This is a genomic window from Intestinicryptomonas porci (assembly GCF_033971905.1).
Taxonomy (GTDB): domain Bacteria; phylum Verrucomicrobiota; class Verrucomicrobiia; order Opitutales; family Intestinicryptomonadaceae; genus Intestinicryptomonas; species Intestinicryptomonas porci.
Window position 1 is genome coordinate 1 of sequence record NZ_JALBUT010000005.1, and the last position, 56,690, is coordinate 56,690.

The 56,690-nt window shown below is 47.1% G+C and carries 55 protein-coding genes, 1 tRNA gene and 1 pseudogene (1 of these 57 running past the window's edge); 40 read left to right on the forward strand and 17 right to left on the reverse strand.

All coding sequences use genetic code 11. The annotated features are described in order from the left end of the window. Positions 1–128: 128 nt before the first annotated feature. Positions 129–290, forward strand: a pseudogene (locus MOX91_RS04880) (transposase); the annotation flags it as partial. A gap of 130 nt (positions 291–420) precedes the next feature. Here MOX91_RS04880 and MOX91_RS04885 read toward each other — a convergent pair. From MOX91_RS04885 to dnaK, 4 genes are all read right to left on the reverse strand, one after another. Next, positions 421–491, reverse strand: a tRNA-Cys gene (locus MOX91_RS04885). Positions 492–821: 330 nt separating this feature from the next. Continuing rightward, a complete protein-coding gene (gene groL / locus MOX91_RS04890) occupies positions 822–2,456 on the reverse strand; it encodes a chaperonin GroEL (RefSeq protein WP_370396963.1) in 1,635 nt (544 codons plus the stop codon). 26 nt (positions 2,457–2,482) lie between these two features. Beyond that, positions 2,483–2,779: a co-chaperone GroES gene (locus tag MOX91_RS04895; protein ID WP_370396964.1), complete on the reverse strand. Its 297-nt coding sequence runs from the start codon at positions 2,777–2,779 to the stop codon at positions 2,483–2,485. 107 nt (positions 2,780–2,886) lie between these two features. Continuing rightward, positions 2,887–4,836, reverse strand: coding sequence for a molecular chaperone DnaK (dnaK, locus tag MOX91_RS04900; protein WP_370396965.1), 1,950 nt, complete (start codon positions 4,834–4,836; stop codon positions 2,887–2,889). A 306-nt stretch (positions 4,837–5,142) separates the two neighbouring features. Between dnaK and argC the strand changes: the two genes are divergently transcribed. Genes argC through argF form a run of 5 tightly spaced genes read left to right on the forward strand, consistent with a single transcriptional unit; the run spans position 5,143 to position 10,472 of the window. After that, on the forward strand, positions 5,143–6,177 hold the full coding sequence (argC, locus tag MOX91_RS04905) for an N-acetyl-gamma-glutamyl-phosphate reductase (protein ID WP_370396966.1): 1,035 nt from the start codon (positions 5,143–5,145) through the stop codon (positions 6,175–6,177). Between the two features lie 39 nt (positions 6,178–6,216). After that, positions 6,217–7,449 (forward strand): bifunctional glutamate N-acetyltransferase/amino-acid acetyltransferase ArgJ, encoded by a 1,233-nt coding sequence (argJ, locus tag MOX91_RS04910; protein ID WP_370396967.1) that lies wholly within the window; start codon positions 6,217–6,219, stop codon positions 7,447–7,449. After that, on the forward strand, positions 7,449–8,342 hold the full coding sequence (gene argB / locus MOX91_RS04915) for an acetylglutamate kinase (protein WP_370396968.1): 894 nt from the start codon (positions 7,449–7,451) through the stop codon (positions 8,340–8,342). The genes argJ and argB overlap by 1 nt, the downstream gene beginning before the upstream one ends. Before the next feature lie 4 nt (positions 8,343–8,346). Beyond that, positions 8,347–9,543: an aspartate aminotransferase family protein gene (locus tag MOX91_RS04920; RefSeq protein ID WP_370396969.1), complete on the forward strand. Its 1,197-nt coding sequence runs from the start codon at positions 8,347–8,349 to the stop codon at positions 9,541–9,543. Continuing rightward, entirely contained in the window at positions 9,540–10,472 is a 933-nt protein-coding gene (gene argF, locus MOX91_RS04925; RefSeq protein ID WP_370396970.1) for an ornithine carbamoyltransferase, read from the forward strand. The genes MOX91_RS04920 and argF overlap by 4 nt, the downstream gene beginning before the upstream one ends. Before the next feature lie 45 nt (positions 10,473–10,517). On the opposite strand, the gene MOX91_RS04930 is transcribed toward argF, so the two are convergent. Further along, complete coding sequence (locus MOX91_RS04930) at positions 10,518–11,330, reverse strand: TrmH family RNA methyltransferase (protein ID WP_370396971.1); 813 nt, start codon at positions 11,328–11,330, stop codon at positions 10,518–10,520. Between the two features lie 49 nt (positions 11,331–11,379). Here MOX91_RS04930 and MOX91_RS04935 point away from each other — a divergent pair, with 49 nt between their 5' ends. After that, complete coding sequence (locus MOX91_RS04935) at positions 11,380–12,618, forward strand: class I SAM-dependent RNA methyltransferase (protein WP_370396972.1); 1,239 nt, start codon at positions 11,380–11,382, stop codon at positions 12,616–12,618. Here MOX91_RS04935 and MOX91_RS04940 read toward each other — a convergent pair. Beyond that, entirely contained in the window at positions 12,615–13,430 is an 816-nt protein-coding gene (locus MOX91_RS04940; protein ID WP_370396973.1) for a glutamate--tRNA ligase family protein, read from the reverse strand. The genes MOX91_RS04935 and MOX91_RS04940 overlap by 4 nt on opposite strands. A 389-nt stretch (positions 13,431–13,819) precedes the next feature. On the opposite strand from MOX91_RS04940, the gene MOX91_RS04945 reads away from it, so the two are divergent. Next, a complete protein-coding gene (locus MOX91_RS04945; protein WP_370396974.1) occupies positions 13,820–14,383 on the forward strand; it encodes a 6-pyruvoyl trahydropterin synthase family protein in 564 nt (187 codons plus the stop codon). Positions 14,384–14,469: 86 nt separating this feature from the next. Here the strand turns inward: MOX91_RS04945 and MOX91_RS04950 are convergent, their stop codons facing one another. Continuing rightward, positions 14,470–14,694 carry a hypothetical protein gene (locus MOX91_RS04950; protein WP_370396975.1) on the reverse strand — a complete coding sequence of 75 codons (225 nt, stop codon included), beginning with the start codon at positions 14,692–14,694 and terminating at the stop codon, positions 14,470–14,472. Between the two features lie 3 nt (positions 14,695–14,697). Next, positions 14,698–15,699, reverse strand: a complete 1,002-nt coding sequence (locus tag MOX91_RS04955; RefSeq protein ID WP_370396976.1) for an aldo/keto reductase — start codon at positions 15,697–15,699, stop codon at positions 14,698–14,700. Positions 15,700–15,827: 128 nt separating this feature from the next. Here MOX91_RS04955 and MOX91_RS04960 point away from each other — a divergent pair, with 128 nt between their 5' ends. The 6 genes from MOX91_RS04960 (at position 15,828) to MOX91_RS04985 (ending at position 21,901) form a co-directional block, all read left to right on the forward strand. Further along, the gene (locus tag MOX91_RS04960) at positions 15,828–16,775 is read left to right on the forward strand and encodes an alpha/beta hydrolase (RefSeq protein WP_370396977.1); all 948 of its coding nucleotides are present in this window, start codon (positions 15,828–15,830) and stop codon (positions 16,773–16,775) included. 17 nt (positions 16,776–16,792) lie between these two features. Then, the gene (locus tag MOX91_RS04965) at positions 16,793–17,626 is read left to right on the forward strand and encodes an alpha/beta hydrolase (protein ID WP_370396978.1); all 834 of its coding nucleotides are present in this window, start codon (positions 16,793–16,795) and stop codon (positions 17,624–17,626) included. A gap of 54 nt (positions 17,627–17,680) precedes the next feature. Then, the gene (locus MOX91_RS04970; protein WP_370396979.1) at positions 17,681–18,418 is read left to right on the forward strand and encodes an exosortase-associated EpsI family protein; all 738 of its coding nucleotides are present in this window, start codon (positions 17,681–17,683) and stop codon (positions 18,416–18,418) included. Then, positions 18,415–19,413, forward strand: a complete 999-nt coding sequence (locus tag MOX91_RS04975; RefSeq protein ID WP_370396980.1) for an exosortase/archaeosortase family protein — start codon at positions 18,415–18,417, stop codon at positions 19,411–19,413. Before MOX91_RS04970 ends, MOX91_RS04975 begins: the two co-directional genes overlap by 4 nt. 340 nt (positions 19,414–19,753) lie before the next feature. Further along, entirely contained in the window at positions 19,754–19,996 is a 243-nt protein-coding gene (locus tag MOX91_RS04980; protein ID WP_370396981.1) for a hypothetical protein, read from the forward strand. Positions 19,997–20,245: 249 nt separating this feature from the next. Next, entirely contained in the window at positions 20,246–21,901 is a 1,656-nt protein-coding gene (locus MOX91_RS04985; RefSeq protein WP_370396982.1) for a choice-of-anchor Q domain-containing protein, read from the forward strand. A gap of 111 nt (positions 21,902–22,012) precedes the next feature. On the opposite strand, the gene trpA is transcribed toward MOX91_RS04985, so the two are convergent. Genes trpA through trpE form a run of 6 tightly spaced genes read right to left on the reverse strand, consistent with a single transcriptional unit; the run spans position 22,013 to position 28,465 of the window. Continuing rightward, the gene (gene trpA / locus MOX91_RS04990; RefSeq protein WP_370396983.1) at positions 22,013–22,819 is read right to left on the reverse strand and encodes a tryptophan synthase subunit alpha; all 807 of its coding nucleotides are present in this window, start codon (positions 22,817–22,819) and stop codon (positions 22,013–22,015) included. Next, entirely contained in the window at positions 22,812–24,596 is a 1,785-nt protein-coding gene (gene trpB, locus MOX91_RS04995) for a tryptophan synthase subunit beta (RefSeq protein ID WP_370396984.1), read from the reverse strand. Before trpB ends, trpA begins: the two co-directional genes overlap by 8 nt. After that, positions 24,593–25,369 carry an indole-3-glycerol phosphate synthase TrpC gene (gene trpC / locus MOX91_RS05000; protein WP_370396985.1) on the reverse strand — a complete coding sequence of 259 codons (777 nt, stop codon included), beginning with the start codon at positions 25,367–25,369 and terminating at the stop codon, positions 24,593–24,595. The genes trpB and trpC overlap by 4 nt, the downstream gene beginning before the upstream one ends. After that, complete coding sequence (gene trpD / locus MOX91_RS05005) at positions 25,366–26,388, reverse strand: anthranilate phosphoribosyltransferase (protein ID WP_370396986.1); 1,023 nt, start codon at positions 26,386–26,388, stop codon at positions 25,366–25,368. The genes trpC and trpD overlap by 4 nt, the downstream gene beginning before the upstream one ends. After that, positions 26,385–26,960, reverse strand: coding sequence for an anthranilate synthase component II (locus tag MOX91_RS05010; protein WP_370396987.1), 576 nt, complete (start codon positions 26,958–26,960; stop codon positions 26,385–26,387). The genes trpD and MOX91_RS05010 overlap by 4 nt, the downstream gene beginning before the upstream one ends. 14 nt (positions 26,961–26,974) lie before the next feature. Next, complete coding sequence (gene trpE, locus MOX91_RS05015; protein ID WP_370396988.1) at positions 26,975–28,465, reverse strand: anthranilate synthase component I; 1,491 nt, start codon at positions 28,463–28,465, stop codon at positions 26,975–26,977. Positions 28,466–28,700: 235 nt separating this feature from the next. Between trpE and MOX91_RS05020 the strand changes: the two genes are divergently transcribed. The 22 genes from MOX91_RS05020 (at position 28,701) to MOX91_RS05125 (ending at position 51,686) form a co-directional block, all read left to right on the forward strand. Next, complete coding sequence (locus tag MOX91_RS05020) at positions 28,701–29,423, forward strand: 3'-5' exonuclease (RefSeq protein WP_370396989.1); 723 nt, start codon at positions 28,701–28,703, stop codon at positions 29,421–29,423. A gap of 173 nt (positions 29,424–29,596) precedes the next feature. Continuing rightward, positions 29,597–31,261 carry a ribulokinase gene (locus MOX91_RS05025; protein WP_370396990.1) on the forward strand — a complete coding sequence of 555 codons (1,665 nt, stop codon included), beginning with the start codon at positions 29,597–29,599 and terminating at the stop codon, positions 31,259–31,261. Continuing rightward, positions 31,258–31,953 carry an L-ribulose-5-phosphate 4-epimerase AraD gene (gene araD / locus MOX91_RS05030; protein ID WP_370396991.1) on the forward strand — a complete coding sequence of 232 codons (696 nt, stop codon included), beginning with the start codon at positions 31,258–31,260 and terminating at the stop codon, positions 31,951–31,953. Before MOX91_RS05025 ends, araD begins: the two co-directional genes overlap by 4 nt. Before the next feature lie 68 nt (positions 31,954–32,021). Then, positions 32,022–33,749: a sodium:solute symporter gene (locus MOX91_RS05035; RefSeq protein WP_370396992.1), complete on the forward strand. Its 1,728-nt coding sequence runs from the start codon at positions 32,022–32,024 to the stop codon at positions 33,747–33,749. Positions 33,750–34,197: 448 nt separating this feature from the next. Further along, positions 34,198–34,704, forward strand: coding sequence for an NADH-quinone oxidoreductase subunit NuoB (gene nuoB, locus MOX91_RS05040; RefSeq protein WP_370396993.1), 507 nt, complete (start codon positions 34,198–34,200; stop codon positions 34,702–34,704). A 12-nt stretch (positions 34,705–34,716) separates the two neighbouring features. Beyond that, on the forward strand, positions 34,717–35,310 hold the full coding sequence (locus MOX91_RS05045) for an NADH-quinone oxidoreductase subunit C (RefSeq protein ID WP_370396994.1): 594 nt from the start codon (positions 34,717–34,719) through the stop codon (positions 35,308–35,310). 13 nt (positions 35,311–35,323) lie between these two features. After that, complete coding sequence (nuoD, locus tag MOX91_RS05050) at positions 35,324–36,550, forward strand: NADH dehydrogenase (quinone) subunit D (protein WP_370396995.1); 1,227 nt, start codon at positions 35,324–35,326, stop codon at positions 36,548–36,550. 18 nt (positions 36,551–36,568) lie between these two features. Beyond that, positions 36,569–37,117, forward strand: a complete 549-nt coding sequence (locus MOX91_RS05055; protein ID WP_370396996.1) for an NADH-quinone oxidoreductase subunit NuoE family protein — start codon at positions 36,569–36,571, stop codon at positions 37,115–37,117. Positions 37,118–37,121: 4 nt separating this feature from the next. Then, complete coding sequence (gene nuoF / locus MOX91_RS05060) at positions 37,122–38,486, forward strand: NADH-quinone oxidoreductase subunit NuoF (protein WP_370396997.1); 1,365 nt, start codon at positions 37,122–37,124, stop codon at positions 38,484–38,486. Positions 38,487–38,488: 2 nt separating this feature from the next. Continuing rightward, a complete protein-coding gene (locus MOX91_RS05065) occupies positions 38,489–40,150 on the forward strand; it encodes an NADH-quinone oxidoreductase subunit G (RefSeq protein ID WP_370396998.1) in 1,662 nt (553 codons plus the stop codon). Continuing rightward, a complete protein-coding gene (locus MOX91_RS05070; RefSeq protein ID WP_370396999.1) occupies positions 40,143–41,288 on the forward strand; it encodes a complex I subunit 1/NuoH family protein in 1,146 nt (381 codons plus the stop codon). The genes MOX91_RS05065 and MOX91_RS05070 overlap by 8 nt, the downstream gene beginning before the upstream one ends. Before the next feature lie 8 nt (positions 41,289–41,296). Continuing rightward, a complete protein-coding gene (locus tag MOX91_RS05075; RefSeq protein ID WP_370397000.1) occupies positions 41,297–41,839 on the forward strand; it encodes a NuoI/complex I 23 kDa subunit family protein in 543 nt (180 codons plus the stop codon). Beyond that, on the forward strand, positions 41,839–42,354 hold the full coding sequence (locus MOX91_RS05080; RefSeq protein WP_370397001.1) for an NADH-quinone oxidoreductase subunit J family protein: 516 nt from the start codon (positions 41,839–41,841) through the stop codon (positions 42,352–42,354). Before MOX91_RS05075 ends, MOX91_RS05080 begins: the two co-directional genes overlap by 1 nt. A gap of 12 nt (positions 42,355–42,366) precedes the next feature. Further along, a complete protein-coding gene (gene nuoK, locus MOX91_RS05085) occupies positions 42,367–42,672 on the forward strand; it encodes an NADH-quinone oxidoreductase subunit NuoK (protein WP_370397002.1) in 306 nt (101 codons plus the stop codon). Between the two features lie 3 nt (positions 42,673–42,675). Then, entirely contained in the window at positions 42,676–44,661 is a 1,986-nt protein-coding gene (locus tag MOX91_RS05090; protein ID WP_370397003.1) for an NADH-quinone oxidoreductase subunit 5 family protein, read from the forward strand. 4 nt (positions 44,662–44,665) lie between these two features. Next, positions 44,666–46,144 carry a complex I subunit 4 family protein gene (locus tag MOX91_RS05095; RefSeq protein ID WP_370397004.1) on the forward strand — a complete coding sequence of 493 codons (1,479 nt, stop codon included), beginning with the start codon at positions 44,666–44,668 and terminating at the stop codon, positions 46,142–46,144. Between the two features lie 7 nt (positions 46,145–46,151). Continuing rightward, positions 46,152–47,597: an NADH-quinone oxidoreductase subunit N gene (locus MOX91_RS05100; protein ID WP_370397005.1), complete on the forward strand. Its 1,446-nt coding sequence runs from the start codon at positions 46,152–46,154 to the stop codon at positions 47,595–47,597. A 108-nt stretch (positions 47,598–47,705) separates the two neighbouring features. After that, entirely contained in the window at positions 47,706–48,104 is a 399-nt protein-coding gene (locus tag MOX91_RS05105) for a Minf_1886 family protein (RefSeq protein WP_370397006.1), read from the forward strand. Beyond that, positions 48,101–48,844 (forward strand): Fe-S cluster assembly ATPase SufC, encoded by a 744-nt coding sequence (sufC, locus tag MOX91_RS05110; protein WP_370397007.1) that lies wholly within the window; start codon positions 48,101–48,103, stop codon positions 48,842–48,844. The genes MOX91_RS05105 and sufC overlap by 4 nt, the downstream gene beginning before the upstream one ends. Continuing rightward, positions 48,844–50,253: a Fe-S cluster assembly protein SufB gene (gene sufB, locus MOX91_RS05115; protein WP_370397008.1), complete on the forward strand. Its 1,410-nt coding sequence runs from the start codon at positions 48,844–48,846 to the stop codon at positions 50,251–50,253. The genes sufC and sufB overlap by 1 nt, the downstream gene beginning before the upstream one ends. After that, positions 50,250–51,305 carry a SufB/SufD family protein gene (locus MOX91_RS05120; RefSeq protein ID WP_370397009.1) on the forward strand — a complete coding sequence of 352 codons (1,056 nt, stop codon included), beginning with the start codon at positions 50,250–50,252 and terminating at the stop codon, positions 51,303–51,305. The genes sufB and MOX91_RS05120 overlap by 4 nt, the downstream gene beginning before the upstream one ends. Positions 51,306–51,371: 66 nt before the next feature. After that, the gene (locus tag MOX91_RS05125; RefSeq protein WP_370397010.1) at positions 51,372–51,686 is read left to right on the forward strand and encodes a VOC family protein; all 315 of its coding nucleotides are present in this window, start codon (positions 51,372–51,374) and stop codon (positions 51,684–51,686) included. 303 nt (positions 51,687–51,989) lie between these two features. Here the strand turns inward: MOX91_RS05125 and MOX91_RS05130 are convergent, their stop codons facing one another. Beyond that, complete coding sequence (locus MOX91_RS05130; protein WP_370397011.1) at positions 51,990–52,568, reverse strand: OmpA family protein; 579 nt, start codon at positions 52,566–52,568, stop codon at positions 51,990–51,992. 75 nt (positions 52,569–52,643) lie between these two features. Continuing rightward, positions 52,644–53,273, reverse strand: coding sequence for a hypothetical protein (locus MOX91_RS05135; protein ID WP_370397012.1), 630 nt, complete (start codon positions 53,271–53,273; stop codon positions 52,644–52,646). 97 nt (positions 53,274–53,370) lie between these two features. On the opposite strand from MOX91_RS05135, the gene prfB reads away from it, so the two are divergent. The 4 genes from prfB (at position 53,371) to MOX91_RS05155 (ending at position 56,531) form a co-directional block, all read left to right on the forward strand. After that, positions 53,371–54,508 (forward strand): peptide chain release factor 2 gene (gene prfB / locus MOX91_RS05140; RefSeq protein ID WP_370397132.1). Its coding sequence is split into 2 segments (ribosomal slippage): positions 53,371–53,442 and positions 53,444–54,508, totalling 1,137 coding nucleotides; the frame shifts between segments, so codons are not numbered across the junction. A 1-nt stretch (position 54,509) separates the two neighbouring features. Further along, the gene (locus MOX91_RS05145) at positions 54,510–55,004 is read left to right on the forward strand and encodes a hypothetical protein (RefSeq protein WP_370397013.1); all 495 of its coding nucleotides are present in this window, start codon (positions 54,510–54,512) and stop codon (positions 55,002–55,004) included. Between the two features lie 4 nt (positions 55,005–55,008). Beyond that, a complete protein-coding gene (locus MOX91_RS05150; protein WP_370397014.1) occupies positions 55,009–55,533 on the forward strand; it encodes a hypothetical protein in 525 nt (174 codons plus the stop codon). Further along, positions 55,533–56,531 carry a M23 family metallopeptidase gene (locus tag MOX91_RS05155; RefSeq protein WP_370397015.1) on the forward strand — a complete coding sequence of 333 codons (999 nt, stop codon included), beginning with the start codon at positions 55,533–55,535 and terminating at the stop codon, positions 56,529–56,531. The genes MOX91_RS05150 and MOX91_RS05155 overlap by 1 nt, the downstream gene beginning before the upstream one ends. A gap of 59 nt (positions 56,532–56,590) precedes the next feature. Here the strand turns inward: MOX91_RS05155 and MOX91_RS05160 are convergent, their stop codons facing one another. After that, a protein-coding gene (locus MOX91_RS05160) for an alpha/beta hydrolase (protein WP_370397016.1) crosses the window boundary here: on the reverse strand, positions 56,591–56,690 show its end. 866 nt of this gene lie beyond the right edge of the window; 100 of the gene's 966 nt are visible here — the last part of the coding sequence; its start codon lies off the right edge, out of view; its stop codon occupies positions 56,591–56,593.

Sequence of the window (56,690 nt, forward strand, 5' to 3'; positions counted from 1 at the left end):
TGCTGAACAGGAAACATCAAACGGCAAAGGAATGTAAGAGAAATATAAAGGAACTGAAAACAATGATGAAACAGATGAAATACGAAGCGACACAAGAGTTTGAGAGGCTCGCATAGACAATAAGCGACTGGTTTACGCCAATAATCCGAATGTGGAGATTTACGAAAAATAACGGAATAACCGAGGGTTTCCATAGGAAAATAAAACTGATACAACGAATGGCTTACGGTTATAAAAACTTTGAAAATTACAGATTGAGGGTCTTGGTTCTATGCGGCCTCTTTCACTAAAATCCACTCTCTTTGGTGTTGACACAAAAGATTTTTCTTGGTTTTGAACTTTGTCTTGGTTGGTTTTCAATTCCTTTGCCAATCAACAAAAAACCGTCCGAAGCATAAGATTCGGACGGTTTTTATTACGAGGCATGGGTGGGAATCGAACCCACGGTGAAGCTTTTGCAGAGCCTTGCCTTACCACTTGGCTACCACGCCGTAATTTAAAGATAATAAGACAATCATATATTGTTTCGTTAATCAAGCAAAAAAATAAAAACTCCGCCTTAAATTTTTTATTATTTTAAATCGGAGTTTGTTTTATCGTAAAAATTCATCATCTAATCGTTTTTTTCAAGTGCGGCAAAATTAGGATGTGCTATTCTTCCTCTTTGCTAATCATTAGATTTATTTTCCGTTTTTGCCTTATGCTTATTCAATAAATAATATCACTGTTTTTTATGGTGGGGGGTTTTGAAAAAACGGTTTTTGCGGGGCACAAAAAAAGGATTTCCAAATGGAAATCCTTTTTTGATTGATTGGGTATGATTACATCATTCCGCCCATGCCGCCCATTGAGGGATCCATTGCGGGAGCCTTCTTTTCTTCGGGCTTGTCGGAAATCATACATTCTGTTGTGAGGAGCAGTCCCGATACGGAGCATGCGTTTTGCAATGCCGTGCGGGTTACCTTTGTGGGATCGACAACGCCAGCCTTGAAGAGGTCTTCAAATTTGCCTGTCGCCACATTGTAGCCCATGCCGCCTTTGCTCTTCAAAACTTCTTTTACGACCAATGCGCCTTCTTCGCCCGCGTTTGCGCAGAGCTGGCGGAGAGGAGCTTCGATTGCGCGGCGAACGATTGCCGCACCTATTGCTTCGTCTCCTTCGAGGGTTGCCGTCAATGCGTCGATTGCCTTTGCGGTGCGCAAGAGTGCGACTGAACCGCCTGCCGAGATGCCTTCTTCGACTGCCGCTCTTGTAGCGTGCAATGCGTCGTCAACGCGCATTTTCTTTTCCTTCATTTCGGGTTCTGTTGCAGCCCCTACATTGATGACTGCCACGCCGCCTGCGAGTTTTGCGAGGCGTTCCTGCAACTTTTCACGGTCGTAATCGGAAGTTGTTTCTTCGATTGCCCTGCGGATTTGCTTTACGCGCGCCTGAATGTCGCTTGCCTTGCCGCAGCCTTCAACGATTGTCGTGTTTTCCTTGGAAACTGTGATGCGCTTTGCCTTGCCCAAGTCTGCAACCTGAACGTTTTCGAGCTTGATGCCCAAGTCTTCGGTGATGCAGCGTCCGCCCGTCAAGATTGCGATGTCTTCCAACATTGCCTTGCGCCTGTCGCCAAAGCCGGGAGCCTTAACTGCGCATACGTTCAATGTGCCGCGCAAGCGGTTTACAACCAATGCAGCCAGTGCTTCTCCTTCGACGTCTTCTGCGATAATCATCAAGGGTTTGCCTGTTTTGGCGACCGCTTGGAGAATCGGGAGAAGATCGGAGAGGTTGGAGATTTTCTTTTCGTTAATCAAGATGTAGGCGTCTTCGAGAACCGCTTCCATTGTGTCGGCATTGGTTACGAAGTAGGGAGACAAATAGCCCTTGTCGAACTGCATACCTTCGACAACGTCGAGGTATGTTTCGATAGACTTTGCTTCTTCAACAGTGATTGTGCCGTCTTTGCCAACCTTGTCCATAGCGTCGGCGATGATGTTGCCGATTTCGTTGTCCCAGTTAGCGGAGACTGTTGCGACCTGGCGGATTTCTTCGCGGTCTTTTACGGCTTTTGAATTTTTGTGGAGTTCGGCAACAGCCGCTTCAACAGCCTTGTCGATGCCGCGCTTCAAGAAAATCGGGTTGCAGCCCGCAGATACATTGCGCAAGCCTTCGCGGTAGATTGCTTCAGCCAAAACAGTCGCGGTTGTGGTGCCGTCGCCCGCATTGTCGTTTGTGCGCGATGCAACTTCTTTTACCATCTGCGCGCCCATGTTTTCAAAAGCGTCTTCAAGCTCGATTTCCTTTGCGACAGTCACGCCGTCCTTTGTCACCATTGGAGCACCGAACTTCTTGTCGATTAAGACGTTTCTGCCTTTCGGGCCGAGGGTCGTTTTTACTGCCTTTGCAAGAATTTCAACGCCTTTTAGGATTTTCTTTCTTGCGGGTTCATCAAATACCAATTGTTTTGCCATTTTGTTTTTCTTTCCGTTTATTTAAATTATTTGAGGATTGCCAAGATGTCGTCTTCGCGGAGCAGGGTGAACTTTTCATCGCCCGCCTTTACTTCTGTGCCGCCGTATTTTGCAATCAAAACTTTGTCGCCGACTTTGACTTCAAAAGCGGCTTTCTTTCCGTTTTCGTCAGTCTTGCCCGTGCCCAAAGCGACGACTTCCGCTTCCTGGGACTTTTCTTTTGCGGCGTCGGGAATGATGATGCCGCCCTTGATTTGTTCTTTTTCTTCGACCTGTTTTACCAAAACGCGGTCGCCGAGAGGTTGGATGTTTATTTTTGCCATAATTATTTTTCTGTTAAAAATTAAATAGAAATAAAAATTGAATGAAAACAAAAAATGCCGCGGCTTACAAAGCTTTTTTTAACTTTGCAAGCCTGCTTGGCAATTTTTTACTTGTTGTCTTTCTTTTCGTCGTCCACGACTTCAAAGTCGGCGTCAACCACGTCGTCCTTCTTTGCCGAGGCGTCGGAAGCCGATGCGCTTGAGGATGCGCCCGCATTTTGCGCGCCTGCGCCCGCCGCCTGCTGGGCAGCTTGGAATGCCGCGGCGTTTTCCTGAATGAGCTTTGTCAGCTTTTCGGATTCCGCCTTTGCTTCTTCCTTGGTCAAGTCCGATTTTTCCAAGACCTTGCGGGCGTCTGCAACTGCGGTTTCAAGCTTCGATTTCACGTCGGCCGGGAGCTTGTCGCCTGCTTCTTTTACCTGTTTTTCGATTTGGTAAGAGAGGTTGTCCAGCTCGTTTTTGGCTTCGACGGTTTCCTTAATCTTCAAGTCTTCGGCGGCGTTCATTTCCGCTTCCTTCTTCATTCTTTCGACGTCTTCCTTTGAAAGTCCGCTCGAGCCTGTGATGGAAATCTGCTGTTCCTTGCCCGTGCCCTTGTCCTTTGCGGAGACGTGGAGAATGCCGCTTGCGTCGATGTCGAAGGTGACTTCGATTTGCGGAAGTCCGCGCGGAGCAGGAGCGATGCCGTCCAAGCGGAAATTACCGAGCATCTTGTTGTCTTTTGCCATCGGGCGTTCACCCTGCAAGATTTTGATGTCAACCGCCGTCTGGTTGTCGGCGTAGGTCGAGAAAATCTGCGTAGCCTTCTTCGGAATTGTGGTGTTGCGTTCAATCATCGGGGTTGAAACGCCGCCTGCGGTTTCGATTGAAAGGGTAAGAGGTGTTACGTCCAACAAAAGAACATCGTTTACATCGCCTTGCAAGACGCCGCCTTGAATTGCCGCGCCTCTTGCGACGACTTCGTCGGGGTTAACGCCCTGATGCGGTTTCTTGCCTGCCAATTTTTCGGCAAGCTCAACGACTGCCGGCATGCGGGTCATACCGCCTACCAAGACGAGTTCATTGATGTTGGAAGAAGTGATGTCGGCGTCTTTCAAGCACGCTTCAAACGGCTTTACTGTCCTTTGCAGGAGGTCGCTTGTGAGCTGTTCCAATTTTGCGCGTGTGAGAGTTACGTTCAAGTGTTTCGGTCCTGTCGCATCTGCGGTGATAAACGGCAGGTTGATGTCTGTCTGCTGGGAAGTCGAAAGCGCGATTTTCGCCTTTTCCGCTTCTTCACGCAAACGCTGGAGTGCCATCGGGTCGTTTTTGAGGTCGATGCCGTTTTCCTTTTTGAAACCGTCAACCAAGAAGTCGATGATTGCCGCGTCCCAGTTGTCGCCACCGAGCTGTGTGTCGCCGTTTGTGGCCTTCACTTCAAAGACCCCGTCGCCGATTTCGAGGACGGAAATATCGAAAGTGCCGCCGCCCAAGTCGTAAACCGCGATGGTTTCATCGCTTTTCTTTTCAAGGCCGTAAGCCAAAGACGCCGCTGTCGGCTCGTTGATGATTCTCATTACTTCCAAGCCCGCGATTGTGCCGGCGTCCTTTGTCGCCTGTCGCTGGGCGTCGTTAAAGTAGGCGGGAACCGTAATGACAGCCTTCGTCACCTTTTCGCCAAGATATGTTTCCGCGTCGGCTTTCAGCTGTTGCAAAACCATTGCGGAAATTTGTTCGGGAGAGAATTGTTCCTTTTTGCCGTTTACGTCGCATTCAATCAAAATTCCGTCATTTTTTCCTTTCAAAATGGTGTACGGGAAATTTTTGATTTCGTCTTGAACTTCCGCAAACTTGCGGCCGATGAAACGCTTTACCGAATAAATTGTGTTTTTTGGATTTGTGACAGCCTGGCGTTTTGCCGCCTGCCCGACAAGCCTTTCGCCTGTCTTTGAAAAAGCGACTACGGACGGAGTGGTTCTTGCGCCTTCCCTGTTGGGGATAACGACGCTTTCGCCGCCTTCCATAACCGCCATGCAGGAATTTGTTGTACCTAAGTCAATGCCTAATATTTTACTCATAATGCTTTCCTTTGTAGCACATTGCGTGCCATTTTATTTGTTTTTTATTTATGTTGTTGATTAAAAAGAGTTTTATGCCTTTATGATGCTTTCTTTGATTTTGTTCTGTCCCGCTTCTTGTCTCGACCGGTGAGACATTTTGTCGCGCCATGCGCGTTTTGTCTCTGTTTTTTGTGCTTTTTATGATTATTATAGCTTATCGGCAGCTTTAAAAAATATTTCGGATAAAAAATAAAATTCAAATAAAATGAATTGTTGTAATTGGCAAAAAAAGTGTAATAATGGCAAACTTTTAAAATAAGAATCATGAAAAAATTACGAGTAGGCGTGACTGGTGCTTCGGGTTATGCGGGCATCGAACTTATGAGAATTTTGGGCAGGCACCCCAATGTCGAATTGGCGGCGGTGACTTCGCGCTCGCTTGAAGGCAAGCCTGTAATTGAGGATATGCCGCTTTTAAGGCACATATTCTCGGACGATTTCAAGTTTGTAAAGTCCGACCCCGCAACTCAGGCAAAAATGGACGACATCGACCTTTGGTTCCTCGCTCTTCCACACGGCGTTGCGGCGGAGTATGCGCGCGAACTTTTGGCGGCGGGAAAGACCGTTATAGACCTTTCCGCAGATTTCAGGCTCGGCTCTCTCGAAAGATATTTGGAATTTTACAAGGCGGAGCATCCCGCGCCCGATTTGCTTAAACTTGGCAAATACATAATTCCCGAACTTTTCGACATCTCTAAATCCGATAAACTTATCGCATGCCCCGGGTGCTATCCGACAAGCATTTTAATGCCTCTCATTCCGCTTATGCGCGAACACGCCGTATCTGCAAGCGGGATTGTGATAGATTCTTACAGCGGAGTTTCGGGCGGCGGCAGAAAGGCGGATTTGATGTATTCTTACTGCGTCAGAAATGAAAGCATGACGGCTTACGGCTTGCCGAAGCACCGCCACTTATCTGAAATTGAAGAGCAGCTTTCAATAGCCGCGGGAAGCGATATTGTTGTCCAGTTCATTCCGCACCTTTCGCCGACTACGCGCGGAATATTCACTACTATAGTTCTCCCTGCCAAGTTTGAAGGCGTCGAGAAGGTCTATGAAATCTGGAACAAATATTACGCGTCCAAAAAATTCGTGAAGGTTTTGCCTTCGGGAAAACAGCCCGACACTCTCTATGTCAGCGGCACAAACCGCGTGGATATTTCCGCAGTCTATGATTCGAGGACAAAGAATTTGATAATCACAAGCGCGGTTGATAACCTCATTAAAGGCGCGAGCGGGCAGGCTGTCCAGATTATGAATTTGATGTTCGGCTTCGGTGAAGATGCTGGGCTTTTATAAAAAATTTTACCGCAAATTGCGAAAAGAAAGGATACAAAAATGAAACCTTATTCAATAGAAATTTCAGACAACTGTTCGGGTCTTGCCGAAGTTGACGGCTTTTCCCTCGCGGGTGTTGCCTGCGACATTCGCAACAAAAACGACATGTCGAGGCTCGACTTGGCTTTGGTCAAGCTCGAAAAACCCTCTGCCGCCGCAGGCGTATTTACAACAAACGACGTAAAGGCGGCTCCCGTTCTTACGGACATTGCGCACCTTTCGCGCACGCGTACAATATCTGCAATCGTGGCAAACAGCGGTAACGCCAACGCCTGCACGGGCGAAGAAGGCTTGCGCGACGCTTCCGAAATGTGCGCGAAAGTCGCGGCGGGGCTTAGCGTTGACAAGACGCAGGTTTTGGTCTGCTCTACGGGCAGAATTGGCGAAAGAATGCCGATGGAAAAAGTTTCAAAAGGCATTGAAGAGGCTTTAAAACAGGCAGCCCCCACAAAAGAAAACGGCTTGAAGGCTGCAAACGCAATTCTTACGAGCGATACCAAGATAAAAGTGGTTTGCGCGAAAGTGTTGTGCGAAGGCAGAATGTTCACTGTTGCCGGAATGGCAAAGGGCGCGGGCATGATTGAGCCTAACATGGCAACGATGCTCTGCTTTATCGGCTCCGACGTTGACGCAAGCCAGTCAACAATAAAGCAGGCGCTTTCATTCGCCGTTTCAAAAAGCTTTAACCGCATAACAATCGACGGCGACATGTCGACAAACGACACCGTACTTGCGGTTTGCTCCGCAAAAAGCGGAATCTTGGTAGAGCCAAACACTGTTTTCTTTGAAGCTTACAAAGATGCTCTTACTGCTGTTTGCAGGGAGCTTGCCCGCAAAATCGTAGCCGACGGCGAGCGCATAACAAAGGTTGTTGAAATGCGCGTAAAGGGCGCAAGCTCTTCCGAGCAGGCGGAAAAAATTTGCAGGGCGATTTGCAATTCGCTCCTTGTCAAGTCATCATGGTACGGGTCGGACCCGAACTGGGGCAGGCTTGCCGACGCCGCGGGCTATGCGCGCACGGGCTTGGATTTCTCAAAAATGGATTTGCATTACGACAACATTGCAGTCTTAAAGCAGGGCGAACCTCAAGTTCAGAACAAGGCGTCTTGGAAGGAAGTCGTTTCAAGAAAGGAATTTGTCATTACGATGAATTTGAACTTGGGAGATTTTGAGGAATCATTGCTCACGACCGACTTGTCGGAAGCGTATGTTGATTTCAACAAAGGCGAGTGATGGAAGCGCACATTGAATCAAGCTCGAAAAAGGCGGGCGTCTTGATAGAGGCATTGCCTTACATCAAGAAATTTCAGGGGCAGACTTTTGTGGTAAAGTACGGCGGAGCTTTTATGGACGACCCCGACCCCGAACTTCGCAAGCGCGTTGCGCAGGATATTTCTTTGCTTGCGGCTGTCGGCATAAACGTTGTTGTGGTTCACGGCGGCGGCAAGGCGATATCGAGAGCGATGGCAAATTCAGGCTTGAACGTCGAATTTAAAAACGGCATGAGGGTTACCGACGACGCCGCGGTAAAAATTGTAGAAAACGTCTTGAATAAGGAAGTAAACGGCGAAATTTGCGAGCTTTTGAAGTCCTGCCACAGCTCTCCGTTTTCGATAGCGGGCAACAAGGTTTTCAAGTGCAGAAAGCATTTTTCGCATGACGCCGACGGAAACGAAATCGACTTGGGCTATGTCGGGCAGATTTCCGAAGTCGATGCCGACATAATTAACGGCATTCTTCTTCAGGGAAAAATCCCCGTAATTTCTCCAATCGCAATTGGCGAAAGCGACAACCACGCCTACAACACAAATGCCGACGTTGCGGCGGCGGCGGTTGCGGCGGCGTTGAAGGCGCGCAGGCTCGTCTTTTTGTGCGACATCGCAGGTCTTTTGCGCAACCCGAAAGATCCTTCAACTCTTATTTCAACCTTGCACGTTGACGAGGTTGAAGATTTGAAAAAGCAAGGCATTATAGGAGGGGGAATGCTCCCGAAAGTGGACAGCTCCGTTGCGGCGATAAAGGCGGGAGTGCGTAGAGTGCACTTTATTGATGGCTACATGCCACATAGCCTTCTTCTTGAAATATTTACCGACAAGGGCATTGGAACGGAAATTACAACTCATTGAGATTATGAAAGTTTCTGAGAAATACGAAAAATACGCGGTGGGCAATTACGGCAAACGTTCGATTACGCTTGTAAAAGGCAAAGGCGCGCATGTTTGGGACGAAAACGGCAAAAAGTATCTCGACTTCGGCGGCGGCATTGCGGTTTTGAGTCTCGGGCATTGCAACAAAAAGCTGGTTGACGCGCTCATTAAGCAGGCAAACACGCTTGGGCATTGTTCCAATCTTTACATGCACGCGCCGCAGGCAGACGCGGCGGAGCATCTCGTAAAAGAGATGGGGAAAGGCAAGGTGTTCTTTTGCAATTCGGGCGCGGAGGCAAACGAGGCATTGTTGAAAGCCGCCCGCTTGAACGGCAAAAAATTGTCGGGCGAAGAGGGCAGGAAGTTTCGTGTGATTGTTGCCGTAAACGGCTTTCACGGCAGGACGCTCGCCACATTGTCTGCAACCGCTCAGGAAAAAATCCAAAAGGGGTTTTCTCCGCTCATGCCTGAATTCAGCTATGCGGAATTTAATAACTTAAAATCCGTTGAAGATTTGATGGGCGACGACGTTGCCGCAGTTTTGGTTGAGCCTATACAGGGCGAAAGCGGAGTCTTGCCCGCCACAAAGGAATTTTTGCAGGGCTTGCGCTCTCTTTGCGACAAGCACGGCGCAATGCTCATGTTCGACGAAGTTCAATGCGGCGTCGGGCGCACGGGCAAATTCAGCGCGTCTAAAAAGTTCGGTGTTAAGGCGGACGCAATTTCAATGGCAAAGGGGCTTGGCGGAGGTTTCCCGATTGGCGCAATTTGGCTTTCCGAGAAGTATCAGGACTTGTTTACACCCGGGTCTCACGGTACGACTTTTGGCGGAAATCCGCTTGCTTGCGCTTGCGCAAACGCCGTAATGGACGAAATCGACTCGAAAAAGCTTTGCCAAAACGCTGAAAAGCTCGGCAAAAAGCTGCTTTCTTCATTGCAAAAAATCGCAAAAAAATATCCGCAGAAGATTAAGCTTGCAAGGGGAGTCGGCTTGATGATAGGCGTGCTTTTTCAGGATAATTACAAGAATGCGGACGTCTGTTCCGCGCTTATTAAAAACGGGCTTATTTTAGTGCCTGCGGGGTCGAATGCATTGCGCCTTTTGCCTCCGCTTAACATAAAGGAATCCGAAGTAAATTCGGCGCTCAAAATATTTGAAAAAACAATATCTGAAATATGAGATCATTTTTAAGAGAGACAGATTTTAGCTTCGACGAGGCTAAGGAAGTGTTTAACATCGCAAGCCGCTACAAGAAAATCCGCGGCGCGGGCAGGCTCGACGTTTTGAAAGACCAGTCGTGGGGCTTGATTTTCTTCAAGAAAAGCACGCGCACACGCCTTTCTTTCCAGACCGGCGTCTATGAATTGGGCGCAAATCCGATGGTTTTGGAAGCCGATGACTTGCAGATTTCGCGCGGTGAAACCATTGAGGACACCGCAAAAGTAATGGGCAGGTATTTGCACGGCATCGTAATCAGGGCATTCGGGCATGACGTTGTTGAAGACTTCAAAAAATACTCGGGCATTCCCGTAGTAAACGCGCTTACAGATGCTCTACACCCTTGCCAAAGCTATACCGACATCTTTACGATGATGGAGCACTTTGGAAACGGCAACCCGACTCTTGAAGCAATAAAGGGCAGGAAGTTCGTGTTTTACGGAGATACTGCTTGCAATATGGCTTATTCTCTCGCGCTTGCAGGTGGAATGTTCGGCTTGGAAGTCGTTTTGAGCGGCCCCGAAGAATTCCGTCCGACAAAGGAGCTTGACAAGTTCTTTGAAGACGCAAACTTAAATCCGACTTGGACTTTCGAGCCTGATCCCGAAAAGGCAGCAAAGAATGCCGATGTCCTTTACACCGACGTATGGGTCAGCATGGGAAAAGAAGCAGAAAAGGCGGAGCGCATCAAAACGATGTCGCCTTACCAAGTAAACGAAAAGCTTTTCGCAAAAGCCAAAGACAGCGCAATATTCATGCACTGCCTGCCCGCACACGCAGGCGAAGAAGTAAGCGCAGGCGTCTTAAACAGCAAAAAGGCGATAATTTTCGACGAAGCCGAAAACCGCCTGCATGTTCAAAAGGCGATTTTGACGGGGCTGAAATTCTGACGGATTTCAACAAATTTTCAATATGGCTTTGGAAAAACTCCAAAGCTATATTTTTTTGTACCTTTGCCTTACGGCTTCAAAAAGAATAAGGGTTGCGGCTATGTTGACGTTGAGGCTGTCGGCTTGACCGAGCATCGGAAGCTTTACGATTTCATCGCACCTGTCTATTATGTCCTGCGGAAGACCGTCTTTTTCAGAACCCATTACGATTGCAGAAGATTCTTTAAAATCGCAATCCCATACGATTTTTGTCGCGCCGAGAGCCGCGGCGTAGGTTTTTATGCCGTTTGCTTTAAGAAAATCAAAAATTTCGCCCTCGCTTGCCTCCGCGATTTTAAGCGAAAAAACCGCGCCCTGCGACGCCCTTATGACGGAGGGGTTGAAGATGTCGGTTATCGGGTTTGAAAGCAAGACTGCGGTCGCTCCCGACGCGTCGGCGGAGCGCAGCATTGCGCCGAGATTGCCTGGTTTTTCAATTCTGTCGGCAACCAAAATCAGCGCGGGCTTGTCTTGGGGAAGAACTATTTCTTTCAGCGAAGTTTTCCACTGTTCGCAAACGCCGAAAATGCCGTCGCAGCCCTCGCGGTTTGAGATTTTTTCAAACGCTTGTTCTGAAACCCTGCAAAGCGGAATTTTCCCGCGCACCGACGTGATAAAACCACTGTGCTCCAAGCTCTTGAACATGTCGGGGCAAAAATAAATTTCCTTAACTTCGACTCCCGCCAAAATGCACCTTTGAAGCTCCCTGAGCCCCTCTACGGCGAAAAGTCCGAGCTTTCTTCTGCCCGAACGCTCTTGAAGTCTTGACAACGCCTTTATTCGTGGATTTTGTTTGCTTTGTATAAACTCTTCTTCCATCTGAAAAATCTTTTGAGCGCAATTAGAATAAAAAAAATAAACTTTTGCAATGGATAACTTTTCCAAAAACTCTTTTGAAGCTCCGCGCAATTTCAAGGCGGGGCATTTTGAATACCACCAGGAAATAGAACTCGACATCGACGACATAACGAATTTGGGCTTTGGCGTCGGCAGGGTTGACGGCTTTGTCGTGATGGTGCCTTACGCATTGTCGGGAGAAAGGGTGCGCGCCCGCGTATTCCGCAATCAAAAAAATTATGCAGAGGCCGATTTAATTGAAGTCATTAAGCCGTCGCCTGACAGGATTAAGCCGAAGTGTGCGCTCTTCGGGGTTTGCGGTGGTTGCCAGTACCAGCATTTAAGCTACGAAGCACAGCTTAGGTGGAAGCAAAAGCAGATAAAAGACTTGATGGAGCGCATAGGGGAAATCAAGGACGCCAAAGTCGAGCCGACGCATCCATCACCCGCGATTTTCGGCTACCGCTCCAAGCTTACCCCGCATTATGAGCGTCCGCGAAAAGACGGGGAGATGCCGATAGGCTTTATAATGCAGGGCAGGCGGAATGTCATAGTTGACGTGCCGCAATGCCCGATTGCGTCAAAGGCGATAAATGAAGCAATGCCCTCAATCCGCGATGAAATAAAAGCCCGCGCCAATACTTTTAAGCGGGGCGGAACGATTTTATTGCGCGACACATTGCAGGGCGTCATTACCGACAACCGCCAAGTTGCCTCAGAAAAAGTAGGGGAGCTTATATTGAAATTCGTAGCGGGAGAATTTTTCCAAAATAATCCATTTATTCTTCCCGAACTTTTGGATTTTGCAATTTGCGAGGCGAAAGGCTCAAAATATTTGGTTGATGCGTATTGTGGCGTCGGCGGTTTCGCTCTTTGGGGCGCAAGGCATTTTGAAAAGGTGATGGGCGTTGAAATCAGCGAAAATTCCATCTTGTGTGCCAAGGAAAATGCAAAATCAAACAATATTTCAAACTGCGAATTCATATCGGGCAAGGCTGAAAAAATATTTGCCGAAATTCCCTTTAAGGGAGAGGAAACTTCAATGGTAATCGACCCTCCTAGGGCGGGTTGCGACGAGGCTTTCTTGGAGCAGCTGATTGCGTTTTCGCCCAAAAAGCTGGTTTATGTTTCGTGCGGGCCCGACACGCAGGCGAGGGACTTGAAGTATCTCGTTGCAAGGGGATACAATATCTTGAAACTGCAGCCCTTCGACCTCTTTCCACAGACAAGGCACGTTGAAAACGTCGCGGTTCTCGAAAAAGTCAGCTAAAAATTATTTTTGACTAAAAAGGGGTTTTTAAAGTCATTTTTCAAGACCGACTTTGAAAGTTTTTTGCCGCCGTCTTTTAGGAGCGGGCAGTGCGCGAATTTCGGCGGAGTCTTGCCAAAGGCGCGGTAGAGAAGAATTTGCCGCGCCGTGCTTAACAGCAAGTCGCAACCTCTCACAACTTCCGTGATTTCCATGTCGATATCGTCGGAAACCACTGCAAGCTCGTAGCTTGGTTCTCCCGTTTTCCGCCAGACAAGGAAGTCGCCGAAGTCTGTTTGCGCGGTGAATTTTTGGCTACCCATAAGCTCGTCGAAAAACTCGATGTCTTCTTTTTGCGGAACTTTAAATCGCCAGTTTGTCTTAAAAATGTCTTTCGGCATTTCTATTTTTTCGGGTCGGAGTTCAATCGGGAAAATTGCTTCCGGAAAATCTGGGTTTTTTGAAATCGCAGCTTTCGATTTTATTTCGCTTCTGCTTGCGTATGACGGGTAAACAAGGTCTTTCGATATAAGAAATTCCAGCCTTTTTTTGTATAAATCAAGACGCTCCGATTGAAAGTAGGGGGCGAATTTTCCGCCTGCTCCCGCGCCTTCGTCCCATGAAATTCCCGCGGATTTCAAGTCTTTAAAAATTTGGTCAACGTAAATTTTGCGAACGCGCGAAGAGTCGATGTCTTCAACCCTTAAAACTATTTTTCCGCCCGCCTTTTTTGCCCTTTCGCAGGCGGTTTTGAATGTCGCGACATGCCCAAGGTGCAGAAATCCCGAAGGGGTAGGAGCTATTCTTCCACGATATGGTTTTTCTTTGGACATAGGATTAAAAGTTGCAAATGTTTCTTTTAAAAAAAATCGAAATTGTTTTTTAAAAAAAAGCAAAGCTTTTCGGGAAATTATTTTTTTATTGGATTTTTATTTTAGAAATCAATTTTTTAGAAATTCTCTATCTTTCAAGGCGAGAAACTCCAAAGCTTACAGAAATAACCGGTTTGTGCGGTTTAGATAAAATCTAAAATGCAAGAATTAAGAAGGGTTTTCAAATAAAACCAGTAAATATAATTAAAACTTTTCTCATTTTTTTCTTGACGATGAGTGTGGAATTTTTTTAAAAAATAAAAATGATAATGAAAATCGTTATTGTATTTTACAAAATAGAAATACAAATGATTTTCTTTTAAAATCTAACACACAAAAGGAAATAAATCATGAAATCTATTACAACATTAGACTTGCAGTACGCTCACAGGTTTTACGGCTTTAAGGGCGAAGCTCAATATCTGCACGGGCATACGGGCATTTTGACAATCGAAGTCGAAGACAGCGTAAATGAGGGCGTCAATATGGTGTTTCCCTGCAATGAAATTAAAAAAATTGCATGGGAAACATTGAAAAACTTCGACCACTCTCTTATTTTAAGGCAAGACGATCCTCTATTGCCTGCGATTTTGGATGTCTATGAAAAACAAGGCATAAAAAATGGAACTCCCACGAACACAATGAAAGGATGCGCCTTTAAAACCGACCTTGCAACTGCTTATCCCGATTGCAGATTGGTTGTCACAAAAGAAACAATGACAGTCGAAGGAATGATAAAGATTGTTTATGAGCTTTTAAAAGACAAGCTGAACATCTCAAAAATCACCTTTACAAGCGGAGTTAACGCAGCAAGCGAAGAGTTTAAGCCAAGCGAAACAAAAGACAGATGCCCGCTATGCGGAATTTTGATGAACGAAAAGGGCGTATGCCCGAAGTGCGGTTATAAAAAATAACCATGCCTTGCGCAAAATCGCAAAATATAAAAACGCAATATGAAAATATTGCGTTTTTTTTGTGCCCGAAATTTAAATGCGTCGCGCTATTGAAAAATATTCCACGCCTTGACGCATTCTGCCAGAAACCAAAGCCCGATAAGAAACAGAATGATAAGCAATATCTTGCGAATCGATTTTCCTGTTTCTCCCGGTATGTCAAACCTGTCGAAGCGCGTTTCGTTAAACGTCTTCGGCTTTCTCATGGGATCAATCTTTTCGGCGGGGATTATATCCTTTTTGATGATAATCTTTTTGTTTCGGCGAAACATAATTTACATCTTTTCGATATATAAGCCCGATGTTATTTCGTCTATTTTCTGCATGTCGCTTTCGGATATTTCGCTGCTTGAAACGGCTTTTGCGCAGTCCTTTATCTGCTCGGGCTTGCTTGCGCCTATTAGCACGCTTGCGACCCTCTTTCTTTGCAAAAGCCAGCGTATCGCCATTTGAGAAAGGGACTGCCCGCGGGAATTTGCGATTTCGCACATCTTCTTGACAGCTTCAACTCTCGGGAAAATCGTTTCCTTGTTAAGCCATGGGTTTGTCGGTTCTCTTCCTGCGCGCGAGTCTTCGGGGATGCCGTTTACGTATTTGTTTGAAAGCAGACCCTGTTCCAATGGGGAGTAGCATACAAGGCTTAAATCTTCTGTGTCCTGCGCACCGTTTGATTCTATTCTTCTGTCGAAAATATTGTAGCGGACTTGGTTTACTATTAGCGGAACATTGCGCGACTTTGCGATTTCAAAGGCTTTTTGCGCGGATTTGCCGTCGTAGTTCGACACCGCAAGATATAGAGCCTTACCTTGCTTTACGGCGTCGCAGAGCGCGTTTATGGTTTCTTCAAGAGGGGTGTTGGGGTCGAAGCGGTGGGAGTAGAAAACATCGAAGTAGTCCAAGCCCGTTTTTCTCAAGCTTCTGTCGAGGCTTGCAATGACGCTTTTTTTTGAGCCCCATTCTCCGTACGGACCTTCGATGTCTTTATAGCCCGCTTTTGAGGTTATCAAAATTTCGTCGCGGTGGCTTGAAAGATGCTTTCTGAAAATTTCTCCCGCAACGATTTCGGCGGTTGATTTGCAGTAGTTGTTTGCAATGTCGAACATCGTTATGCCGCAGTCAAACGCTGTAAAAATCATTTTTTTGCAGTTCTCGAAATCTGCGTCTGTTCCGAAATTGTACCACATTCCAAGCTGCACTGCGGGGAGTTTTAAGCCGCTTTTACCTGCGTAGTTATACTGCATGTTGTCGTATCTTGATGAGGATGGTATGTAATTCATATATTTGCATTTTTTACGAAAGGTTTTTTATTGCAACAAATTTTTGGCTTTCAAACCGATTTTTAAAATTGCAAATTTGCGGATTTTTCAAAAAATCAAGCTCATTAACTTAAAGAGGAATGTATTTTATGTTTAAAAAAGTTTTGTTTTTGTCTGCCCTTTTGGGGGCGTCTTTTGCCTTTTCTCAGGATTTCGACATAAAAATTTGGGACGGCGTCAAAATGCCCGGCGATGTGTTTGAAAGAATTTCTGAAAAACAGCCCGACGGCAGAAATAAAAATACCGATGTTAAAATGTCTTATGAAGACGCAATCAAAAAGTTTGGCGCAAAGCCAAACAAGTCTTCGGGGCAGTACGGAATGCCAAACGAGGGCTTTCAAAGGGTTGTCGAGCCCACTCTTCGATGCTACAAGGCGAAAACCGAAAGCAAAAAGCCCGCCCCCGCAATCATAATCTGCCCCGGCGGAGGCTATGCGCACTTGGCTTACGGCAAGGAAGGCACTGACATTGCAAAATTTCTTTCGGAGGGGGGGACTACATGCTTCATTCTCGCTTACAGAATTCCCGGCAACAACCGCGAATGTGCGCTGATGGACCTTCAAAGAGCCATAAGGCTCGTTCGCAAAAACGCCAAAAAATGGAACGTCGATCCCGAAAAAATCGGAGTTATGGGCTTCAGCGCGGGCGGGCATCTTTCTGCGAACGCTTCAACCAATTACGGCAGGCAGACATACGCCCCACTGGATTCCGCCGACAGGCTTTCTGCAAAGCCTAATTTTACGGTTTTGATTTATCCCGCGTATTTGGCGGATAGGAAAACTCTTGCATTGTCGCCCGAAATAAAAGTGGATAAAGATACTCCGATGGCGTTTATCGCCCAGACGCAGGGAGACTTCCATTATGAAATGAGTTCGGTCGGCTACATGCTTGCGCTTCGCGCGGCGGGAGTTCCCGTTGATTTCCATTATTTTCACGACGGCGAGCACGGTTACGGCTTAAACGAAAAAAAACGCCCCGTTAAGGATTGGGGCGAGCTTTTAAAAACGTGGCTTAAAGCAAACAAGCTCGCCTTGTGACTTCTTGATTATTGCAGATGGGAAAGTTTTTTCTCTTATTTTGCTTGGTTTGCCCGTCTTTTGCGTTTCCCAAAGACATCTATATTTGGGACGGCGAAAAGATGCCCTATGCCGCCAAATCTTCAAAAAACGTTGGCGGAGGGGAGGAAGAGCGATATAGTGAAATTGCTTTTCCTTTTATGCGGTATTTTAAGGCTGAAAACAATAATGGCGAACCGACTGCGGCAGTCCTCATCTTGGGCGGCGGGGGATACAGACAGCTTGCTCTCCAAAAAGACGCAGTTCCTGCCGCAAAACTCTTGTCAAAAAACGGGCTTGCCTGCTTTGTGCTTGCCTACCGCCTGCCTGACAACCGCGACGGAGCATTGCAGGACGCTCGGCGCGCAATGCGCCTGATATATAAAAACGCAAAAGCTCTCAATATCGACCCTGAAAAAATCGGCGTGATGGGTTTTAGCGCGGGCGGTCATTTGGCGGCGCGCCTTTCAAACGAGGATATGGATTTTTATGAAAAGCTTGACGGCGCGGACGATTTTCCAAAAAAGGCGGCATTTTCAGTCTTGATATATCCCGCATATTTGGCGGACAAAGAAACTCTCGAATTGTCTTCCGAAATCAAGGCATCTCAAAAATCCCCCCGCGCGTTTATAATGCAGACTCAGGACGACAAGGCTTACGAGGCAAGCTCAGTCTCATATATGCTTGCGCTTCGCAAATTCGGAGTGCCTGTCGATTTTCATTATTTTCACAAGGGCGGGCACGGCTACGGATTGGGAATAAAGGGTGTTCCCGCAAGCGCGTGGGCGGATTTGCTTTTGGAATGGATGCGGTTTAATAAATTCGCAAACTAATTTTTGTGTTGAAGATTTTACTCCGCTAAAAAAGAATAGTGAAAATTTTTATTTATGGCAAAAATCATCGCGATATTTTCTTTTCTCGCCGCAGTGGTTGCAATCGTTTTGATGGCAGTCGGCGTGCGCACTTCTAAAACTCTAATGCCCCCCAAGCCCGAAGGGCACTTGGCTTTGGCTGTTCCCATGCAGTCGGGCAAATGGAAAGGGGAAGACACTCCGCTTGGGGCAACCGAAGAAGTCCAAAGGGCGAGCGAAAACTTGCTTTCGGTAAACGAATATTTGTCGCGAAAATACACTTCGGGGAAATCTGAGTTCACGCTTTACATTTCATACTGGGCGCAGGGCAAGGAGTCTGTCGCAAAGGCTTCCACGCATGTCCCCGACAACTGCTGGGTGCGTAACGGCTGGAAAAATTTAAAGGATAAAAAATCCGACGGCAACGTATTTTATGTGGGCGGAAAAAAACTTAAGCCCTTTTACAAGCGCGAATTTGAAATAAAAAATCCAAGCGGCGAAGTCCAAAATCGAAAAGTAGCCTATTGGTATGTCGTAAACGGCAAAGCCTACGATTTCGGCAGTGGCGAAACTTCAATTCCAAGCCCGACAAAGTATGTGCAAAATATGATCAGGCAAAGCCAAGAGGGCATACCCGAGCAGTACTTCGTAAGGGTTGACTCCTCTTCTCCAATAGAAGAAATATTTGAAGATGCAGATTTTCAGAAAATCCTAAACGTATTGGGCGAACTTGTTTTATTTGAAAAGGACGGCGAAACGGAGGCAGAAAAATGAAACTTCCCAAATTCTTGGAAAAATACGAATTTTTCAGAATGCCGAAAATCGCAATTTTGTTTGCGTTTTGCGCGCTTGTGATGGTTGCCGCGATAATCGAGCCTCTGTCAAAAAATTGGAGCGGAAGGCAGGATTACGCCTTCGGATATTTGATGCCGTTTTTCGCATTGTATGTTTTGTACGACAGATGGGGCAAAATTTTCGGATACTTTAAAAATCCGTCCGTCGAAAGCAAAAAATATTCTGCCGCCGACATTATTATAATTTTGTTTTTCGGCGCGATGTTCTTTTGCGGAATAACAACTTATTTGTTCGGAGTCTTCTTTTATGCGGTGTCGTCAAACTTCGGCGCGCCCACATTTATTGCGACTTTCGGCTTTTCGTTCTCGGCGTTTGCAATGGCGTTTTTCGCGGGGGAAAAAAATCTTTCGGGAAGCCTGATGCCCGTAGGGGAGCGCGTAAAATTCGCGGGGCTTTTCATGTTCCCGTGCTTTGCCTGGCTTGTGTCGGCTCCGATATTTGAAGTGATAGAAAACAAAATTAGCTTGTTTTTGCTAAGCATAGTTGCGGCAATAGTATATAACGTAATGGATATGCTTGGTTACGTCGTGACATTGAGCGGAAATACGCTGACTTTCCCGAACGGCTCTGTGGGCGTGGCGGACGCTTGCAGCGGCATACGCTCACTAACCGCTTGCCTCTTCGCAGGGTCATTCCTTGCCGCAGTGTTTTTGGATAAACTTTGGAAGAAAGTTCTGCTTGTGGCGTTTTCAATGGTTTTTGCATTCATAAACAACGTGATAAGGGCGATGTTCCTTTCATTTTGGGCTTACACAAACGGACCCGATTCAATCAGCGGCTTCGTGCATGACGCGGCAGGCTATTTTGTGATGATTATGACGATTGTCTGCCTGCTGCTTTTAATGCCAATCTTCCAGTTTAGTGCAGTGCCGCCCGAATTTCGCGACAAGGAAAACGGCCGCGGTAATGATTGATTTTGCGCACATTATAAAATAAATCGGCAAAAAGGCGGCTGAAAATTTGTTAATTGCTCTGTTTAAGTTTTGCCGATGTTAGAAAACACCCAAAATCCCTTTTATTTAAAAGGGATTTCAGCATTTTGGTAGCCGTATTAAGAATACGGTTGTTTTTTTATTAGCGCAATATGATTAAAATCAAAAACTTAATTTTTTTAAACAAAACAAAATCAAGACAACCCGCAAAATCTATTTTCAAATATTCTTTGGAATAAATAACTTATATTTTTGATTGACAACCTTATTCTTAATACGCATGCTTTTTTCGTAAAGATTTTACAATCAAGGATAAAATTATATGAAAAAAGTTTTGGCTTCATTTATGCTTTTTACTCCGTCGATGGATAATGGCAACAAAAGCGGAGGCATGGAATGGGTCATTCCCGAAACAAACAACAATCCGTGGACATGGCGCCTTCTAACCAAGTCAACGGAACAGGGAACAGTTGACGACACTTATACAATGCTAAACGGCAACGTTACCGTCGTTCCCGAACCCTCAACCTACCAGCAATCTTCGGCGCATTGGTTGCAATGCTAAGCATCGCAAGACGTCGAAATTAATAAGAATCTAAATGAAAATAATATACTAAATAGGTAAAATAAAATTTTTATTTTAGCATATTGTTTATTTTTATAAAATGAATATAAAAATGATAAATATGGGGTTTGGTGATTGTCTTGTTATAAAAGAAGGCAATCGCAAGTTATTAGTAGATTGTGGCAGTAAATATAAACAAAAATATAAAAATAGTCTTGTTTATGTAGACGTGTAAATATCTAAAAAAATATGAAAAATTTTATAATATTAAGTCTTGTTTTATTGGCATCAAATTTGTTTGCGGGGCAGGTTTTTTATGTTACCACAAGCGGCAGTGATTCAAATGACGGGAAGAGTTGGGTTACAGCGTTTGCAAATGTTCAGTCGGCTATAGATGCTGCTGCAAGGGTTGCAACTTCTGAAAGCCCATCGGAAGTATGGATAAGTAGAGGCACATACAAACATGGTAGTGCAATGACCATGAAAAATAACGTTGCAATTTATGGTGGTTTTGCAGGAACAGAAACAAGAAAAGAAGAGCGTGTAGTTGGTAATGAAACAATCCTTGATGGCGAAGGTGAATATAGAGTATTTTATAATAAATATACAAAATCAAATCCGCTTACAAATAGTGCAAAATTAGATAATGTAACGATACAAAATGGGTATTCAGCTTCCGACGACGGCGGTGGGATGTATAATTCTTCCTCGAGTCCGACGCTTACAAATTGCACGTTCAGTGGCAACAGTGCAAAATACGACGGCGGTGGGATGTATAATTCTTATTCGAGTCCGGTCTTGACAAATTGCACGTTCACCAACAACAGTGCTTCTCTCGACGGCGGTGGGATGCATAATTATTTCTCGAGCCCAACGCTTACAAATTGCACGTTCAGTGGCAACAGTGCTTCTTCCGACGGCGGTGGGATGTATAATATTTCCTCGAGTCCGGTATTGACAAATTGCACGTTCAGTGGCAACAGTGCTTCTTACAACGGCGGTGGGATGTATAATTCTGGAGGTAGTCCGGTGTTGACAAATTGCACGTTCAGTGGCAACAGTGCTTCTTCCGGCGGCGGGATGCATAATTATTTCTCGAGCCCAACGCTTACAAATTGCACGTTCAGCGGCAACAGTGCAGAAGACTACGGCGGTGGGATGTATAATCGCGGTTCCTCGAGTCCGACGTTGACAAATTGCATATTATGGGGAAATACCACGACATTTGGTGGTAATGAAATCTATAATTATGATTCATATAGTAAGCCAACAATAGACACTTGTATAATACAAAATGGTAAGAGTGGAATATATAATAGCGGTTATTGTACATTTACAACAGAACTAATAACAACAGACCCCAAACTAATGCCACTTGGCAACTATGGTGGCAGCGTGCAAACTTGCCCAGTAGGAGCTGGTAGTTCGGCAATAGGTACAGGTAAGGTTGTTGAAGGAGTTTCAACAGATGCACGAGGTTTTGCACGTTCTGAAACCGCACCAACAATAGGAGCTTGTGAATATAAGTCTGAATTTGACAATTGGGCAGAAAATGCTGGACTCTCAGGCTACAACGCAAAACCAACAGCAACTCCGCACAATGACGGGATAACAAATCTTGAAAAGTTTGTGTTTGGTTTGGATGGTAGTAGGGCAACTTCTTATGGGGCAAATCCAAACTTTAAGCATTCGGTGGAAGGCGGCGTTGCAAGCTTTCAATTCCCCGTTCGCAAAGACGCTTCAGGCATATCGGTAAAGCTTATGATGTCAAATGACATGTCAAATTGGGAAGAAGCTGATGCTGTTTCAATAGGGGAGAGCGGAGAGTTTAATTTGTTCAATTACTCTGTACCTCTTCCTCTTAATGGCAAGCTTTTCTTTAAGCTCAAAGTATTGGAAAAATAGCTTGTTTTAGTTTGGTAGATTTCCTTTGGGAGTAAAAAAAGATGGCGTCTTTTATGGCGTCATCTTTTCTTTTATGGTATTTTTAGTGGCTTGGTTTTGCTTTCGCAAAAATCAGTCTCTTTGCATTGCGCTTGAGAGGGTTTTTACGAAATTAATGGCGTTTTCGATTGCCTTGTCTTCCCCGTCTTCGATGCGGGTTTTATAGACTAAATCGACGAGCTTGCTGCCCACAATCACGCAGTCGGCGTTCATTGCCGCAAGGTGCGCGCTTTCAAAATTTGAAATGCCAAAGCCTGCGCCGACGGGCAGTTCTGATGCTTCGCGCACGTCTTTCAGGCGTTTTGCAAAGCCTTCGGGAAGTTTGTCCCTTATGCCCGTCACTCCCGCGACTGTCACATAGTATAAAAATCCCGAGCCTGTTTGCGAAATCTTTTTTACTCTTTTTAGCAGAGTTGTGGGGGAGGCTATTGCGATGAAGTCCAAACCGTTTTCTTTTAGGACGGGAACGACTTCCCCGCTTTCTTCAAGCGGAAGGTCGGCAACAAGCCATGCGTTTGCCCCCGAATTTTTTGTGCGCAGGGCGAGTTCTTCCAAGCCGATTTGCAGGAATGTGTTGAAGTATCCGAATATGATAAACGGGGTTTTTACGCCTTTTGCCCTCAGCCTTTTTACCATGTCCAGAATTTGCAGAATGTTTGTCTGCGACTGTAACGCTCTGTTGCTTGCTTCTTGGATTGTCTTGCCGTCCGCCATGGGGTCGGAAAACGGGACGCCGAGTTCTATTATGTCCGCGCCGTTTTTTGAGATTGCCTCGACGAGCCTTTCGGTAAAGCCTATATTCGGGTCGCCGCAGGTTACAAACAGGGCAAGTGCCGCGCGGTTTTTGTCTTTTAAATTTTTGAATGTTTGACTAATCATTTTTTTTGCCTTTCAGATAATTCATTACGCTTTCCATATCCTTGTCGCCCCTTCCCGAAAGGCATACGACAATGTTTTCGCCCTTTTGGCGTTTTTTTGCGTTTTTTATCGCCTGAGCGACTGCGTGCGAGGATTCGAGGGCGGGGATTATCCCTTCAAGCCTGCACAAAAGTTGGAAGGCTTCCACTGCTTCGTCGTCGTTTATGACTTCGTATTTCACTCTTCCGATGTCTCTTAAATAGGCGTGTTCGGGACCTATGCCGGGGTAGTCTAAACCTGCGCAGACTGAATGCGTGTTTTTTATTTGCCCGAATTCGTCCTGCAAAAGGTAGGTTTTGTTGCCGTGCAAAACTCCGACGCTTCCCGCGTTTAAGCTTGCCGCGTGCCTTCCCGTTTCGATGCCTTCGCCGCCCGCTTCAACGCCCGTTATTGCGACTTCTTTATCGTCCAAAAACGCGCTGAAAAGTCCTATTGAATTGCTTCCGCCGCCAACGCAGGCGATTGCTTCGTCCGGAAGTTTTCCGAAAGCTTTCAGGCTTTGGGCTTTGGCTTCCCTCCCGATTATCGACTGGAAGTGGCGCACGATTTGCGGATAGGGGTATGGCCCTGCCGCAGTTCCTATGACGTAGAAAGTGTTTTGGCAGGTTGCGACCCAGTTTCGCAGGGCTTCGTTCATCGCGTCTTTTAAAGTCGCGCTCCCCGCGTTTACGGAAATTAAGTTTGCGCCGAGCATTTTCATTCTATCGACATTCGGGGCTTGGCGGGCGATGTCTTCGCTTCCCATAAAGACGTCGCATTCAAAGCCCAAGAGGGCGGCGACGGTTGCGGTTGCGACCCCGTGCATTCCCGCCCCTGTTTCTGCGATTAGGCGTGTTTTGCCCATTTGCTTGGCAAGAAGAGCCTGTCCCAAGGCGTTGTTTATTTTGTGCGCCCCCGTATGGTTTAGGTCTTCGCGCTTCAAGTAGATGTTTGCGCCGCCGCAGTATTCCGTGAGCCTTTTGGCGAAGTAAAGCGGCGAGGGGCGCCCAACGTAGTCCTTTAAAAGGGCGTTGAATTCCGCCTTGAATTTTGCGGATTTTTTTGCTTTTGCGAACGTTTCTTCAAGTTCGCGCAGAGGTTCTGCGAGCGTTTCCGCAACGTATGTTCCGCCGTATATTCCATAGCGGGTTTTGTCGGATTTTTTTAGTGCATTCATTGTCGTTATGATTTTTGAAATATTTTTTTCACCTCTTTTGTCTTCCAGCGAGCTGTTCAAGTCGAGGGCGTAAGGTCTTGCTTTTTTAAAGGCTTCTTTTGCGTTTTTAGATGAAATTCCTCCCGCCAAAACAAGCTTTTTCATCGAGGATAGCCTGCCTGCCAAATCCCAGTTCGATGTTTTGCCCGAACCGCCCTGTCTTGCGTCCGCCACGATTATTTCGGCGGGGAATTTGGCGGCGGCGTTTACGTCGCTTTCGCTTTCAAGGCAAAATGCCTTCCATATTTTCGCCTTTGTTTTTTTTGCGAGAGATGCCGCGAATGCTTCGTCTTCGTTTCCATGGAGCTGTATTGCAAAAAGGTTTAGGCTTTTTTGGATTTTCAAAATAAAATCTTCGCTTTGGTTTTGAAAAACACCGACAAGCTTTGCGCCTTTTAGGCTTTTTGAAATCTTTTCGGCTTCTTGCGTTTCAATTTTGCGCGGAGAATTTTCGGCGAATATGAGCCCGATAAAGTCCGCGCCGCCTGCCTGCGCGGCTTGCGCCGCTTCAATGGTTTTTATGCCGCAAATTTTTATTTTCATAAGCCGAGCAGATTTTTTAATTTTTCGGGCGGATTTGCAGCTTCCATCAACGCCCCGCCTATCAGGCAGGCGTCGGCTTTTGCTTTAAACATAAATTCAAGCTCTTCATGGGTGTTTATTCCGCTTTCCGCAACTTTTTTGCAGTTATTCGGGATTAAATTCAACAGGTCTGAAACTGCCGACAAGTCCGTTTTGAACGTCGCAAGGTCGCGCGAATTTACGCCGATGATTTCAGCCCCGCATTCGGTTGCAATTTCGATTTCTTCCGCGCTGTGCGTTTCGGTCAAAATGTCTAACTCTATTTCCCTTGCGAAGTCGATGAGGCGTTTTAATTCGTCTTTTTTGAGCATTCTTGCGATGAGAAGAGCCGCGCTTGCGCCGAATAGTTTTGCTTCAAGAAGCTGGTATGGGTCGAAAATAAAATCTTTTCTTAAAATCGGGATTTTTACTTGTGATACTGCAATTTTCAGGTTATCCAAGCTTCCAAGAAAGAAGTTTTTTTCGGTCAGGACGGAAAGCGCGCTTGCCCCTGACTTTTCAAGCCCTCTTGCGAGGGTTTCGGGGTCGAAGTTTTCGCGTATGACTCCTCTTGATGGCGACGCTTTTTTCAGTTCCGCTATGATGGCGGGCTTTGAGTTTTTTTGCGTTAGCGCGTCTTTAAATGACGCTCTTAACGGCGCGTCTTTTAGCATCTGCTTTTCAATCGGGAAGCTTTTTTTCCGCAGTTCGACTTCGATTTTTTTCTTTTCTAAAATTTTATCAAGTATGTTCATTTTGCGTTTGAAAATTCAATGAGTTTTTCAAGTTTTTCGAGAGCCTTGCCCGATGAAAGCGAGTTTTCCGCGAGTGCATAGGCAGATTTAAAATCGTCGGCAAGCCCCGCCGATATTATTGCGCCTGACGCGTTTAAAAGCACAATGTCGCGCGCCGAGGAGAAATCTTTGTTTTCGAGAATAAGGCGCAGTCTCTTTGCATTTTCGCGGGCGTCGCCGCCTTTTATTTCGGAATTGTCGCCCGTTTTTCCGATTATTGTTTCGGGGCGGAATTCGTAGGTTTTAATCTCTCCGCCGCGAAGCTCGCTTATGCGTGTGGGGGCGGAAACTCCTATTTCGTCGAGTCCGTCCGCGCTATGCACTATCAATGCGCGGGAAGAGCCGAGCCTTTGCAGAGCCTGCGCGAAAGTTTCGGTAAGCTTTGCGTCGAAAACGCCCAAGAGCTGTCCCTTTGCGCCTGCGGGATTTACGAGAGGCCCCAGCATGTTGAAGATTGTGCGGAAGCCAAGCAGTTTCCTGACGGGCGTTGCGTATTTAAAGGCGGGGTGCATCTTTTGCGCGAATAGAAACGCAATGCCGTTTTCTTGCAGGCAGTGTTCCATCACGGTGGGGTGTGCGTCTATATTTACCCCGAGTTCCGACAGCACGTCCGCGGAGCCGCATTTGCTTGAAACAGAACGTCCGCCGTGTTTTGCGACATACGCTCCCGCGCCCGACGCCACGAATGCGGCGGTTGTCGATATGTTGAAGGTGTCGGCTCCGTCACCGCCCGTGCCGCAGGTGTCGATGGCAGGATGCGCGCTCGTGTTTATGAAAGCCGCCTTCTTCCTGATTGCCATGGCGGCTCCAACGAGCTCTTCGATGGATACGCCCTTCATGTTTTGCGCAACGAGAAACGACGCCGTTATGGCTTCTGGAACAACGCCTGACATTATCTCGTCGAAGACTTCCGCCGATTCAGCCCGCGTCAAGTTTTCTTTTGATATGCTTATTTTTTTTACGGCTTCGAGCGTTTTCATTTTTTTATCGAATTAACGAAGTTTGCAAGAAGGCGTTTGCCGCCCGAAGTCATGATGCTTTCGGGGTGGAACTGCACGCCTTCGATGGGAAGAGTTTTGTGTTTCAGAGCCATGATTTCGCCGTCTTCGGCTGTTGCGGTTATTTCGAGGCAGTCGGGCAAATTCGCGGAATTTACCGCGAGGCTGTGGTATCTAACGACGCTTAAAGGGGAGGGAAGCCCCTTGAAGACGCCTTGAAAGTTGTGTTCGATTTTTGAAATCTTGCCATGCATTATTTTCTTTGCGCCGACGATTTCTCCACCCAAAGCCTGCGCTATTGTTTGCATTCCAAGGCAGACACCGAACAGGCTTATTTTTCTTTGGGCGCAGAGGCTTACCATTTCAAGGCATACCCCCGCGTTGTCGGGATTGCTGGGTCCGGGCGAAATCAAAACCGCGTCGGGATTTAGTGATAGCATTTCCTCCGCCGTCATTTCGTCATTTCTAAGAACTTTCACGGGTTCGCCGAGCGTTTCCAAAAAATGGACGAGGTTATATGAAAAAGAGTCGTAGTTATCAATTAGCAAAATCATAAAAATCCTTTCTATTACGAAAACAATTCGACGTCCAGAGTAAGCCTGCTTGCCGCTTCAATCGCGCGCGCCACTGCTCTTGCCTTTGAGCGCGTCTCTTCGTATTCCTTTTCGCTTTCGCTGTCGTAAACTATGCCCGCCCCCGCGCGCACCGACAGCTTGCCGTCTGTGATTTGCAGGGTGCGTATGGTGATTGCCATGTCCATTTGCCCATTGTAGCCGATGTAGCCCACACAGCCGCCGTATGCGCCCCTTGCGGAGGGTTCAAGTTCGTTTATTATCTGCATTGCGCGGACTTTCGGCGCACCGGAAAGAGTGCCTGCGGGGAATGTCGCGGCAAGAACGTCGAAGGCGTCAATTCCTTTTTTGGCTTCGCCTTCAACCTGGCTTACGAGGTGCATGACGTGCGAATATCTGCGTATTGACATATATTCACTAACTTGCACGCTTCCTGCAACGCAGACTTTTGAAATGTCGTTTCTGCCCAAATCCACAAGCATCAGGTGTTCGGCGCGCTCTTTTTCGTCTGATAGAAGTTCGTCTGCAAGCGCGATGTCTTCGGCTTCGTTTTTGCCCCTTTTGCGAGTTCCTGCAATCGGGCTTGTGAAGACTTTTCCGTTTTCAAGGCGGACGAGCGTTTCGGGGGAGGAGCCGACAAGCGCGTTGTTCCCGCTCTTAAAGCAGAACATGTAAGGCGATGGATTTATAAATCTCAACGCCCTGTATGCCGAAAGGGCATCGACATCGGCGTCGCTTGAAAATTCCTGCGAAAGCACGACTTGTATGATTTCTCCCTGTTTAATGTATTCCTTTGCCTTATCGACGATTTCAAGAAAGTCGTCTTTTGGCATATTCGAGACGAATTTTATCGGCTTTGAATTTTCGCAAAACGAAATTTTCGCGCTTTCGTGGAAGATTTTTATAAGGCGTTCGATACGCTTGCAAGCGTGGTTATATGCGGCTTCGGGCGTATCAAATTCGTCGGTGTGGGCGCAGACTAAAATTTTTATCGTGTGGCGAATGTTGTCGAAAATCGCAAGCTCGTCGAAAATTCCAAGGCGCGCGGTTTTGAACGCGGTTGCGTTTTTGGGTTTTGGCAGGCGTTCAAACAAGTTTACGGTTTCATAGCTGAAATATCCCGCGGCTCCGCCGAAAAATCTCGGAAGCCCCTCTATTTCAGCGGCGTTTCTCGTTTTTAAATAGGAGCGAAGCGGGCTTAGCGGAGACTGCGTACCTTCAGACGTAAAAACTCTCCCGTCTTTGAATTTCAAAACAGACTTCCCTTCGTCTGCTTCAAAAACTGCTTTCGGCTCAAATCCGATAAAGGAGTATCTGCCGTAGTCGTTGGCATTTTCCGCGCTTTCCAAAAGAAAGGCGTCTTCGCGTTCGGCTATTTTTGAAAAAGCCGATACGGGCGTTTCGACGTCCGCCAGAAGTTCGGCGTAAACGGGAATTACATTGTGGTTTTGCGAATATTTTTTGAATTCTTCTAATGCAGGTTTCATAATTTGGACACAAAAAAAGCGGCCAAAATACAAAAGGCCGCCACCGCTTTAATTTGAATTAAACCGTTATGCGACCTTCGACTTTGTCCACCAAGAGTTAAACATGTTTGTGATTTTTTTAATGGCTTATTTTTTAGACTTTTGATGTTTGTGTTGTCAAATATTTTTTTAAAAAATTTTTTCTTTGAAAAAAAACGCGAACGTATGCTATATTAAAAAAATCGACAAATTTAGTTTGCAAAATAAAATAGCCGTGCAAGAAGCCGCCCAAGAAATAGCCTGTATGTTCCCGCGCCGCATTCCATCAGAAATCGTGGCGGAGCTTCCCATGGCGTCTTACAAGGGCGACATTGTGCTGGTAAATTCCGAAGAGGAGGCGCAATCGGCGGTTTTGGAAATTTCAAAGGAAACTCTTTTGGGTTTTGACACCGAGTCGCGCCCGAGCTTCAAAAAGGGTTTTTCTTATCCCGTTTCAATCCTGCAAATAGGCGGAGCGGAAAAGGTCTGGATTTTCAGGCTCGCAAACATTGGTTCTGCCATTGAAAAGGTATTTTCTATATTGGAAAATCCGGTCATAAAAAAAGTCGGGGTTGCCGTAAATGGAGACATCGCGAACTTGAAGGCTTTGCGCGACTTTACTCCCGCGGGCTTTGAGGATATAAGCGTCAAGACGCGGCAGGTTGGAATAGTAAATACCGGGCTTAGAAATTTGCTTTCGCTTTTTACGGGGCTTAGGATTTCAAAAAGCGCGCAAATGAGCAACTGGGCGGCGGAGGAACTTTCAAAAAAGCAGATTTCTTACGCCGCAACCGACGCTTGGGCAAGCAGGATTTTGTATTTGGAAGTCGAAAAGCTTTTCGAGCACGGCTATGTCTTGGAGCCTGAAAAGCCGAGGGAAGACAAGCGCGGCATTGTAAGACGCTTCTTTGAAAAGTTGCGCTCGAAGTTTTGGTGTTGATTCGAGGTCATCTTTGTTTTTTGCAGGGCGTTTTTGCGTTTTATTTTACTGTAATATAAACGCCGGCTTTACAATTCAATCTTTGAAAAGTAAAAATAATATCATAAAAAAGAAACAGTCTGTTAAGACTGCATGATTATTGTTTGTTCGAGGCTTAAAATTCAGGAGATATTATGAAAACTACAATAGGGGTTGATTACGGGACCAATTCGTGTCGCGCGGTCGTTGTCGATTGCTCGAACGGGCGCGAGCTTGGCTCCGGAGTTTATAATTACGAAAGTGGCTTTCAGGGCGTTTTGATTGACGCAAAAGACGCAAATCTTGCGCGCCAAAAGCCCGCAGATTATCTGAAAGGCTTGGAGATTACGATAAGGGATGCCCTAAGCGAAGCTTCTAAAAATTGCAAGGATTTTTCCGCAGACAGCGTTTGCGGCATAGGCGTTGACACCACGGGCTCCTCGCCGCTTCCCCTTTGCAGGGACAATTCTCCGCTTGGCGAAACCGATGAATTTAAAAATAATTTAAACGCCCAGTGTTGGCTTTGGAAAGACCACACTTCTATTTCGGAAGCCGAAAAAATAACTGCTCTTGCTTCTAAAATCCGCCCGCAATATTTGGCAAAATGCGGCGGAGTTTATTCTTCCGAATGGTGGTGGAGCAAAATTTGGCACTGCTTGAACGTAGATGAAAAAGTTTTTGACGCCGCGTTTTCGTGGGCTGAAATCGCCGACTGGATTCCGTCGGTTTTGGCGGGCGTGAAAAATCCGCTTGAAATCAAGCGCGGCGTTTGCGCGGCGGGGCACAAGGCATTTTATTGCGAAGAGTGGGGCGGGCTTCCCGACGGCGAATTTTTGTCGGCTCTTTCCCCGAAGCTTGCAAAATTAAAGGAAAATTTGTATTCAAAAGCCTATTCAGCCGATACTGTTGCGGGATATTTGTGCGCAGAGTGGGCGGAAAAGTTAGGCTTGAAGGAGGGAATTGCAATCGCCATTGGCGAGTTCGACGTCCACTACGGCTCAATCGCAAGCGGAGTTTCGGAGGGCGTGCTTGTAAAGGCTGTCGGCACAAGCACTTGCGACTGCACCGTAAAATCGGCGGATTCAAAGCTTCCCGACATAAAGGGCATTTGCGGAATTGTAAACGGCTCGATTTTGCCGAATTGCTACGGTTTGGAAGCGGGGCAGTCGGCGGTTGGCGACATCTTTAAATGGTGGATTGAAGTCCTGCTTGGAAACGACGGCTCCGCTTTCAAGAAATTCAGGGAAGAAGTAATTTCACAAAAACCCGGCGAGGCGGGGCTGCTTGCCCTCGACTGGAACAACGGCAACCGCACCGTTTTGGTTGACCAGCGTTTGACGGGGCTTGTTATGGGGCAGACTTTGCACACAACTGCAGCTGAAATCTACCGCGCCTTGATAGAAGCCACGGCGTACGGCGCAAAAATCATAATCGACAGGTTTGAAGAAAACGGAGTGGAAATCAAAAAGGTCGTTTGCTGCGGCGGCATCGCGCAAAAAGACGAGATGACAATGCAGATTTATTCAGACGTCTTTAACCGAGAAATTTATATTGCAAAAAGCTTTCAGACTTGCGCGCTTGGGGCGGCTATCGGGGCTGCGGTGGCTTCGGGCGTTTACGGCGGCTTTTCCGAAGCGCAGTCGAAAATGGTTTCGTTTAAGGACAAGGTTTATAAGCCAATACCCGAAAATGTCGAAGTTTACGCAAAACTCTTCGGGTTATACAGGCAGATTCACGACGCTTTCGGCGGCGTAAAAACTGAAAGCTTGGCAAACGTGATGAAAGATCTTTTGAAAATCAAAGAAGAGGCGAGAAAATGAAATTTGAAGACATAAGAGCGGAGGCGTGCGTCGCAAACAAAATGTTGCCGCAATCAAAACTTGTGGATATGACCTTCGGAAATGTCGGGGTTTTCGACAAGGAGCGCGGCGTTTTTGCCATAAAGCCGAGCGGGGTTGACTATGAAAAGCTGACTCCCGAAGACATGGTAATTGTCGATTTAAACGGCAAGGTTGTTGACGGAAATTTGCGCCCTTCAAGCGACACTCCGACCTATGTAGAAATTTTCAAGGCGTTCGGAGTGCGCGCCATGGTCCACACCCATTCAAGGGCGGCAACCGCCTTTGCGCAGGCTCTTATGCCAATTCCCGCCTTCGGCACGACACATTCCGACTATTTTTATGGCGACATTCCTGTAACGCGCCCGATGACGGCTGATGAAATTGCTTCTGAGTACGAAAAGAACACGGGGCTTGTTATTGTCGAAACTTTCAAAAAGCTGAATTTAAATCCCGATGAAATGCAGGCTGTTTTGGTTGCTTGGCATGCGCCTTTTGTTTGGGGAAACAGCGGCAAAAAGGCAGTCGAAAACGCAAAGGCTTTGGAAATTTGCGCGGATATGGCACTAAAAACGCTGTCGCTAAATCCATCGGCCGCAAGAATTTCGGAAGAGCTGAAAGACAAGCACTTTTTGCGCAAGCACGGCAAAAACGCCTATTACGGACAAATTTGATTTTTGCCTTGAAAGAGAATTTTTTTCGGCATATTTTGTTTTTTAACTTTTAACAAATAATATTGAGTATGCAAGAGATTATAAATTGGCAGGACTGGCTGGTTATTGCCGCCTATTTCGTAATTATCGGACTTGTAGCCTGGTGGAGCGGGCGCGGTCAAAAATCGACTGAAGACTACTTTTTGGCGGGCAGAAACGCGGGCTGGCTCACGATAGGTGCATCAATATTTACCGCAAACATCGGTTCGGAGCACATAGTCGGCTTGGCGGGCGCGGGCGCAAATTCTGGCATGGCGATGGCGCACTGGGAAATGCACGCATGGGTTCTCATTCTGCTTGCCTATGTATTCGTGCCTTTTTATTACAAGGCGGGCGTTTCAACGATACCCGAATTTTTGGAAAAACGCTTTGGCTCCAAAACAAGATGGCTTCTTTCTGTCGTCTCTTTGGTTGCATACATCTTTACAAAAGTCAGCGTAACTGTCTATGCGGGAGCAATAGTATTTGGTGCGTTTTTGGGCGATACTTTCGGTTCTGTTGAAAACGCGTTCTGGGTCGGCGCGTTCGCAACCGTTATATTGACAGGCATTTACACTGTTTTTGGCGGCATGAAGGCCATTCTTTACACAGCCACTCCGCAGGCGGTAATCTTGATTTTGGGTTCCGCTCTCATCACATACTTCGGCTTGTCCGAGTTGGGCGGAATGAAAGAGGGTTTTGACTCGACCATAACAGGCGGTTGGAACGCCTTGATTGACTCTGCAAAAACAAAGGCGGGGGATTTCGCATTGTGGCGTCCGCTTTCAGATCCCACTTTCCCGTGGCTTGCCGTATTGATAGCTTCCCCCATCATCGGCATCTGGTACTGGTGCACCGACCAATATATTGTTCAGCGCACGTTTTCCGCAAAGAATTTGGAAATCGCCCGCAAGGGTGCGCTTTTCGGCGGGCTTCTTAAAATAACACCCGTTCTCATTTTTCTTATCCCGGGCATGATTGGCTGGGCGTTGTTTGACTTAAATCCCGAAAAATTCAAGCTCTCAATCGACGCAGAAGGTCAGATTATGGGCGACGCGGTTTTCCCGATGCTTGTGACCACGCTTTTGCCGCACTGGTTCAGGGGCTTGATTGTCGCCTGCTTGTTGGCGGCGCTCATGAGCTCTTTGGCTTCATTGTTTAATTCTTCTGCGGCACTCTTTACCGACGATATTTACAAAAAAATCGTAAAAGGCAAAACTCAAAAGTACTATGTAAACGCAGGCAGAATTGCGACAGTCGTCGTTGTCGGCATCGGCATGATTTGGATTCCCATCATGAAGCAGGTTGCAAGCGGCGGATTGTTCCCGTATTTGCAAAATGTTCAGGGCTTTATCGCTCCCGCCATTGCCGCGGTGTTCCTTCTTGCCATTTTCTGGAAGAGAATGAACGAATTTGGCGCGATTGCGGGCTTGGTTTTGGGCTTTGTGGCGGGCATGGCAAAGCTCACCATACAAACATTCTTCGGCAAGGAAAAAATCGACGTTCCCGTGCTATCGCAGATTGGCGACTTCAATGCTTATTACGCGACGGGCGTTTTGTTCTTGTTTAGCATCGTTGTTATTATATTTGCAAGCAAGATGCGTCCCGCGCCCGCTTCTGAAAAGACAACGGGGCTTACGTACGCGTGGCTTTTGTCCGACAAGCAGGCGAAAAAGGAAATCGAAGATTCTTGGGATTGGTCGAACAAGATTTTTGCGGGCTTGATTTTCCTTGGCGTCTTGGGAATGTACTTGTACTTCTCGTTCTGGCTTTCATAAAGTATAAAAATTTCCGACGCTTTAAAGGCGTAGAATTGAAAATCAAAAGATGGCATCGGCGTTTTCGGTGCCATTTTTTTATGCGGCTATGGAAATCCGTGGAATGCGCTTTATGGGAGATGTTAAGCGGTTTTTCCTTTTGCCGAACTATCGAGTGCGTGGTATTGCATTAAAGGATTTTTTTGCGTTTCCCTGAAAGGAGATTTTCCTTTTTTGGGAAGCGTATTCAATTTACAGTAATATTCGTTTTGATTTTCTAATACGCGTCTTTTTGCGCTGAAAATCGGGGAAATCCGCCTAAAAGAAAGCAAATAAGCGTGATAATTTCAATGCGCGTTTTAAATCTGAAATTTTCGGTTTTATGGATTTTTTCGCTTCTTGGGCTTATTCCATTTTTTTGTTGAAAGGGAGGGGGGAAGTGGTACATTTGTTTTCCAATAATTTTTATATGGCGACGTCTGATCATTTAGAAACATTTCAGGAGCAAGGCATTGTTTTTTCAAAACTTGATGCCGTAATTAACTGGGTTAGAGCAAATTCCATCTGGCCTCAGCCCATGGGGCTGGCATGTTGCGCCATTGAACTTATGGGCGTCGGCGGTTCGAGGTTCGACATCGGCAGGTTTGGCGCGGAAGTCATGCGTTTTTCGCCGAGGCAGAGCGACTGCATGATTGTAGCGGGAACAGTGACTTACAAGCAGGCGGGCGCGGTCAAGCGAATTTACGACCAGATGGCAAATCCCAAATGGGTAATTGCCATGGGCGCGTGCGCTTGTTCGGGCGGAATGTTCCGCACTTACTCCACGTTGCAGGGCTTGGATAAAATAATTCCCGTTGACGTTTATCTTGCGGGCTGTCCGCCGCGTCCCGAAGCTTTGCTCGATGCTCTGATAAAGCTTCAGGAAAAGATAAAGACCGAACATTCCGCAAAAAATTTGTTCAAAGCTGTCCAGTAGAAAGTTTTTAAGATGAATGCAGATGAAATTTTAACAAAAATGCCGTTCTTGAAAGTCCGCGAAGGGGGTCGGGACGGCATTGCGGCTTTTGACTGCCCTCCGCAAAATCTTAAAGAGGCTGTTTCGGTTTTGAAAAGCGACTTTTCGTTCGACAGCCTTTGCGACATCGCTTCCGTCGATATGGGCGAAGATGCCCCGCGCCGCTTTGGCTGCGTTTATCATTTTTATTCGATGAAAGGCAAGTATTACTTGCGCCTTGCTTCTTTTGCTGAAAGCGCGGAAACTCCCAAGCTACAATCCATTTCCGATATTTTTGCAAACGCAAATTGGTTTGAGCGCGAAGCCTTTGACATGATGGGAATTATCTTTGAAGGGCATCCCGACTTGCGCAGAATTTTGATGTGGGACAAGTACGAATGGCATCCGCTTCGCAAGGATTTCCCTCTCGCGGGGCGCGAATCGACTTTGCCCGACACTTATGAGGACGCGGTTGGCGACGATCCGATGTTTGTAAAGCCCGCCCCCATGGAAGGCGGACCTTTCCACAGCGAACCCGGCGCAAAATTTGCGGCTTGCAAAGAGCCGAGAAGCCGTGAACAAAAATAATTTCCACGCGCGTATGAAAGAAGAAAAAATCATAGATGTAAAAGACGTTGCGGCAATGGCTGAATGCGGCGAAATCGGCGAGCGCATGATTGTCAACATGGGGCCTTCGCATCCGTCCACGCACGGCGTGCTTCGCATGGTGTTTGAGCTTGACGGTGATATAATCACAAAATGCAATCCCGTCATCGGATATTTGCACAGAGGCTCTGAAAAGGTTGCGGAAAACATGACTTACAACCAGTTCATACCTTACACTGACCGCTTGGACTATCTTGCGCCCCTTTGCAACAACGTGGCTTTCGCAACCTGCGCGGAAAAAATTGCGGGAATTGAAGTTCCCGAACGCTGCAAGGCAATCAGGGTCTTGTGCTGCGAGCTTTCAAGAATTGCAAGCCATTTGATAGGCGTAGGCGTTTACGGCATGGACGCGGGGGCATGGACTGTTTTCATGTACGCATTCACACAGCGCGAAAAGCTTTACACACTCTTTGAGCGTTTGACGGGCGCAAGGCTTACCTGCTCTTACGCGAGAATAGGCGGGCTTGCAAGAGATATACCCGAAGGCTGGCTTGGCGACGTTGCAAGTTTTGCAAACCAGTTTTTGCCCGCTCTTGACGAAATGGACAGCCTCATAACGCGCAACCGCATATTTATCGACAGAACCGAGGAAATAGCGGTGATTTCGCGCGAAGAAGCGATAAACTGGGGGCTTACGGGGGCTAATCTCCGCGGTTCGGGCGTCGAAAGCGACATCAGAAAAGACAATCCCTATTTGGGATATGAAAATTACGAATTCGATATTCCCGTCGGTACCAAGGGCGACGCCTACGACAGGTGGCTTGTAAGAATGGAGGAAATGCGCCAGAGCATAAGGATTATTCGCCAGGTAATAGACAAAATGCCAAAGGGCGCATGGCACGTTGACGACCCCAAAATTTTTGCTCCCGAAAAGCGTAGCGTGCTGACGCAAATGGAGTCTTTGATTTCAAACTTTGTATTGACCACCGAAGGACCAAATCTGCCCAAGGGCGAAGCTTATTTCGAGGCTGAAAATCCCAAGGGCGCGCTCGGATTTTTCATAATGAGCGGCGGGGGCGGCGTGCCGTACAGAGTTCGCATCAAAGGGCCTTCGTTCGTAAGTTTGAGCATTCTGCCGAAAATAATGCCGGGGCATCACATAACCGACGTTCCCGTAATTTTAGGGTCTTTGGACTTCGTTTTGGGAGAATGCGACAGGTAATTTTTAAGCGACACTGACATGGAAATTTCACAAGATTTGGAAAAACGCGCGGACGCCATTATTGCGGAATACCCCGTAAAGCGTTCCGCCGCGATGATGCTTATGCATCTCATTCAGGAGCATTTCGGCTATTTTGATGACGATGCCATAAATTATGCCGCTAAGAAATTAGGGGTTCAGCCCGTGGAAGTTTACGGAATGCTCTCTTTTTACCCGATGTTTTCCGACAAGCCGCGCGGCAGAATCCACATCAAGGTTTGCAGGACCTTGTCTTGTGCATTGGCGGGTTCGATAGATTTGGCGAACAAAATATCGGAGCTTGTCGATTGCCCCATAAACGGTACAAAGGGGGTTTACACTCTCGAATTTGTCGAATGCTTGGGCAACTGCGTAAAGGGCGCAAACGTACAGGTAAACGACAAGCTTTATGACGGCTTGAATCCGCAGGATGCAGAAAAGTTTGTGGAGCAGCTTAAAGCGGACGACTTGGCGGGCAAGTTAAATTCGGTTTCGGCATTCGAGCGTCCGCAGGGCGCAGACTTTAATTCGCCCGAATACAAAGGATAATTTTATGGCAGTTCAGGAAAAAAGAATTCTTTATCGCCACATCGACATTCCCGATTGGAACGCTTCCATCGAGTGCTATGAAGCCGACGGCGGCTATCAGGTCTTGAAAGAAGCCGTAAAGCGGGACAGGCAGGAGCTTTGCGACGAGGTTTTGAAGTCGGGCATAAAAGGCAGGGGCGGCGCGGGCTTTCCGATGGGCATGAAATGGAAATTTTTGGACAGAAAAAGTGGAAAGCCCATCTATTTGGTTTGCAACGCCGACGAGTCCGAACCCGGAACGTGCGTTGACCGCGAGATAATTTACAAAGATCCCCACCAGCTCATTGAAGGCATCATGTGCGCCGCTTTCGCGATAAATGCGAAACAGGCGTTTATTTACATAAGGGGCGAATACATAAACGGATACAGAATTTTAATCGAGGCTGTAAAGGAAGCGCGCGCAAAAGGATATGTGGGCGAAAACGTCTGCGGTTCGGGCTATTCCTGCGAAATTAACATCACGCGCGGCGCGGGCTGCTACATTTGCGGCGAGGAAACGGGGCTTATCTCTTCTTTGGCGGGCAAGAGGGCATATCCGCGCATTAAGCCGCCTTACTTTCCCGCAGTAATGGGGCTTTACGATTGCCCGACTGTCGTAAACAACGTAAAGAGCCTTTGCTATGTCCCGTACATATTTAAAATCGGCGGCGAAGCGGTTTCAAAAATCGGCGTTCCGAACGACCCCGGCACCTATGTCTGGGGCGTTAGCGGACAAGTTCAGAAGCCCGGGCGGTACGAAATCGAATCGGGCGCATGCACTTTGGGCGAGATGTTGTACGATGTTTGCGGTGGACCTTTTGCGGGCAGGACTTTCAAGGCGATAATTCCCGGCGGTTCTTCAATGAAAATTTTGAAGTGGGGCGAGAAGTTCGACATAAAACAGCCAGACGGTTCAGTCAAGGAATTGAAGGTTGAGGACATTCCGCTTTCAGCCCCGTCTCTTATGTCTTGCGGCACCGCGCTTGGCTCGGCCGGTATTATCGTTATGGACAACACCGTTGACATGGTTGAAGCAATGGCGAATTTGAACGCCTTTTACGCGCACGAAAGCTGTGGTCAGTGCACGCCGTGCAGGGAAGGCTCTTTGTGGATTTCAAAAATCACGAAGCGCATTTGCTCGGGTGGCGGCAGGCTTGAAGACCCAGAACTTCTGATGAGCCTTGCAGACAATATTTGCGGGCATACCATTTGCGCACACGGCGAAGGCATGGCGTGGCCCGTCCAGAGCAATGTCGCCAAATTCAAAGACGAGTACATGGCAAAAATTTCGCGCCAGCTCGCGGGAGAGGGCGAAGCTCGTTTGGATAAAAATTCTTACAGGTTGATTTAATTATGGCGGACTTGGTAAACATAAACATAAACGGCGACGACTTTCAAGTGCCTGCCGGTCTAAACGTAATTGAAGCGGCAAGAATTTCGGGCGTGGAAATTCCGCATTTTTGCTACCATCCGAATTTGCCGATAGCGGGTTCTTGCAGGCTTTGTTTGGTTTCGGTCGGCACTCCCGCCCGCGACAGGGCGACAGGAGAGCTTGTCAAAAACCCCGACGGCTCGCAAAAAATTGCTTTTATGCCCAAGCTCGCGATAGCATGCGGCACGAAAGTTAGCGAGGGTATGCACGTCATAACCAATTCCGAGCGCGTCGTAAAGGCGCGCCAAGGCGTGCTGGAATTTATTTTGGCAAACCATCCCCTCGACTGCCCGATATGCGACAAGGCGGGCGAATGCAAGCTTCAGGAATACTCGCAGGCTTTCGGAAACTGCAAAAGCAGGTTCGTGGAAGACAAGAACGTAAAGCCCAAAAAAGTTTCGATTGGCGGCGGAAAGGTGATTTTGGACGCCGAAAGGTGCATACTTTGTTCCAGATGCATACGCACTTGCCGCGAAATTGTCGGCAGGGACGTTTTGGGATTTTCAAAGCGCGGCTCAAGAAACGAAATCTCAGTTTACGGGGACGACGGCAGGGATTCAAATTATCTTTTGAATATTGTTGACGGATGTCCCGTGGGCGCGCTGACAGAAAGCGCGTTCCGCTTTAAAATGCGCACTTGGTTTTTGAAAGTCGCAAACTCCGTTGCAACGGAATCGAGTGCGGGCATAAACACAAAAGTGTGGTCGCGCTCAAACAAGGTTTACAGGATAACTCCGCGCTCAAATCCCTTTGTAAACGACGCGTGGTCAACCGATTCTGCCAGATACGAATACCGTATTTTGGATTCTGAAATGCGCCTTAAAACCGCGAGGGTTGACGGTACTCCATGCTCTACTTCCTACGCGGTAAGCAGGGCGGTTGAAGTCATGGCGGCAAGCGGCCGCATGGCTGTTGTTGCAAGCGCGCGTTTAAGCCTTGAAGAGCAGTTCATTCTGAAAGAATTTGCGGACTTGACTAACTCGAAAATTTACGCTGCCTCCCATCTTGGCGAAGACGACGGCAAGCTTCTTTCGGCGGACAGGACTCCGAATATGCGCGGCTTGTTCATTACGGGGCTGGTTTCTGAATATCCTAAGTCCGATTTAAAAAATCTTGCAGACGACATAAGGCGCGGGGACATAGAAAGCGTAGTGGTTTGCGGCGAAGACTTGTGCGCTCTCGGTTTGGACGAAAAGGATTTCAAAACCGCGAACATTGTCTATTGCGGCGTGTTGGATTCGGAAACCGCGCAGAGGGCGAAAGTTGCAATTCCAACCGCTTCGGTGTTTGAAAAATCGGGCATATTCGTAAACAGGCAGTTCAGGGCGCAAGTTTTTGAACGCGCGGTTGATGCGCCCGAAAGCGCAGTGTGCGAAATAAGCCTGTTTTCAAAATTTATAAATGCGCTAAGCCAAAGCGAATTTAAAGCTCCTTCCGTGCAGGCTCTGCGCAAGCTGATTTCATCAAAAATCGAAATGCTAAGCGGCATTTGCGACATTCCCTCAACGGGGCTTTTGCTCGACGGCAAAAAGTTTGACGCCGTGAAGTTCCCCGAAACCCAAGCTCTACAAGAAAATGAATAGTTTGTTTTTATTGTCAACACTTGCGGCGCAAAGCGGCGCGGCGCAGACTTCGTCGATTGGCTTTATTGACGTATTGCTGAAAATTCTTTTCGGTTTTGCGGCGATTGGCGTTGTAATGTGCTTTGCGGCTTTAAGCGTGGTTGTCGAAAGAAAGGTTGCCGCTTTCATTCAGGGGCGGTATGGTCCTTGCCGCACGTTTATTCCGTACGTTATGTTTATTCCGTTTGTCGGAAGATTTTTGCAAAGGGCGGGGCTTATGCAGCTCGCGGCGGACGGCTTGAAATTCTTGTTCAAGGAAGAGCCTTTGCCTTCGCACGTCAACAAGTTTTGGTTTACGGTTGCTCCCGTTATGTCGCTTGCGCCCGTTTTGATTGCCTCTTGCGCAATCCCGTTCGGATTTTTCATGTATGACGGAAGCCCGCATGCGCTTGCCGCCGCCGACTTCGACTTGTCGCTTTTGTTTGTGCTTGCGCTTGGGTCTTTGGGCGTTTACGGCGCGGTCTTGGCGGGCTGGTCTTCAAATTCAAAATATTCTTACATGGGCGCGATAAGGGCGTCGGCGCAGATGATAAGCTACGAGCTTACGATGGTTCTTTCCCTTGTGCCTGTCATTATTTGGATAGCTCCGAATTGTGAAAGCCCCCTCAGCCTTTTTGAACTGGGCTTGTCGCAGTCTTCGATGTGGAACTGCTTTATGTTCCCGCTTTCGGCGTTTCTCTTTCTTGTTGCATTGTTTGCGGAGACAAACCGCCAGCCGTTCGACATGGCGGAATCCGAAACAGACTTGGTAAGCGGATTTCACACCGAATATGGAAGCTTCAAGTTCGGCTTGTTCTTCGTGGGAGAATACGGGCACATGGTGCTTGGCTCTTCGCTTTTCATCTGCATTTTCCTCGGAGCGTGGAGTCCTCTTCCGGGGCTTTCATACCCGACGGACTGGGGTTGGATTACTGCGGTTTTGGCAACTCTGACCTTCCTTGCAAAAATAGCGTTTATGATATTTTTCTTCGTGTGGGTGCGTTGGACGCTTCCGCGGTTTAGATACGACCACGTCATGAATTTGGGGTGGGGTAAACTTCTGCCGCTGGCGGTTGCAAATTTGGTATTTTATTTGCTGTTGGCGGCATTTGTTAAATAAGGATTTTTATGGCGATAATAAAAGTTGAGAGAAAGAAGCTTTCGTTTTGGGAGAAAACTTATCTCCCCCAAATCGCAGGCGGGCTTTGGATTACACTGAAAAATTTGGTAAAGCCGAAGGTGACGCTCAAATATCCAGAACAGCGTCCCGCCCTTCCAAAGGCTTACAGGGGCGCGCCCACGCTCGTAAAAGATCCCGACGGGCGCGAGAAGTGCGTTTCGTGCCAGCTTTGCGAGTTTGTCTGCCCGCCAAAGGCAATAAAGGTTACGCCTTCCGAAATCGACCCAAACAGCCCGAATGCCTTTATTGAAAAGGCTCCCAAGAATTTTGAAATAAACATGATAAGGTGCATATTCTGCGGATTGTGCCAGGAGGTATGCCCCGAGCAGGCAATCGTTTTGCAGAAGGAGTTTTCAATCACATCTTACGACAGGGATTCCATGAAGAGGGAAAAAGCGGAGCTTTACCGCCGCGGCGGCGTTCTGCCCGACAGCGTGATGAAGTGGAAAAAAGTCAAGGACACTGCTCAAAAATCGAAAGGAGCGCACTGATGGAAAATGTTGTTTACGGAATTTTTTGCGCAATGGGCGTAGGCGGGGCCTTGGGGCTTCTGCTAAACCGCGGCTACATAAACGCGGTGATGTCCATGCTTGTTTCGATGCTTGGAATGTCGGGGCTTTTATTTTTGATGAAGGCGTTTTTTCTGGCGTTCGTAATGCTCGTGGTTTACGCGGGGGCGGTTATGGTGCTCTTTGTCTTTACCGTGATGCTTGCGGGGGAAAGCCGCGACAATTCTTCGTTAAAGCGCAGGGCGGGCATTGTATTGCTCTGGCTTTTGATGGGGCTTTCGGCGTCGTATTTTGTTTTGAATTGCCCCGACTTGAAAGTCGCGCTTGACGGCGGGGTCTCGGCGTTGTCGGTTTCAAAGCTTTACGGGCTTTCGCTCTTTACCAAATTTATGCTTTTATTTGAAATTGCGGGAGCGGTTTTGCTGGTCGCGATGGTGGCAATCATTGCGATAGCAAAAGAGCCTTCGCCAAAACGTCCGAAGAGGGAAATGCTTTAAGAAAGGTTTTTTATGGAAAATCTAAACGACTTTTTAATTCCGTCCCTGCTGATTTTCTTTGCAGGGCTTGCGGGGGTGGTTCTCAAAAAAAACCTGCTCGTTGTTTTGATGTGCCTTGAACTTATGCTGTGCGGGGCGATGCTTGCGCTTGTGTCGTTTTCGGCGGCGTATAACGATATGGACGGGGCGGTGTTCGCTTTCTTTGTCATGGCGGTGGCGGCGAGCGAGGTTGCGGTCGCGCTTGCGGTGGTTGTTCAATTCTTTAAAATAAGACGCTCGGTTTGCGCCGACGACGTCGATACGCTTTCAGGGGAATAGTTTATGTTTTCTTCAATTTCAGGTTGCGAATTTTCGGACATGTGGGCGATGCTGCTTATGCCGCTTTTTGCCGCGGCTCTAAGCGCGTTTTTCCTGCGCAAGTCAAAATGGGGGGCGGCTGTCGTCTCGGTTTTGTCGGCGACTTTCGCGCTCGTTTTGGCGATGGGGCTTTTGCTTGGCGAAAGCGGAGAAGCTTCTTCCAAATCGGTTGAAATTTTCAGGCTTGGCAATTTTTCGATAAATTTCGGATTTTTGTTCGACGAAATTTCAAAAAACATGGTTTTTGTCGTCTGCTTCGTCGGGTGGCTAATTCATATTTTCAGTGTCGGATATATGGATAAGGACGACGCCAAGGGCAGATTTTTCGGCGGTCTTAGCTTTTTCATGTTCTCAATTACGGGGATAATGCTTGCCGACAATCTCTTTATGATGTTTATCTTTTGGGAGTTTGTGGGTTTCAGCTCATACATGCTGATTGCGCACTACGCCGACACGGAATATTCCAAAATGGCTTCCAAAAAAGCGTTCATTGCAAACAGGGTTGGCGACTTCGGATTTTTGATTGGCATAATTTGGTGTTATCACGTTTTCGGAACGACTGAATTTGGCGCGATTGCCTCCGCATTGAAGGCAAATCCAAGCTTGGCTTTGACTCCTATGGCCCTTCTTTTGATATGCGGATTTCTGGGCAAGTCCGCGCAATTCCCCTTGCAGGTTTGGCTTACGGACGCAATGGCGGGTCCTACGCCTGTTTCAGCTCTAATCCACGCCGCCACGATGGTTGCGGCGGGCGTCTTCATGACTGTGCGCCTCGGGGTGGTGGGGTTGCTTACGCCTGCTGCTTCCGCATTTATGGTTTTTATATGCTCGCTTATGGCTATGTGCGCGGGCTTCTGGGCTTTGGGACAGCGCGACATTAAAAAGACTTTGGCATATTCCACTTTGGCTCATTTGGGGCTTATGGGAGTTGCCGTCGGCTTGGGCGCGTACGGAATTGCGATGATGCACCTTACAATGCACGCATTTTTCAAGGCAGCCTTGTTTTTGGTTGCGGGTTCTGTGATTTACGCCTGCCATCACGAGCAGGATATGTTTAAAATGGGAGGTCTTGCAAAGAAAATGCCTCTTACGACCATTGCGGCTTTTCTTGCAACATGCTCCATTATATCGGTTCCGTTCTTTGCGGGCTATTACAGCAAGGAAATGATATTAAACATATCGCTTTTGAGTCTCGTAAACGAATATGTGAACGCTTCCGTTTCTGACATATCGGGGCTTTGCAGGCTCGGCGCATCGGGCGTTTTTAAGATTGCGACTTTTGCGTTCGTATTGATTGCGGCTCTTCTTACTCCGCTTTACATGGCAAGGCTTTTCTTTGCGGTGTTCTTGGGCAAGCCTTTGAGCGAAAAGGCTTCAAATGCAAGGGAAAATTCGCTTTTTATGACGCTTCCTCTCGTTGTATTGGGAGTGTTTTCGCTTGCCGGCGCATGGGGAGCGGTGTTGGGCAACTTAAAGTGGCTCGGCGGCAAAATGTCTGCGCTGATGCCGTCATCTTCGCAAAGTTTTATGTCGGGAAGCTTCGGTTGGGAGCATTTCCACGGCATGATTGAAGGAGATGTTTTATTCACTTGGGCGGGAACGATAATTCTCGTTTGCACGGTTTTGCTGATTTTGATTGCCTATTTCCTCTATGGCAGGGGCAAAGACAAAATCGAAAGCGACCACCCGATTATGTACCATGTTTTGGAAAAGCACGGCTGGTTCGACGATGTTTACAACTATTACGTTTTAAAGGTCCAGCAGCGTTTTGCAATTTTGGTAAACGCTCTCGACTTGATTTTGATACAGGGTTTTGCCGTTAAGGGTCTTGCTCTCATATCGTGCCTTTTTGGGCTTGTCTTCAAAAGCTGGCACGTCAAGTGGGTTTCAAGCTATGTGGTTTGGATGGTTTTGGGTCTTTTGGCGGCGTTTATAATTTTAGCGGTTTAATACTATGGAAATTTCTGAAATTACATTTTTATCGGGTGTTTACGCACCGTTGATTTGCGCAGTTTTGGCGTTTGCCTTCTCTAAAATTACGGGAGAGCTTGCGGTAAAGAGCGTGGCGTTTTTCGGTTTTGCCGCCGCGCTTGCATCGTCTGTTTTAACCGCATTTTTTTATGCTGAAAACGGGGCGTTGGAAGTTTCGTCGGCATTCGGACTGATGGGCGTAAACGGAGTGTCTTTGGCAATGTATCTTTTGGCGGGCATCGTCGGTTTTGCGGCTTTTTTATGGACAATAGCAAGTCCCGTCAAAATCAAGGGCATTTCAACCTACTTGGTTTGCATGCTCTTTATGCAGGGGGGCTTGATGGGAATGTTTGCAAGCCAAAACATACTTTGGATGTACGCTTTCCACGAATTTGCCCTTGTTCCGACATTCATTGCGATGTGTGTCTGGGGCGGCGAAAACCGCAAGCCCGCGGCGATGGAAATGGCGATATATTTGACTCTTGGCGCACTTTTGGTCTTATTGGGAATAATATCAATCTCGTTTATTTCCACAAAAACGCTCACGTTTAATTTGCGCGAATTGACGGACGCTTTCGCCTCGGCGAACGTCGGCGCAAAATCTGCGGGCACTGCTTTTGCCGTTCTTTCGGTCGGCATTGGCGCATTGGTTTCGCTGTTTCCGCTTCATTCATGGGCTCCTAAAACATATAACGAAGCTCCCACGGCGTTTTCCATGCTGCATGCGGGCGTGCTTAAAAAGTTCGGCTTGTACTTGCTTATTCAGGTTGCTGTTCCACTGCTTGGCGCGAATGCGGGGCTTTCAATGAGCGTGATTACTGTTCTTGCGCTTTTGAACGTTATTTTGATAGGTCTTTGCACGATGGCTCAAAACGATTTCAAGATGATGGTTTCGTATTCGAGCGTTTCGCACATGGGGCTTTGCTTTTTGGGCATAGCCTCGATGGGCGTCTTGGGTGCGGGCGGAGCGGTTATGATTATGTTCGGGCACGGGCTGAGCGTCGCTGCTCTCTTTATCTTTGCGGAAATAATCAAAAGCAGATTTTCAACTTGCGACATGCCTTCTCTTGGCGGAGCGTACAAAAACATGCCTGTTTGCGCGGGGCTTTTTGTCGCGGTAATTTTGGCAAACATAGGGCTTCCCGGCTTTGCGAATTTCTGGGGTGAAATCTCGGTTTTTGCGGCATTGTGGAGCAAGGGGGCTGTTGTTTGCGCATTGGCGGTTTCGGGCATAATAATTTCCGCAGTTTATGGATTGAGGGCCGTTGCAAACATATTCTTTGGCGCGCAGTCCTGCGCCGTGAAAAAGGCTGGGAACTGCGACATTTCATGGAAGGAGCGCGCTCCTGTTTTGATTTTGCTCTTGGCTTTGATTTTGATTGGCTTTGCGCCCAAGCTTATAACCGTTCCTTTGGACGAAACGCTTGGCGGTGTTCCCGCATACAATTTAACTGATAAATAGTAAAACTATGGAAGATTCTATCGAAAAATTTTTAAGCGGGGCGGATTGGATTGCTGTTCTGCCCGAGGCAATATTGGCGTGTTTCGGCGTCATTTTGATATTGCTTGGCGCGTTCAAAAAAATTCAGCCCAAATATTGCTGTGTTTTGGCATTTGTCGGCTTTATCGCGTCGATTTGCGCCGTGGTTTCAAGTCCGAATGAGTACGCGTTCTTTCAAATGCTTGCGCCAAGCCCGTTTTCTTCGGCGTTTTTCATAATGTGCGGAGTTCTGACGGCTTCGATGTCGCAAAAATTCTTAAATTCGCTGTCTCAAAAAAATGCGGGCGAATTTTTCGGAATTTTAACGATTGCGGTTGCGGCTCTTTCCATATTTGCAAGGAGCAGGCATTTGATGCTCACTTTCGTTGCGCTGGAAACTTCGGCGATTTGCTTTTACGCGCTCATCGCGTGGGGCAGGAGAAACATTGAAAATTTGGAAGCTTCAATAAAATACATAATAGTAAGCGGAGTTTCGGGGGCGTTCTTCTTGCTTGGGATTGCGTTTGTTTACGCATCGTCCTTTGAGTTGGGCAGCGAAATGCTATATTACGGCAACTTTACCGAAGGCGGCGGCAATGTCCTTTTCGGCGTTGGCGCGGTTTTGGCGGTTTCTGCGGTATTTTTCAAGCTGAGCGCATTCCCATTCCAATTTTGGTCGCCCGACGTTTACCAGGGCGCGCCCGCTCCCGTTACGGCGTTTTTGGCGGTTGCGTCGAAGTCTGCCGCTGTCATTGCGCTTTTTAGCATGTTGATTAGTATGCCGTTTTCGGACAATCTCGTGACGATTTTAAGCGCGTCTGCCGCAATGGGCATAATTATCGGCAATTTCGGAGGGCTGAACGAAAAGAACGCAAAGAGGATTGTGGCTTTTTCGGGCATTGCCAATGCGGGTTATTTGATGGTGTTTTTAACTGCCGCGGTTGTCCTTACAAATATTTCAGGCGAAAATTCGGACGCCATCGGGTACACTCTGGTTCTTTATGTGTTGTCTTACGCTTTTGCGGTATATGCAATTTTCTTTGTGCAATCTCTTTATAAGTCAGCAAACGACGCCGATTTGTGCGTGTGCGCCTACAAGGGGTTGTGGGGCAAAAATCCGACTGCGGCGACATCGCTTACGCTGGGGCTTGCATCTCTTGCGGGCATTCCCCCGACTGCGGGTTTTTTCGCAAAACTGTTCGTCTTGGTTTTGGCGTATGCGGCGGGCTTGTATTGGCTTATGCTTGTTTTGGTTTTGGGTTCTGCGGCTTCGATATACTATTATTTCAAATGGATAAGAGCCGCTTTTGAGCCCTTGCAAGGCTCTGAGGAATGCCAATTTGTCAAAGGGCATTCGGCGGTATTGATTGCGCTTTGCATGGCGATACTCGTCTTGGGCGTGCGTTTCGCTTTTTTATTGACGGCGAACGCATAAATTGTCGATTTGTAAAATTTAATGTCGGCGCAAGTTAAATTGTGCCGATTTTTTTATTGAAAGCGCAATGGCTTGTGCTAAATTTATTGGTTTATTTTGAGCGGTTTTATGTCAAGAAGAGACTTTCAGCGCGTCATAGAGGCGATTTTAAAGGACGACAAACGCTATGCGGTTGGCGCATACGTTTTTGTGCGAATGGCATTGGATTATACCGTAAAAAACCACAAGAAAACCGACGGTGAAAAAGGTTCCCACGTCAGCGCGGCGGAGCTTCTGGAAGGATGCAGGGTTTTCGCCCTCGAAACTTTCGGACCGATGGCGGCGGTATTGTTCAAGGAGTGGGGCGTCAGGGAGTGTTCCGACATAGGGCAGATTGTTTTCAACATGATAAAAGTCGGCGAAATGAGCAAGACCGACGAGGACAAAATTGAGGATTTCTCGGTCGGATACGATTTTTACGAGGCGTTTGAACGCCCGTATTTACCTAAGAGCAAAGGCGGATTATGAAACAGGGGCTTTTAATTGAAGACTTGGTTGTGGAAGTGGCGGGCAAGCGCGTCGTTGACGGGCTTAATTTGCATCTGCCGAAAGGCGAAGTCCACGCGATTATGGGTCCCAACGGGACGGGTAAAAGCTCTTTGAGCAAGGCTCTCGCAGGGAGTGGAGACTACAAAATCCTTTCAGGCAGAGTCTTTTTGGACGGGGTTGACATTGTCGGAAAAGCTCCTGAGGAAATTTCAAAGGAGGGGCTTTTTTTGGCGTTTCAATATCCCGTTGAAATCCCGGGAGTCAGCATTGCAAACTTTATCCGCGCCTGCCTGAACGCCCGCCTGCCTGAGGGCGAAGAAATCAATGCGCCCGCATTTTACAAGGAGCTTTATGCAAAAATGCAGGAACTTGGCATGGACAAGTCTTTCACTTCCCGCAGTCTGAACGTAGGGTTTTCGGGCGGGGAAAAGAAGAGGTGCGACATTTTGCAGATGCTGATGCTAAAACCCAAAATCGCCATTTTGGACGAAACCGACAGCGGGCTTGACATCGACGCTTTGAGGATTGTCTCAGACGGTGTGAACGCGGCGCGCTCTTCGGAGCTTGGAGTTCTTTTGATTACACACTACCAGCGTTTGTTGGACCACATCGTTCCAGACAAAGTGCACGTCATGTACGGCGGAAAGATTGTCGAAACAGGCGGCGCGGAGCTTGCGCTTGAACTCGAAAAAAGCGGCTACGAAAAATTTAAGGGATAATGAGTAAAAAACCTGAAAATTTGGATTTTTCTTCCGAAGCGGGCAATTTCAGCTATGCCGAAGACTACGCTTTCGACGCGGGCGTCGGACTTAGCGAACAGACAGTCCGCTATATTTCAAAAGTCAAGGGAGAGGACGAATGGCTCACGCAATTCCGCCTTGACGCTCTCAAAATTTTTAACGAAAAGGAAAACCCAACGCATTGGGCGACTGAACGCTTGAACGAATTGGATTTTTCAAAAATCAGGTATTATCTTGCAAAGGACAAGAAAAACCGGCGTTCGTGGGACGAAGTTCCCGAAGATGTCAAAAAGACTTTTGAACGCTTGGGAGTGCCTGAGCAGGAGCGCAAGTTTCTGGCGGGGGTTGACGCGCAGTTCGATTCGGAGTCGGCTTATTCGAGCATGAAGGCGCATTTGGAGGAGCAGGGCGTAATCTTTGTCGGACCCGACGAAGGACTTAAAAAATATCCCGAAATTTTCAAAAAATATTTTTGTTCCGTAATTCCCGTTGACGACAGCAAGTATAGCGCGCTTAATTCCGCGGCATTTTCGGGCGGAAGCTTTATTTATGTGCCTAAGGGTGTCAAGGTAAAGCAGCCATTGCAGGCGTATTTCAGAATAAACGCCGAAAGCTTCGGTCAGTTCGAGCGCACCTTAATCATTGCCGACGAAGGCGCGGAGCTTATGTACATGGAAGGATGCACCGCTCCCCGCTTTGAAACGAGTACTTTGCATTCGGGTGTTGTGGAGCTTGTCGCCTTGAAGGGCGCGAAAATTCAATATGTTACAGTTCAAAATTGGTCGAACAACATATTCAATTTGGTAACCCAGCGCGGCAGGGCGGAGGAAGGGGCTGAAATCAGCTGGATTGACTGCAATGTCGGCTCCGGGCTTACGATGAAATATCCGACAGTCGTTTTGAACGGCAAGGGGGCAAGGGGCGAAGTCGTTTCAATCGCGCTTGCCAATCATTTGCAGCATCAGGACACGGGCGCAAAAATGATTCATTTGGCCGACGACACGACTTCCAACATAATTTCAAAATCAATTTCAATCGCCGACGGCAGGGCTTCTTACAGGGGAATGGTTTACATCCCCGAAAACGTCAAGGGCTGCAAAAACAACACTGTTTGCGACGCGCTTTTAATAAATTCAAACTCGCGCACCGACACTTATCCCGCAATAGTTTGTTCGGGAGAGAATAATTTTGTCCAGCACGAGGCGAGCGTTTCAAAGCTTGGGGACGAGCAGATTTTTTACATGCGCCAGCGCGGGCTTTCCGAGCAGGAAGCCATGAGCCTTGCTGTAAACGGATTTGTAAACGACTTGGTGCGCCGTTTCCCGATGGAATATTCGGTTGAGTTAAAGCGTTTAATCGAGCTTGAAATGGAAGGGTCTGTGGGATGACAAAGGAAAAACCTGTTTTTTCGCGTTTCAACTCTCTTCCTTTCCCCGGGAAAAAGGACGAGCATTGGCGGTTTTCAAACCTCGCTTTCTGGGGCGGGGAAGTTGAAAAATTCATGGATTTCAGTGGAGCGGATTTTTCCGAGGCTCCTTCGGGAAGTAGGGGCGTTTTTGAAAATCCGACTGCTGAAAAGTTCTTAAAAATCCTCTTGGGCGGCGGAAAGTTTGACGCCTATTGCGCCCGCAATTTCTCATGCGCAAAAATTTTCAGCATCTCGAAAAACGCGAAAGTAAAAATCACGAACGCCGATTTTTCCGATGTCAATATTTTTGAGATAGAAGAGGGGGCGCAGGTCGATGTCTTTGACGAAAGTTTTTTTGAATGCGGCAAGCTTTCAACTCGCGCAAATTTCTATTTTCTGAAAAAGGGCGCGAAGATAAACGTAAATACTTTTTATAACTCAAAGGAAAATTCCCCGCGTTACACTCGCGCCGACTTCTATTTGCAGGACGGAGCGCAGGCAAACGATGTTTTTGTGGAAGCGGGAAAGTCGAATACGAGGGTAGAGCGTAATTTTGAGCTTGCAGGTAAAAATTCGAGGGCGGATATTTCTGCGCTTTTTGTGTCGTCTGGTTCTATTACGCACGATTTGCGCACCCGCCAGCACCACACATGCCCCGAAGCTTTCAGCAATTTGAAAGTGAAAAACATTCTTTCTGGCTTGTCGCGCACTGCATTCGGCGGGCTTATAAGGGTCGAGGAAAATGCCCAAAAGACGGAGTCGTACCAGAGTTGCCGCTCTTTGCTTGTTTCGGAAAAAGCCCGCGCATCGGGAATGCCCGTCTTGGAAATATTGGCAAACGACGTTATGTGCTCGCACGGCTGCGCCGCTTTCCAACCCGACAGGGAGGAGCTTTTTTACATGAAGTCGCGCGGGCTTTGCGAAAGCATGGCGCAAAAGCTTTTGGTGGACGGCTTCGCAAACGAAATAATAGGGCGTTTCAGCGATGAAGTTTTCGCATCTGCTGTTTCTGAGAAAATTTCCGCCATGTGATTTCGTTATTGTTTGACAAAATTTTTTTCGGTTTCTATTTTAAATCTAATTTTACCAAATAAACATATGAGAAAATTCCTACACATTGGCATTCCGTCCGCTTGCAAAAAAGAGGGTATGACGTATATCCCCGAAATGAAGCTTGCGATAACCGACCCTTCCATGAGCAAACACAACATCGAATGGCTTTGCTTCGATTACGATTGCCCCATGCCGAAGCTTTTGCAGGAAAGCACGCATATAGCATACGAAGTTGAAGATATTGACGCCGAGTTGAAGGGCGCGAATATTCTTGTAGGCAAGTCTCCGCTTGGCGACAAGGCGGTATTGGCTTTCATTGTTGAAGAGGGCATACCGATTGAACTCATACAGAATTTGTAATAACAGTATTTACAGAGCCTTGAAAATATAAGGCGAAAAAAGTGGCATTGATTTTTTTCAATGCCATTTTTTTTGAGTTTGCGTGAGAGAAGATATTTTATTGATAGCCTTTTTACTATCGCATTTTCAGTCTTTTGCGTGGCATAGATGGAGAATTGGAATTTTTCGGGAAGACAATTTGTAAATTTTTGCCTGAAAATCTGTCAGCCTTGGCGTGAAAAAATGTTTTTATTTTTCAAAAAATGCGAGCATAAAAAAAGGAGATTGCGTTTGCAATCTCCCATGAAATTTTTGTTTAAAGCGTTATTTCATTTTTACGATGTCCACTCTTCTGTCGTGCTTAGCTTCGGGAGAGTTTTTCGCTACATCCATTGACGCGCCGTTTTTGCCGCGGGCGACAACTTCGGAACGGGAATTGTCGATGCCCAAATTCTTCAAGTACGCCTGTACGGAAGAGCCGCGCTTATCGGAAAGAACGAGGTTGTATTCTTCGGTGCCGTACCAGTCGGTATGCGCAACCAAAGCGATTTTTGCATCGGGGTTTGACTTCATGAAGCTTGCGGCGTTTTTAGCCTTTGAGCGTTCGCCCTGCGGAATTGCGTATTGGTCGAAGCCGAAGTAAATTGTTTCGAGTATATCGGCGGGGTCGATGTTTTCCCAGTTTATAGAGCCTGCGTTTGCGCTCGGATCTCTATCCATATCCTTGTTGTAAGCCGAACTTATGCCACCTTGGTCTCCAAATGGATCGCTTATGTCTGCGCCGTTAAAGCTACTCGGAGCGGAAGCGCGCGTGTCTCCGGGCTGGGGTTTGTCGTAGGATTCGCAGCCTGTCATAAAGAATACGGCAAATGCCGCTACGAGGAATGAAATAGATTTTTTCATAATTTTTTTTGCATTAAATTTATATAGTTTTAAAAAATTCATTTTTCACCGTTTTGGCAAGCATTTTTACAAAAATTACTCCGTTTTTGAATATTTTAACTCTTCCGAGAGTTTTTCGTTTGATTTTTTAAGCTCGTCTATAATTTTCAAGCTTTCGGATATGGTTTCGAGATGTTTTTTTATTTCAGATTTCAAGCTTGCAATTTCTTTGTCTTTTTGCGCGGAAAGCTCTGCAATTTTAGAGTTCATTTCTATTTTGCAACTGTCTAGCTCCGCCGCCATGTAGAGCATGTCGCGTTCAAGGGATTTCCTTGCGCTGTTTGCCTTTTCAAGCTCTTTTTCGGCGGCGGTTCTTGCGGCGGTTTCGCGCTCTATGCGCGCTTTGTAAAGGGCAATCGCCTCTTTATGCTCGACTGCATTGGAGGCTTCCAGTCTTTCAAGTTCGGCCCTCGTGAAAGCCGCTTTCGTGAAATATTCCTGCGCTTCTTTTTGCGCCTGTTCCGCCGTCTTCTTTGCGGTTTCTGCGCGGTCGTTTATGTTTTCAGCCTGTTTTATGCTGCGTCTTGCATCGACATATGCGGCGTCTTTTTGCGCCTTTAAGTCTTGGGAATACGCTTTTTCCGCCGCGAATTTAAAAAAGAAAAAGAGCGTTGAGAAAAACAAAACGCAGGCGGCGAGAAGCAATGTCTTGTTGAGGTCGTTCATAAAAAATTCAAAATTAAACGATAGCCCTGTTTTTTCCAATGTAAATTCAAAAATATTGTTGAAAAATTTTTAAGGCTCCAAAATAATCTGATTTATGATAATAGATTCTGAAATTAAAAACGACATAGCACAAATAAACAAACGCGCGGCGCACTTATGGAGGTTTCTTTGACGTCCCGAAAAAGCAGGAAGAAATAGCGCAATTAGAAGAAAAGATGGGAGCCGCCGATTTTTGGAACGACAGAAATTCGGCGCAGGAAATTCTTTCGGAAGCGTCGCGGTTAAAGAGAATTGTCGCGCCTCAGCTTGATTTTCAAAAGAGGCTGGGCGATTTGAACGCGCTTTTGGAGCTTGCCGAAGAATCCGATGAGGACGCGGATTTATCGGCGGAATTGGCGTCCGAAACCAATTCGATGTCCTTGGAAATAGAAAAGGTTGAGATAGAGTCGTTTTTAAGCGGAAAGCTCGACAACTCGAATGCAATCGTCACAATCCATGCGGGCGCGGGCGGCACGGAGAGCTGCGACTGGGCGGAAATGCTTCTTAGAATGTACACTCGCTGGGCTGAAAGGCGGGGCTGGAAGTGCGATGTTCAGGACATTGTTGCGGGCGAAGAGGCGGGGGTTGCGAAAGTCACAATCCGCATTGAGGGCGCGAATGCCTACGGATACGCCAAAGCCGAGCGCGGAGTGCACAGGCTCGTGCGTATAAGCCCGTTTGACGCGAACAAGCGCAGGCATACGTCGTTTGCTTCTGTTGACATCATAGCCGAAATCGAAGACGACGTTGAAATAGAGATAAAGGACGAAGAATTGCGCATCGACACTTACCGTTCGAGCGGCAAGGGCGGACAGCACGTCAACAAGACCGATTCCGCCGTGCGCATAACGCATATCCCGACAGGCATTGTGGTGGCTTGCCAAAACGAGCGTTCCCAGCTTAAAAATAAGCAGACCGCGATGAAGATTTTAAAGAGCCGCCTCTATGAAAAGCTTGAAGACGAAAAGCGCGCCGAAATGGATAAATTCTACGGCGAAAAGGGCGAAATTGCATGGGGCAACCAAATCAGAAGCTATGTATTCCAGCCCTACCAGATGGTAAAAGACTTGCGCACAGGCGCGGAAACAGGCAACATTCAGGCTGTCATGGATGGGGATATCGACATGTTTGTCAATGCGTGGCTAAGGGCGGGCGGGCCGACTTCGCGAAACAAGAATTATTTAACCGAAGAGTGATATGGACTGGCAAATTAAAACTTTGTCAAAAAAATCGTTTGGAAGCGGCGCCGAATTAAAGCCCGGCGACGTTGTCGTAAGCGTCATTTTCGTAAATGAGGCAAACGAGCTTGACAGGCGCGATTTTTTGAAAAAGGAGCTTGAAGAAAATCCTTTTGAGGGCAAGTTTGTCGGCAAATGGGAGCGCGTCGTTAGCGAAAATCCCGAAGAGGACGAGCGTCAGGCGCGGCGCATGGCGATAGCCGGCTCCGAAGACTTCTTTTTGTCTTTGTACGACGAAAACGGCGTCGAGGTCGAACAAAAAGACGTTTTAAAGCAAATGCTTGCGCTTCTTCTTGAAAGAAAGAGAATTTTGAGGGCAAAGGGAAGGCCTCAAAACGGCGTCCAGCTTTATATCCATTCTTCGTCCAAGCGCGAGTTTTTGGTTCCGCAAAAGGAACTTGGCGAAGAGCTTGTTTCAAACATACAAACACAGATAAACGCATTTATTGTTTAAATTTATGAAAAAAATATTACATTACGCATTATTGGCATTTTCGGCATTTTCAATTTCGGGATGCATTTGGGACGAAACAATCGAAAATTATTTGACTTTGCACGTTTGCGAAGCGCGCAACGAAATAGGGGTGTCGCGCGAAAGGGTTAAAATGCCTGAAACGGGCGTTGAGTTTATCGTCCAAAAAGAGGCTTTTATGACCATGGGCGACTTGGACAGCGTTGATGTCGCCGAAGTTTACGATCCGTCGTCGGGGACAACGATTCGCGGTTTTGTGCTGAACTGCAATGGCAAGGGCATAAAAAAGCTCTTCCGCGAAACGTCTAAATCTATGGGCGGGTGGATTTTGTTAAAGGAAAACGGAAATCCGCGCGCAATTCGCAAAATAGATTCAATCATATCAAATGGGAAACTTTTCATGCAGCTTGAATATCCGCGCGAAACGGACTTGTTTAAAAAAGCGCAGGACTACACAAAAGACATCGTAAAAGTGCAAAAGGAAATTGCCGAGCGTGAAGCGGGCTGGTAATGAGGTTTTTTCATGCAGTTGTTTTATTTGCGACATTTGCCGCAAATACGGTGTTTGCGGCAGACAAAATAGTTTGGCCTACCGAATCCACTGCATTTGTAAATGGGGAAAGCTTTGAAGCTTTCATTCAGCCGACATTTGGGCATGAGCCCAAGAGCGGGCTTTTTGGCGACGTCCGCAACAACGGTTACCGCTTCCATGAGGGCATAGACATAAAGCCCGTCCGCAGGAGCAAGCGCGGAGAGCCTTTGGACAGTGTCTATGCGGCAATGCGGGGTATTGTCGTGCTTGTAAACGACAGCCCCGGAGCCAGCAGCTACGGCAGGTATGTCGTGATAGAGCACGATGCTTTGGACGTGCATGTCTATACTTTGTATGCCCACTTGCGCTCGATTGACGAATCCATAAAAAAGGGTGTAAGGGTTGAGTCGGGTTGCCGTCTGGGGCAGATGGGAAGAAGCGCAGATTACGCAATCGCAAGGGAAGCTGCGCATTTGCACTTTGAAGTAGGCTTGCGCTACGGGGAGCATTTTCAAAAGTGGTACGACTTGCAAAAGTTCGGCAGCAAAAACAAATTCGGAGTTTTTAACGGAATGAATTTGCAGGGCATGGATCCCCTCGCTTTCATGAATGCGGCGCGCGAAGGCAAGCTATCGAACGGACGCGTTGCAGACTACATTTCGTCTTTGCCCACAGCTTTTATTGTGAGATACTATACCGCAAAAATTCCCGACTTCGCGTTGAGGTATCCCAAGCTTGCGGATTTAAACGGTTCGCAAAGGGGATGGGACATACATTTTACATGGTACGGGCTTCCGAAAAAAATCGAAAGGATTAAAAATCCGTCGCAATACACCGAACATGACGGGATAGAAATCATTTACGCAAATCCATTTGAAATAAACAGAAAATGCAGGGTTTTTGTAAAAATCAAGCAAAACGGCAAATTCCAATATACCGAGCTTTTAAAGGATACGCTGAAAAAAATGTTTATGTGATGTTTGAGAGCAAAAAAAGAAGCGCGTTTTGCGCTTCTTTTTTTTGAGGCTTATTTGGTTTATTTTAGGTTTGCCCTGATAAAGTTTTCGATTTCATCAAAGGGGATTTTTTCAAGATTGTCGTACAAATCGGTATGGTTTGCGTTTGGCACAATCAAT

Coding starts and splice junctions, on each gene's coding strand:
- groL (WP_370396963.1), bottom strand. CDS start 2,456: ATGGCAAAACAATTGGTATTTGATGAACCCGCAAGAAAGAAAATCCTA.
- MOX91_RS04895 (WP_370396964.1), bottom strand. CDS start 2,779: ATGGCAAAAATAAACATCCAACCTCTCGGCGACCGCGTTTTGGTAAAA.
- dnaK (WP_370396965.1), bottom strand. CDS start 4,836: ATGAGTAAAATATTAGGCATTGACTTAGGTACAACAAATTCCTGCATG.
- argC (WP_370396966.1), top strand. CDS start 5,143: ATGAAAAAATTACGAGTAGGCGTGACTGGTGCTTCGGGTTATGCGGGC.
- argJ (WP_370396967.1), top strand. CDS start 6,217: ATGAAACCTTATTCAATAGAAATTTCAGACAACTGTTCGGGTCTTGCC.
- argB (WP_370396968.1), top strand. CDS start 7,449: ATGGAAGCGCACATTGAATCAAGCTCGAAAAAGGCGGGCGTCTTGATA.
- MOX91_RS04920 (WP_370396969.1), top strand. CDS start 8,347: ATGAAAGTTTCTGAGAAATACGAAAAATACGCGGTGGGCAATTACGGC.
- argF (WP_370396970.1), top strand. CDS start 9,540: ATGAGATCATTTTTAAGAGAGACAGATTTTAGCTTCGACGAGGCTAAG.
- MOX91_RS04930 (WP_370396971.1), bottom strand. CDS start 11,330: ATGGAAGAAGAGTTTATACAAAGCAAACAAAATCCACGAATAAAGGCG.
- MOX91_RS04935 (WP_370396972.1), top strand. CDS start 11,380: ATGGATAACTTTTCCAAAAACTCTTTTGAAGCTCCGCGCAATTTCAAG.
- MOX91_RS04940 (WP_370396973.1), bottom strand. CDS start 13,430: ATGTCCAAAGAAAAACCATATCGTGGAAGAATAGCTCCTACCCCTTCG.
- MOX91_RS04945 (WP_370396974.1), top strand. CDS start 13,820: ATGAAATCTATTACAACATTAGACTTGCAGTACGCTCACAGGTTTTAC.
- MOX91_RS04950 (WP_370396975.1), bottom strand. CDS start 14,694: ATGTTTCGCCGAAACAAAAAGATTATCATCAAAAAGGATATAATCCCC.
- MOX91_RS04955 (WP_370396976.1), bottom strand. CDS start 15,699: ATGAATTACATACCATCCTCATCAAGATACGACAACATGCAGTATAAC.
- MOX91_RS04960 (WP_370396977.1), top strand. CDS start 15,828: ATGTTTAAAAAAGTTTTGTTTTTGTCTGCCCTTTTGGGGGCGTCTTTT.
- MOX91_RS04965 (WP_370396978.1), top strand. CDS start 16,793: ATGGGAAAGTTTTTTCTCTTATTTTGCTTGGTTTGCCCGTCTTTTGCG.
- MOX91_RS04970 (WP_370396979.1), top strand. CDS start 17,681: ATGGCAAAAATCATCGCGATATTTTCTTTTCTCGCCGCAGTGGTTGCA.
- MOX91_RS04975 (WP_370396980.1), top strand. CDS start 18,415: ATGAAACTTCCCAAATTCTTGGAAAAATACGAATTTTTCAGAATGCCG.
- MOX91_RS04980 (WP_370396981.1), top strand. CDS start 19,754: ATGAAAAAAGTTTTGGCTTCATTTATGCTTTTTACTCCGTCGATGGAT.
- MOX91_RS04985 (WP_370396982.1), top strand. CDS start 20,246: ATGAAAAATTTTATAATATTAAGTCTTGTTTTATTGGCATCAAATTTG.
- trpA (WP_370396983.1), bottom strand. CDS start 22,819: ATGATTAGTCAAACATTCAAAAATTTAAAAGACAAAAACCGCGCGGCA.
- trpB (WP_370396984.1), bottom strand. CDS start 24,596: ATGAAAATAAAAATTTGCGGCATAAAAACCATTGAAGCGGCGCAAGCC.
- trpC (WP_370396985.1), bottom strand. CDS start 25,369: ATGAACATACTTGATAAAATTTTAGAAAAGAAAAAAATCGAAGTCGAA.
- trpD (WP_370396986.1), bottom strand. CDS start 26,388: ATGAAAACGCTCGAAGCCGTAAAAAAAATAAGCATATCAAAAGAAAAC.
- MOX91_RS05010 (WP_370396987.1), bottom strand. CDS start 26,960: ATGATTTTGCTAATTGATAACTACGACTCTTTTTCATATAACCTCGTC.
- trpE (WP_370396988.1), bottom strand. CDS start 28,465: ATGAAACCTGCATTAGAAGAATTCAAAAAATATTCGCAAAACCACAAT.
- MOX91_RS05025 (WP_370396990.1), top strand. CDS start 29,597: ATGAAAACTACAATAGGGGTTGATTACGGGACCAATTCGTGTCGCGCG.
- araD (WP_370396991.1), top strand. CDS start 31,258: ATGAAATTTGAAGACATAAGAGCGGAGGCGTGCGTCGCAAACAAAATG.
- MOX91_RS05035 (WP_370396992.1), top strand. CDS start 32,022: ATGCAAGAGATTATAAATTGGCAGGACTGGCTGGTTATTGCCGCCTAT.
- nuoB (WP_370396993.1), top strand. CDS start 34,198: ATGGCGACGTCTGATCATTTAGAAACATTTCAGGAGCAAGGCATTGTT.
- MOX91_RS05045 (WP_370396994.1), top strand. CDS start 34,717: ATGAATGCAGATGAAATTTTAACAAAAATGCCGTTCTTGAAAGTCCGC.
- nuoD (WP_370396995.1), top strand. CDS start 35,324: ATGAAAGAAGAAAAAATCATAGATGTAAAAGACGTTGCGGCAATGGCT.
- MOX91_RS05055 (WP_370396996.1), top strand. CDS start 36,569: ATGGAAATTTCACAAGATTTGGAAAAACGCGCGGACGCCATTATTGCG.
- nuoF (WP_370396997.1), top strand. CDS start 37,122: ATGGCAGTTCAGGAAAAAAGAATTCTTTATCGCCACATCGACATTCCC.
- MOX91_RS05065 (WP_370396998.1), top strand. CDS start 38,489: ATGGCGGACTTGGTAAACATAAACATAAACGGCGACGACTTTCAAGTG.
- MOX91_RS05070 (WP_370396999.1), top strand. CDS start 40,143: ATGAATAGTTTGTTTTTATTGTCAACACTTGCGGCGCAAAGCGGCGCG.
- MOX91_RS05075 (WP_370397000.1), top strand. CDS start 41,297: ATGGCGATAATAAAAGTTGAGAGAAAGAAGCTTTCGTTTTGGGAGAAA.
- MOX91_RS05080 (WP_370397001.1), top strand. CDS start 41,839: ATGGAAAATGTTGTTTACGGAATTTTTTGCGCAATGGGCGTAGGCGGG.
- nuoK (WP_370397002.1), top strand. CDS start 42,367: ATGGAAAATCTAAACGACTTTTTAATTCCGTCCCTGCTGATTTTCTTT.
- MOX91_RS05090 (WP_370397003.1), top strand. CDS start 42,676: ATGTTTTCTTCAATTTCAGGTTGCGAATTTTCGGACATGTGGGCGATG.
- MOX91_RS05095 (WP_370397004.1), top strand. CDS start 44,666: ATGGAAATTTCTGAAATTACATTTTTATCGGGTGTTTACGCACCGTTG.
- MOX91_RS05100 (WP_370397005.1), top strand. CDS start 46,152: ATGGAAGATTCTATCGAAAAATTTTTAAGCGGGGCGGATTGGATTGCT.
- MOX91_RS05105 (WP_370397006.1), top strand. CDS start 47,706: ATGTCAAGAAGAGACTTTCAGCGCGTCATAGAGGCGATTTTAAAGGAC.
- sufC (WP_370397007.1), top strand. CDS start 48,101: ATGAAACAGGGGCTTTTAATTGAAGACTTGGTTGTGGAAGTGGCGGGC.
- sufB (WP_370397008.1), top strand. CDS start 48,844: ATGAGTAAAAAACCTGAAAATTTGGATTTTTCTTCCGAAGCGGGCAAT.
- MOX91_RS05120 (WP_370397009.1), top strand. CDS start 50,250: ATGACAAAGGAAAAACCTGTTTTTTCGCGTTTCAACTCTCTTCCTTTC.
- MOX91_RS05125 (WP_370397010.1), top strand. CDS start 51,372: ATGAGAAAATTCCTACACATTGGCATTCCGTCCGCTTGCAAAAAAGAG.
- MOX91_RS05130 (WP_370397011.1), bottom strand. CDS start 52,568: ATGAAAAAATCTATTTCATTCCTCGTAGCGGCATTTGCCGTATTCTTT.
- MOX91_RS05135 (WP_370397012.1), bottom strand. CDS start 53,273: ATGAACGACCTCAACAAGACATTGCTTCTCGCCGCCTGCGTTTTGTTT.
- MOX91_RS05145 (WP_370397013.1), top strand. CDS start 54,510: ATGGACTGGCAAATTAAAACTTTGTCAAAAAAATCGTTTGGAAGCGGC.
- MOX91_RS05150 (WP_370397014.1), top strand. CDS start 55,009: ATGAAAAAAATATTACATTACGCATTATTGGCATTTTCGGCATTTTCA.
- MOX91_RS05155 (WP_370397015.1), top strand. CDS start 55,533: ATGAGGTTTTTTCATGCAGTTGTTTTATTTGCGACATTTGCCGCAAAT.